This is a genomic window from Pseudarthrobacter sp. CC12 (assembly GCF_039907755.1).
GTDB classification, from domain to species: domain Bacteria; phylum Actinomycetota; class Actinomycetes; order Actinomycetales; family Micrococcaceae; genus Arthrobacter; species Arthrobacter niigatensis.
The window spans coordinates 1-56,524 of sequence record NZ_JARDJH010000001.1; the positions used below are offsets into that span (position 1 = coordinate 1).

Here is a 56,524-nt window from a genome sequence, read left to right on the forward strand (position 1 = left end):
AGCTACTGCTCTCCACAGCACAACCTCAGCCGGCACAAGCCGCCTGATCAACTGTCCACGATTTGCGGGCAACCCCATTGGCGGTTTGCGGGCGGGAGGTGATGGGGCGTTGGTGGTTGTGGGGCGGAATGTGATGGGGCGTTGGTGCTTGTGGGGCGGGAGGCGATGGGGCGTTGGGAGGGGGATAAAACATTGGTTTTCCTAACCTGTATTGATTGGAAAAGATTGCTTTATCTTATGTGAGTTGAAGCTCATACTGGTGGAAAGACCTCCCAGGACACCAGAAAGATCGGGAAAACAATGACCCACGTTGCAATGGAACCGGCAGTCGCAAAGGCGGCCACCCCGCAGACTGTCGACGTCGACGTCCCCCAGGCCAAGGCCCTCGCCAATGAAGCGGTAGCCTTGGTCCGGCGCTGGCTTACCGAGGCCGCCAAGGTCCCGGTGGACGCCTCCGCAGAGCAGTTGGCCGGCGTCCTGAAGGACCCCAACGGCCTGGACTTCACGGTGGGCTTCGTTGACGGCGTGGTCCGCCCCGAGGACCTCAACGTCGCCGCCCGCAACCTCGCCAAGCTGGCCCCCAAGGTTCCCGCCTTCCTGCCGTGGTACATGCGCAGCGCCGTGGCACTGGGCGGCACCATGGCCCCGGCAATGCCGCGGCTGGTCATCCCCATCGCCCGCAGGGTCCTCCGCGAAATGGTGGGCCACCTGATCGTGGATGCCACCGACGCCAAGCTGGGCCCCGCCATCGCCAAGATCAAGAAGGACGGCATCAAGCTCAACGTCAACCTCCTGGGCGAGGCAGTCCTCGGCGAGCACGAAGCCTCCCGGCGCCTCGAAGGAACCCACACGCTGCTGGCGCGGCCCGACGTCGACTACGTCTCCATCAAGGTCTCCTCCACTGTGGCCCCGCACTCCGCCTGGGCCTTCGACGAAGCCGTGGAGCACGTCGTCGAAAAGCTCACCCCGCTCTTCCGGCGCGCCGCCTCCTACTCCGGCAGCGGACAGAAGAACAAGTTCATCAACCTGGACATGGAGGAGTACAAGGACCTGGACATGACCATCGCGGTCTTCACCCGGATCCTGGACAAGCCCGAGTTCCAGGACCTCGAGGCCGGCATCGTGCTCCAGGCCTACCTCCCGGATGCGCTGTCCGCCATGATCCGGCTGCAGGACTGGGCCGCAGAGCGCCGCGCCAACGGCGGCGCCGGCATCAAGGTCCGCGTAGTCAAGGGGGCCAACCTGCCCATGGAGCAGGTGGAAGCCTCGCTGCACGACTGGCCGCTGGCCACCTGGGGTTCAAAGCAGGACTCGGACACCAGCTACAAGAGCGTCATCAACTACGCCCTGCACCCCGAACGCATCAAGAACATCCGGATCGGCGTGGCCGGCCACAACCTGTTCGACATCGCCTTCGCATGGCTCCTGGCCAAGCAGCGCGGCGTGGAGTCCGGCATCGAATTCGAGATGCTGCTGGGCATGGCGCAGGGCCAGGCCGAGGCAGTCAAGAAGGACGTCGGCTCACTCCTGCTCTACACGCCGGTGGTGCACCCGTCCGAGTTCGACGTCGCCATCGCATACCTGATCCGCCGCCTGGAAGAAGGCGCCAGCCAGGAAAACTTCATGTCGGCGGTCTTCGAGCTCAGCGAAAACGAAGGGCTGTTCGAGCGCGAGAAGCAGCGTTTCCTCTCATCCCTGGAGGCACTGGACAACACAGTTCCCCTGCCCAACCGCCGGCAGGACCGGAACCTTCCCCCGGAGGCCATGCCGCACACCGGATTCCGGAACACCCCGGACACGGATCCCGCCCTTCCGGCCAACCGGACCTGGGGCCGGGCCATCCTTGAGCGCGTCCCGTCCTCCACGCTGGGCGACGCATCGGTGAAGGCCGCATTCATCAATGACGAGGACACCCTCGACTCGGCCATTGCCAACGCAGTGGAGAAGGGCAAGGCCTGGGGCGAACTGTCCGGCAACGAACGTGCGGACATCCTGCACCGCGCCGGGGAGATCCTGGAAGCCCGCCGTGCGGATCTGCTCGAGGTCATGGCCAGCGAGACCGGCAAGACCATCGACCAGGGCGACCCCGAGGTCAGCGAGGCCGTGGACTTTGCCCACTACTATGCCGAGTCCGCCCGCCGGCTGGACACGGTCGACGGCGCCACGTTCGTCCCAGCCAGGCTCACCGTCGTCACCCCGCCCTGGAACTTCCCGGTCGCCATCCCGGCAGGGTCCACCCTCGCGGCACTCGCCGCCGGCTCCGCCGTCGTCATCAAGCCCGCCAAGCAGGCCGCCCGCAGCGGCGCTGTCATGGTCGAGGCGCTGTGGGAGGCCGGCGTGCCCAAGGGCGTACTGACCATGGTGCAGCTGGGGGAGCGGGAACTGGGCACCCAGCTCATCAGCCACCCTGCCGTGGACCGCGTGATCCTCACCGGCGGCTACGAAACCGCCGAGCTGTTCCGGTCCTTCCGCAAGGACCTGCCGCTGCTGGCCGAAACCAGCGGCAAGAACGCCATCATCGTTACCCCCAGCGCCGACCTGGACCTCGCCGCCAAGGACGTGGCCTACTCAGCGTTCGGCCACGCCGGCCAGAAGTGCTCCGCGGCCTCGCTGGTGATCCTGGTAGGTTCCGTGGCCACCTCCAAGCGGTTCCACAACCAGCTGATCGACGCCGTCACTTCCCTCAAGGTGGGCTACCCGCAGGACCCCACCAGCCAAATGGGCCCCATCATCGAGCCCGCCAACGGCAAGCTCCTCAACGCCCTCACCACGCTGGGCGAGGGCGAGAACTGGGCCGTTGAACCGAAGAAACTGGACAGCACCGGCCGGCTGTGGAGCCCGGGCGTGCGCTACGGCGTCAAGCGTGGCTCCTACTTCCACCTGACCGAGTTCTTCGGCCCGGTCCTGGGCGTCATGACCGCCGAAACGCTGGAAGAGGCCATCGCCATCCAGAACCAGATCGAATACGGCCTCACGGCGGGCCTGCACTCCCTCAACTCCGAGGAACTGGGCATCTGGCTGGACACCATCCAGGCCGGCAACCTCTACATCAACCGAGGCATCACCGGCGCCATCGTCCAGCGCCAGCCGTTCGGCGGCTGGAAGAAGTCGGCGGTCGGTGCCGGCACCAAGGCAGGTGGCCCCAACTACCTGGCCGGTCTGGGTGACTGGCTTCCCGCGGAGGCATCCGCCAAGGCTCCGGTATCCAACGCGGCCGTCCGCCGCATCCTCAACGCCGCCGGCCCCGCCCTGGACCCGGCAGGCCTCGAGCCCGTCCAGCGGGCCCTGGCATCCGACGCCGAAGCCTGGGCTGACGAGTTCGGCACCGCCAAGGACGTCTCCGGGCTGGGCGCCGAGCGCAACATCTTCCGCTACCGCAGCCTGCCGGTCACCATCCGCCATTCCGAAGGTGCTCCGCTGGCACACCTGGTCCGGACGGTGGCGGCGGGCGTGCTGGCCGGTTCGGCACTCACCGTGTCCACCGCCGTCGAACTTCCCGCGCAGCTGCGCTCCGTGCTCACCGCACAGGACATCGACGTGACGGTGGAGTCCGACGCCGGCTGGCTGGCTTCCGCCGGACACCTCGCCTCGGCGGGCAAACTGTCAGGGGGCCGCATCCGCCTGATCGGCGGCAACGCCTCCGCACTCGCCGAGGCCACGGGCGGGCGGCCGGACCTGGCCATCTACGCCCACCCGGTCACGGAGGCGGGCCGCGTGGAGCTGCTGCCCTTCCTGCATGAGCAGGCCGTCAGCATCACCGCGCACCGGTTCGGCACCCCGAACCACCTCTCGGACGCGCTGATCTAGCGCCTGCGGGCACACAGAAGGTCCGGCGGTTGGGCTTGTTTCCACAAGCCCAACCGCCGGACCTTTTGTTTGTCCCGCTAGCCCAGGTACCAGCCGGGCGGCGTCCAGGTGGCGGGGACGCTGTGGGCGGAGAAATCCTCGCAGCGGGTGCAGGTGTAGGCCACCTCGCCAAGGGTTGCCACCGTCCCGTCACGCCGGTAGGTGGGCGGAATGTACGACTCGAGGTAGACGAACTCGTCCGTACGGCACTTGTCGCAGGTGGGTTTCCCCACATAACCGGAGTCCACGGAGGCGTGTCCGGTTCCGAGGGTGTTCTGGCGGGTGGACGGCCGTGCGGTGGAGTACGGGCGTGCGTGCGCAGAACCTGGGTGGATATTCCTGGCTGTCGTCATTGGCTGCCTGTCCCAAGCGGTGGTTTCCGGCATGCGGAGACTCGCTTGCTTCGGTGAACCGGCCTGCTGCTTGACCTTGGAAAACCAGCATAGGTGATGCCACTTCCCCTATCAATGGACACGGGCCCCCTAACTCCCCTAAATGCTGGAAATTGAGCCGCTGGAGAGTTAAGTTTGGCGGTTAATGTTCCTGCCGACAATCGTCTGGGTAAGGGCGTCAATCACTTCGGCATTGGCCAGCGGATTGCGGATCAGGGTGAAATCCACGTCACCCACGGCGGGAAGGTCAAAGCGCCGGGTAATGATCTTCAGGTCTTCGGGCACCAGCGACGTGGGCATGACGGCCACGCCGATGCCCGCCCTGACTGCCGCGAGCACCCCGCTGATCTGGCGGGTGGTGCAGGTGATCCGCCAGGTCCGGCCGTGGGCTTCCAGCGCATCGATGGCCAGTTTCCGGCTGAGGCTGGGGGACGGGTAGGCGATCAACGGCACGGGAGCTCCCGGCTCCATCACCGTCTGCTCCAGGCCCACCCAGGAAAACGAGTCATGCTGGACCACGGTGCCGTCTTTTGCCCCGGCCACCCATTTCACGAACACCAGGTCCAGTTGGCCGGCGTTCAGCTTGCGGTACAGCTGGTCGCTTTGGCCCACGGTGAGCTCGAGGTTGATCTGCGGATAGATCTGCCGGAACTCACGCAGGATCCGGGGCAGCCCGGTGATGGCGAGATCATCCGCCGTGCCGAACCGCAGCCGCCCCCGCATCGCGGAGCCCGAGAAATAGCGGGCCGCGGCGTCATGCGCTGACAGGATGCTGCGGGCAAAACCGGCCATGGCGTCGCCGTTGTCCGTGAGCCGGACGTCCCGGGTGTCCCGTGTAACCAGGCTGCGCTTGGCGGCTGCCTCAAGCTTGCGGATGTGCTGGCTGATGGTGGGCTGCGCCAGCCCCAGGCGTTCGGCGGCCTTGGTAAAGCTCAGGGTGTCCGCCACCGCCAGGAAGGAACGCAACTGGGCTGGTTCAAACATCTCGGGTCCCCCGCGGCATTAGAGTCGGCGTGTATTGCGTTTCGCAATACGAGTTATAGGGACCATACCGCTCCATAATTGCCTCCGCCAGCCTAGCGTTAAGGGCATCCCAGCCCGCCCGCAATTTTGAGGACACACCTGTGGCACCCCCACCGCCTTCGTCGGCCTCCGTCACCCAGCCAGTTATCGCCGCGGCGGGCTCAGCGCCGCCGGACAACCAGACCCAGCCGCTCGCCGTCGTCACTGAAAAGCTGCCCTGGCGGCACACCTTCATCTCGCTGAAAGTGCCCAACTTCCGGATCTTCGCCATGGGCCACTTCATCGCCGTCATCGCCATCTGGATGCAGCGCATCGCCCAGGACTGGCTGGTGCTGCAGCTCTCGGGGTCCGTGACGGCCGTGGGGTTCACGGTGGCCCTGCAGTTCATGCCGTCCCTGGTGCTTGGCCCTTGGGGCGGTATGATCGCGGACCGGTTCGCCAAACGGAAGATCCTCATCCTGTGCCAGAGCGTGGCCGCCATCCTTGCGGCGGCCCTGGCCGTCCTGGCCCTGACCGGCGTGATCATGGTGTGGCACGTCTACGTCATCGCGTTTCTCCTGGGCCTGGTGACCGTGCTTGACCAGCCCGCCCGCCAGGTGTTCGTCAACGAGCTCGTGGGCCCGAAGTACTTGCGGAACGCCATCAGCGTCAACTCCACCACCTTCCAGCTGGGCGGCCTGATCGGACCGGCCATCGCGGGGGTGCTCCTGACGGCAGTGGGGGCCGGCTGGGCGTTCGCGGCAAACGCGCTGGCCTGCTGCTCCACGGTGACCATGCTCCTGCTCCTGCGCAAGGACCAGCTTTACGTCAGCGCGCCGACGCCCAAGAGCAAGGGCATGCTCCGGGAGGGGCTGCGCTACGCCCTGAGCAAGCCCACCATCTACTGGCCGTGGCTCATGGCAGGGTTCATCGCGGTGTTCGCCATGAGCCTGCCGGTGCTGCTTGCCGCTTTCGCGGACCACGTCTACCAGGTGGGGGCCGGCGGGTATGGACTCCTCAACGCCCTGGTGGCACTCGGAGCACTGTCCGGCGCCGTGGCGTCCACCCGGCGTGGGCAGCTGCGCCTGCGGTCCGTGGTGTTCTGCGCCGGGATGTACGGCCTGATGCTCTGCCTGGCTGCCCTTGCCCCGTCCATGGTGTGGTTCGGCGCGGTGATGGTCCTGTCCGGGTTCTGGTGCCTGATGTTCCTCACCGGGTCCAACCAGCTGGTGCAGGTCAGCTCCAACATGGCCATCCGCGGCCGGGTCATGAGCCTGTACATCATGGTGCTGATCGGAGGCCAGGCGCTGGGCGGCCCCATGCTGGGCTGGATCGCCGAGCATGTAAACCCGCACGCTGCGCTGCTGGTGTCCGGCGGCGTACCCGCGCTGGCCGCGCTGTCGGTGGGGGCCATACTGGCCCGCAAGGGCGCGCTGCAGCTCCGGATGGACCTGAAGGGGCGGCGCCCCCTGCGGATCGTCAGCCGGCACGCCCGCGCCTAGGGAGGGCGCGCGGGCAACCGCTGAAGGCAACCGGGCGCGGGGCGCCCGGTTGCCGTTCGGGGGAGCTGCCTAAAGAACTGCCAGGTGCAACGCCTCGTGCGGGTATTCCGGGACGCGCTCCTGGAACTGCAGCACAGCCTCGTTTCGGATGACGCCGTCGCGGATCTCGATGGCCCGCGCAATGGTGTCGTTCGCGTCCCACGCGGCCGGTCCGCCCATGACTGTCCCGAGGAACGGTTGGAGCGCCTGGCTGATCTCCCAACTCGAGGAGTTCCAGAGGTAGGACGGGCTGTGGTCCACTGCGTAGTAGTTGATGTGGTCACCGACCTTGATCATCGGTGCCGCAAACGTGGTGGACTTGGCCCAGCTGAAGCCCATGCCGTCATCGCAGGAAACATCAACGATAAGGCTGCCTGGGTTGAACGCTGCCAGGTCCTCGGTCCGCAGGTATGTGAGCGGGTTGTTCGGGTCCTGCAGCGTGCAGTTGACCACGATGTCGCTCTCGGCGAGGAACGGAGCCAGCGGAACCCTGCCCCGTTCGGTGATGACCTGGCTCAGGAAGGGAGCCTCGTCGTCGTGGTCGAACTGCACGATGTTCACTGAATGGATGGGGGCGCCCACCGCTGCCACGCCGCGGTTGGTCAGCACCTGGACGTCGTGGATGCCGTGCGCGTTCAGCGCCGTCACCGCCCCGCGCGCCGTGGCGCCGAAGCCAATCACGACGGCGCTCAGCCGGCGCCCGTAGTCCCCAGTGGAACCTGTCAGCGCCAGCGCGTGCAGGACCGAGCAGTAGCCGGCCAGCTCATTGTTCTTGTGGAACACGTGCAGGCCGAACCCGCCGTCGCTGGCCCAGTGGTTCATCGCCTCAAACGCTATGAGGGTCAGTTTCTTGTCAATTGCCAGCTGGGTGATGGCGCGGTCCTGGACGCAGTGCGGCCACCCCCAGAGGACCTGCCCGTCCCGCATCTCCGCCAGGTCTTCCGGCTGCGGTTTGGGCAGGAGGACGACGTCGGCCGCGGCCAGCAGTTCTTCCCGGGCCGCCATGCGTCCCACCAGCGTGGAGAGGTGGCTGTCCGGGACGCCGAAGCGCTCACCGTAGCCACGCTCCAGGATGATGCGCTGCCGCAGTGCGGGAGCGATCCGTTCGACGTGCAGGGGGTGGAGGGGTACGCGGCGCTCGTCCGGTTTGCGCGAGGAAGCCAGGACGCCCAGGCTCAGCCGGGGTTTGTGGCCGCTCACTTCTTCTTTGCGGCCTTGGTGGACGTGATGTCCAGGGAGCTGGCCGGCGCTGCGGCGGCCTTCTTGTCTGCGCGCTTTTCCTTGATGGACTTGCCGGACTTTTTTGATGCCGTTTGACGCGGGGACTTATCAGCCATGATTGCTCCTGTAGCGGAACCGAATAGGTTCCTGACTACTGAGACTACACCCGTGAACCTAATCATCAGCCGGGGGGTGCGCGCCCCTTTGAGTGCTGCAGGAATGGAGCGGCTGACGGGAATCGAACCCGCGTATCAAGCTTGGGAAGCTAGCGCTCTACCATTGAGCTACAGCCGCAATGCCCTCGCTCGCGCGGGGCAGAACTTAGCTTAGCGCAGATCTGCGGGCTCCCCGCCAACCCGGGCCGGCGGCCGCGCCGTGTCCCGCGAACCGTGGCGTCATCCAGTAACTCTTCAATAACGTCCGCGCCGCCGGCTAGGCCCGGGCGTGGGGCGGTGGCTAACCTGATCCGGGTAGCGGCCGCTTTGGGGGAGGCAGCTATTGCGGGCAGCCGACGTCAACCACAGGAATTTCTTCATGGCAATCGCAGAGCACGAGGTCCTCATAGAGCGCGACGCCATGGCCGTCTACCAGTACCTCCTTGACGCCACCAACCTCCCGGCCTGGCGCAGCGACGTCCGCAGCGTGAAGCTTGTGGAGGGTCCGGCCGAAGCCAGGGGCGCCGTTTACCGGAAGATGGTGGCCGGACGCTCCGGCCTGAGCATTCCCGCCGAATTGGAGATCACCAATGTCCGGCCCGGCGCCGAAATCCAGTTCCACGTGGTTTCCGGTCCTGCCACCCGGTGGGGCGGCTACTATCTCAGCACGGAAGAAGCCGGAACCCGGGTCCGGTTTTCCGTGGAAGCCAAACGCGAGGGGCGGTTCGGGGTCCTCGGCAGGTGGCCCTTCTTTAACGGGATGCTCCAGCGCCGGGTCAGTTCCGATGTGGCCCAGCTGGACCGGCTGAAGAACGTGCTGGAGCTCCAGCCGGCCATCTGAGCCGCTCCCTTCGCCTTTACTGCGCCAGCCGCTGCCCGGTCCAAGGACCGGCAATGTTCGACGGCGACGCGAGGCTTCCGGAGCCCAGGTCCCAGTACTGCACGGTGTCGTTGGCGCGGCGGAGCGCCACGCCCCTGGTGTTCAGGCCGGTGGCATCACGCAGGGACCGGATCCCTGTGACGTCCGCCCAGCCGGTAGCGACCGTGGCCCGGGCTTCGGCGCGGAGGGCGGTGCTGCCCCACCCCCGGTAGAGCTGGACGCTGCCGTCGGTCCGCAGCCCCAGGATGTCCTGGAAGCCGTCACCGTCGTAGTCCACCATGGCGAGCCGGGAGGCGTACACGCCCGTGGCCACGGTGACGCGTTCTGCAATATCGCCGGTGCCCTTATTGCCGTAGAGGTAGAGATTTCCGCCGCCGTCCAGGGCCAGGATCTGCGGCATCCGGTTGTTTGCGCACCATCCGCCCACGGCAAGGGTCAGGGAGTCCCATCCGCCCAGGCCCAGGGTGATGGGCGCCTGGAACCCGCCGCCGGCGATGCCCCGGTGCAGTGTGAGGTTGCCGTTGGCCCATTGGGTCAGGACGTCAAAGGCGCCATCGCGGTCCCAGTCGGTCACGAAGACTTCCTTGGCCCCGCTGAAGCCTGAGCCGATTACCTTTGCGGCGGCATAGGTGCGGGGCCCGGTGGAGGCCCGGTCCAGCAGTTGCCCGGCGGAGTCGACCGACACGAGGTCGGCAGGGCCGGTGATTGCCGCGGCGCTGAGATTAAGGGTGGGCGGCATGTGCTTCACAGGTGCGTCGCACAGGCTTGGCGGTGACGGCGGGAAGGCATCACCCGATGCCGAACCGCCCGGTGAATCGAGGGTGCCTGCCGGGAGCGTGGTGTAGCCGAAGAAGTTCACCACGCCCCAGATCTGGTAGGTGGAGTTGGTGTACGAGATGCCGGCGCCCATCACGTTGAAGCGCGGGTCAAGGAGCATGGCGTTGTGGCCGGGCGAACCCTTCCACCATTCCACCAGCTGGGCTGCGTCCCGGTCCGTGCGGATGGCGATGATCTCGCCGGCGCCGTTGTTCGGACTCATGGCGCGGGGGTCGGTCCAGAAATTGGCCCGGTGTTCGATCACCTCACGGGTGGCGATGTTGTCGGACCAGTCCTGGGACAACCCCGCCACAGTGGGGTGGTACTTGACCTTGTTCAGGCCGTTGGCCACACGGTATTCGTTGATCTTGGTAAAGACGGTGAGGATGGCCGCTGAATTGTTGTCCGGGACCAGGGCTTCCGTGGACAGGCTGGGGGCGGCCGGTTCCGGAGCCGTGAGCCGGGTGGCCGGGGGCGATGCCAGATCCTGGTCCGGCGCCCAGAGCGGCGGGATGGACACGGTCCGGGGAGCAGGCTCCACGGTGGACGCCGCAGGTGCCGGCGGGGGCGTAGGTTCGGTGGCGGGCTGGACCGCGGGCGTGGAAGGGGCAGCAGGCGCGGGGTTGGGTGCCGGCGCGGGCGCGGCATCCGTCAGCGGTGACGCCACCCGGATATCCGGGTCCACGGCCGGGGTGAGGCGCCCGGCGGAAGCGTCACCCGCTGTGGACGCACCGCCGCCATGCACCAGCGGGGCTGCAAGCGAAATGCCCGCCGCCCCCGCCTGGGTCAGCGGCAACGGCGAGGGCGGTGCAGTGGCTGACGACGAGACCAGCGCCAACGCACAGAGCACGCCAAGAAAAGACGGTGCCACTAATTTATTCACAACATCCCCAGCTCTGTTACGCCATCCCGGGAGACCATTCCGGCGGCTTTCATTCGCAACATTAGCCCCACGAGGCCACAGCAACAACGGGAAAGTGCGGGTGTGGATAACCGATACGGTAATTTGGGACGGTGCTGATCTCTGACCGCGACATTCGTGCCGAAATTGATTCCCAGCGGATCGTGCTGGAACCGTTCGATCCCGCGATGGTCCAGCCGTCGTCCGTGGATGTCCGGATCGACAAATTCTTCCGGTTGTTCGACAACCACAAGTACGCGCACATCGATCCCGCGCAGGAGCAGCCCGAGCTGACCCGGCTGGTGGAAGTGGAGCAGGACGAGGCGTTCATCCTGCACCCCGGGGAGTTTGTCCTGGGCTCCACGTATGAGACGGTCACCCTGCCCGACGACATCGCGGCCCGCCTGGAAGGAAAGTCGTCCCTGGGCCGGCTGGGCCTGCTGACGCACTCAACCGCGGGCTTCATCGATCCCGGCTTTTCCGGCCACGTCACCCTTGAGCTGTCCAACATGGCAACGCTGCCCATCAAGCTGTGGCCGGGCATGAAGATCGGCCAGCTCTGCTTCTTCAGGCTAAGCTCTGCCGCGGAATACCCGTACGGTCAAGGCGAATACGGCAACCGCTACCAGGGCCAGCGCGGTCCCACCGCCAGCCGCAGCCACCTGAACTTCCACCGCACCAGCATCTAGCAGCGACGCCGGCCACATCAGGTCTGCGGAGCTACCGCGGGCCTTCGGACGAACGGCCTGGCCAGCGGTTCGACGTAGCGTGCGGCCAGTGGGCCCACCACCGCCATCAGCAGCACATAGGCGGTGGCCAGCGCCGCGAGCTCATGCGGGACTGCCCCTGACGCAACCGCCAAGCCTGCAATCACAATGGAGAATTCGCCGCGGGCAACGAGAGCGGCGCCGGCACGGAAGCGTCCGGGCCGGGCGATCCCTGCCCGTTTTGCCGCCCAGATCCCGGTCAGCATCTTGGTTGCCGCAGTAGCCACGGCCAGGACCAGGGCCCATCCCAGGACCGGCGGGATGGATGAAGGGTCCGTGTTGAGCCCGAACGCCACAAAGAAGATGGCCGCAAACAGGTCCCGCAGCGGCTCGAGGATCCGGGTGGCATTGTGGGCAGTGGACCCCGAGATGGCGATGCCCAGCATGAAGGCTCCCACTGCTGCCGAAACCTGCATGGCGGACGCCGCGCCCGCCACCAGCAGGGCGGCGCCGAGGACGTTGAGCAGGAAGACCTCGGAGTTCTCGCTGTGCACCGCTTTGGAGACGTGGTGCCCGTGCCGCAGTGCCACCATGAGCACCACACTGACCACTGCCAGGGCGATCCCCACGGTGGTGAGCCCGCCCAGGAAACCCACACCCGCGAGCGTCGCCGTGAGGATGGGCAGGTAGACGGCCATGGCCAGGTCCTCGAAGACCAGGATGGACAGCACGACCGGGGTTTCCCGGTTGCCCAGCCGGCCCAGGTCCGTGATCACCTTGGCGGCGATGCCGGACGAGGAAATGTACGTCACCCCGCCCATGACCATGGCCCCCACGCCGCCCCATCCCAGCAGCAGGGCAAGGCCGGCACCGGGCAGGAAGTTCAGCACGAAGTCCAGCACGCCCGCCTGCCAGGAGCGGCGAAGGCCGGTGAAGAGCTCAGCCGCTGTATATTCCAAACCGAGCATAAGCAGCAGAAGGATGACGCCGATCTCGCCCGACAGATGTGCGAACTCGTGCATACCTTCAAGTTTGACGATGCCGCCGGCGCCAAAAGCCAGCCCGCCCAGCAGGTAGAACGGGATGGGGGACATGCCGATCCGTCCGGCCAACCTGGCCAGGAGGCCGAGGAAGAACACAACGGCCCCCAGTTCAATGAGGGTCTGGGCCAACGGGTCCATGGAATCTAGCCGCGGCGAAGGATATCGGCCGCTGAGTCCAGGCCTTCCTGGGTGCCGACTGCCACCAGCAGGTCACCGGCGTGGAGGACGACGTCGGGTCCCGGCGAAGGCAGCACCTCACCTTCCCGCATGATGGCCACGATCGAAACACCGCACCGCGTGCGGATGGACGCCTTGCCCATGGGCTGGTTCTGGAAAGGGGAGTCCGCAGCAATGGAGAACTGCCGGGTGACGATGCCAGGGACGTCCTTGTGCTCTTCCGCGAGCTTCATGGCCAGGTGCATACCGCCCAGGAGGTTGCCCAGGGTGGCGGCTTCATCGCTGGTGAGCGGAATCGAGGCCTGGCAGGTATCGGGGTCGTCCCAAGTGGAAACGATGAGTTCCGTCTGGCCTTCCCGGAGCTCCACGACGCCGATGCGGCGTCCGGAGGCGGTAATGAAATCCTTCCGGCGGCCCAGGCCGGGAAGGTTCGTTTCGTCCACGTTCATGACTCCAGCCTAGTCGGCCTGGCAACACCGGGCGGAGGGCTGCACCAGCATCGGAACGAGTTTTCAGCTGGCCGGGACCACGGCGATGGGGGCCCGTTCCGGTGCCTTCACCGGCAACAGCACAAGGAGCCCTGCGAGGAGGACCACCATAATGCCCAGGATGCCCCACCGCTGTGCCTGCCCGGCGGGCACCAGCGGAGTTGCCACCGTGATGCAGAGCGTGAACAGGGCAGGCGCCAGGAAGCTGACGGCCCGGCCCGTGGTGGCGTACAGGCCGAAGAGCTCACCGGACTCACCGTGCGGCGCGAGCCGGGCCAGGTAGGCGCGGGACGAGGATTGGGCGGGACCCACAAACAGGCAGAGGAACAGTCCGAAGACCCAGAACGTCGTGCTGCCGGCCCATTCCATGCCGAAGAAGGAATAGTTGCCGTTACCCAGGGCCAGAATGGCGGTCCCGGCAATCAATAGGCCCACCAGGGAACCGGTGATAACAGCCTTGGGGCCTACCTTGTCGTCCAGGAACCCGCCGATGACGGCGCCGACGGCGGCCACGACGTTCCCGAAGATGGCGAAGAAGATGACCTGGGACAGGGCAAACCCGAATGTGCCGGCCGCGATGATGCCGCCGAATGTGAAGACTGCTGCGAGGCCGTCCCGGAACACGGCGCTGGCCAGGAGGAAGTAGATGGTGTGCGGGCTGGTGGCGTAGATCGCCTTGATCCGCCGGAACAGCAGCCGGTAGCTGGCGGCCAATCCCAGCCGCGCGGCCTGGCCGGAGCGCGGCACTTCGGGAACGGCGAACAGGACGGGGAGGGCGAAGACCAAGAACCACAGGGCGGAGAAAACGGCCACCAGCCTGATGTTGAGGCTGTCCTGCGTGGAGGCGCCGAACCATTCGAAGGCAGGCTGGACGAAGAGCTGCAGGACGATCAGGAGCGCGACGATGCCGCCCAGGTAGCCGGCGCCCCAGCCGAAACCGCTGACCTTTCCGATGTTCCGCGGCGTGGACACCTGCGCGAGCATGGCGTTGTAGTTGACGCCGGCGAATTCGAAGAAGACGTTGCCCAGTGCGATCAGCGAGACGCCGAGGAGCAGGAATTCCGGGTGCGGGAACACGAAGAAGCACAGTGCGGTCAGGATGGCGACGGCGGCCGAGTTGACTCCCAGCCACAGCTTGCGCCGGCCCCCCGCATCCGAACGCTGGCCGGTGACAGGTGCCAGCAGCGCGATGGCGAACCCGGCAACCGCCAACGCGCCGCCGAGTACCGCCGAGGCACTGTCCTCGCCGCCGAAGGCGTTGGACGTCAGGTAGACCGTGAAGACAAACGTCGTCATGACGGCGTTGAAAGCAGCGGAGCCCCAGTCCCAGGAAGCCCAGGCCAGGACCTGCCCTTTGGAGGAACCGGTTCCGGCAACAAGATCCGAGGCGGGCTGCATCGCCCCGGGAGCGCTGGCGCTGTTCATACGATGCATCGTATCCGCCCGTGGCGAACACTCGGGGACCACGGGCCCTTGATGCCGGGGATTCGGGCAGGGGCGGTGGGTTAAACCGGGGAAGACGCCGGACCGGCCTTGATAAACTGGGCCCTCCCGGACCTTACTTTTTGCCGCCTGCTCCAACTTTTGACAATCGAATCCCTGACGTTGCGGAGAATACAGTGATCACAGTCCTTGCCGTGCAGTTTTCGGTGGCTGTCCTCGCGCCCTTCCTCTTCCGGCTCTGGGGCCGCAACGCTTTCTATGCACTGGCGGCCGTCCCGGCGGTTTCCTTCGGCTGGCTGATGTTCCAGCACAACCCCATTTACTCAGGCCCGGGCGCCATCACCGAGTCCTTCGAGTGGATCCCCGGCCTCCATCTGGAACTTGCCTTCCGGATGGACGCGCTGGCGTGGGTCATGTCCCTCCTGGTGCTCGGCGTCGGCTCCCTGGTGCTGGTCTACTGTGCGCGGTACTTCAAGCGGACGGACCAGGACCTCGGCGGCTTCGGTGCCCAGCTGCTGGCGTTCGCAGGCGCCATGTTCGGCCTGGTCACAGCGGATGACCTCCTGCTGCTGTTCATTTTCTGGGAACTGACCACCATCCTGTCCTACCTGCTGATCGGCTTCGCGCGGACCCGTCTTGCCGCCCGGCGCTCCGCCCTCCAGGCGCTGATGGTCACCACCGCCGGCGGCCTGGCCATGCTGGTAGGCCTGATCATGCTGGGCACGGCCGCCGGCACCTACCGTATCTCCGGCATCCTGGAGCAAGCCCCCGCGCTGGCCGCCGGGACGTCCGGGGCCATGGTGAGCGCCGCCGTCGTACTCATCCTGGTAGGCGCCATCACCAAGTCGGCGCTGGTCCCGTTCCACTTCTGGCTGCCTGGCGCCATGGCCGCGCCCACCCCGGTCAGCGCCTACCTGCACGCTGCGGCGATGGTCAAGGCAGGCATCTACCTGGTGGCACGGCTTGCCCCGGGCTTCGCGGAGACTGCCTACTGGCAGCCCGTGGTCATGGGGCTGGGGCTGGCCACCATGCTGGTGGGCGGCTACCGGGCCCTGCGCCAGTCCGACATCAAGCTGATCCTGGCCTACGGCACCGTCAGCCAACTGGGCTTCCTCACCATGGTGGTAGGCCTGGGGACGCCCGATGCCGCGCTGGCCGGCCTGGCCATGCTGCTGGCACACGGCCTGTTCAAAGCCACGCTGTTCCTGGTGGTTGGCATCATCGACCACCAGTCCGGGACCCGCGACGTCCGCAAACTGTCCGGCGTCTTCCGCTCCTCGCGCGCCCTCGGCATCGTGGCCGGCATCGGCGCCGCGTCCATGGCCGGTGTGCCATTGCTGGCAGGGTTCGTAGCCAAGGAATCGGTGCTGGAAGCCTTCGTCCACCACGCCACGGACCCGCATTCCGGTCCGTGGGGCATGGTGGTCCTGGTGGGGCTGGTGGTGGGCTCCATCCTGACCGTCGCCTACAGTGCCCGCTTCATGTGGGGTGCGTTCGCGGTCAAACCCGGGGTGGACCCCACACCGTTCAAGGCCATCAGGCCTTCCTTCCTGGCGGCGCCCGCCGTCCTCAGCCTCCTGACCATCGCCTACGGGCTCTGGCCGGTTCCGGTGGACGCCTGGATCCAGCCGTACGCCGCGCTGTTCGCATCCACAGCGTCCGACGCCGGCACGCCCGCAGCGCAGGCAGGCCACCTTGCGCTGTGGCACGGGTTCACCCCGGCGCTTGGGCTGACGGCCATCACCTTCGTGCTCGGCGCCGCCATGTACTTCGGCCGCACCGCGGTGGCCCGCGCCCAGTCCCTGGTCCCGGCCTGGGTGGACGGCGACCGCGCCTACCAGCTGACCATCGGAGCGCTGGACGACGCTGCCGTCTGGATCACCGGCCGGACCCAGCGCGGTTCCCTGTACTTCTACCTCGCAGTGATCCTGAGCGTGGCATTCGTCCTGCCACTGGTGGCCATACTCCTGGGCGGCAACGCACTCCCGCCGGACGTCTACCTGGTGGACCCGAATTCGCCACTGCAGCTGGTGGCCGGCGCGGGCATCGTCATCGGCGCCTTGGCGGCCGTCAAGGCCAACAAGCGTTTCCTTGCGGTGCTGATGGTCTCCGTAACCGGCTACGGCATCGCGCTGGTCTTCGCCCTGCAGGGTGCCCCGGACCTGGCCCTGACCCAGATGCTGGTGGAAACCATCATCCTGGTGGCCTTCGTCCTGGCCATGCGCAGGCTGCCTCCCGAACTGCGCGACCGCACCGGCGGAAAATACCGCGTACTTCGCGTCATCATCGGTGCCGGCTTCGGCGTCACCATGGTATTCGCGGCCATTTTCGCCATGGGTGCCAGGACGGCCATCCCGGTGTCACTGCAGTTCCCGCAGCTCGCCTACGAAGGTGGTGGCGGCCTGAACGTGGTCAACGTGACCCTGGTGGACATCCGCGCCTGGGACACGTTCGGCGAGATCAGCGTCCTGGCACTGGCCGCCACCGGCGTGGCAAGCCTGATCTTCGTGCGCGGCCGCGGCGACCGGCTCCAGGCATCCGCGAGCGTTGCGGCGGGCACGGTGGGCAGGCATCCCGGGGTGGACCCCGGCTCCCGCGACGCTGCAGCCCTGGCCATCAGCCGGAGGTTTGCGGCCTCCACCCGGGACGCCTGGATTGTGGCCGGCCGGACTTTGGCCCCGGAACGCCGCTCCATCATCTTCGAGGTGGTCACGCGGCTGATCTTCCACTCCATGATCATCTTCTCGCTCTACCTGCTGCTGGCGGGGCACAACCTGCCCGGCGGCGGATTCGCCGGTGGCCTTACCGCCGGCCTGGCCCTGACCATCCGCTACCTGGCAGGCGGCCGCTTCGAGCTTCGGGAGGCTGCGCCCTTGAGCCCGGGGGCGCTCCTGGGCATCGGTCTGGCACTCGCAGCCGCCTCGGGCATGGCGCCGCTGCTGCTGGGCGGGCAGGTGTTCCAGTCCGCCATCATCCAGGTCTGGCTGCCCGTGTTCGGGGACATCAAGTTCGTCACCTCCACCATCTTCGATATCGGCGTATACGTCGTGGTGGTGGGCCTGGTGCTTGACGTGCTGCGCAGCCTGGGAGCCGAGATCGATGAGCACTTGGAGGAACAGTCCGGGCCCGGTGCACAGGAGCCGGAACGGTCCCAGGAAGCTGGCCAGGAGCCTGGCGTTGCCGGGGACGGGCAGGGCACCGGGGAGCTGGAACAGGAACCGGACGGGATTCCTGCCGAGACCACCGCAAGGGGACACGCATGAGCGTCAACCTGACCCTGCTGATTGTCATGGGAGCCCTGTACGCCTGCGGCATCTACCTGATCCTGGAACGCAGCCTCACGAGGGTGCTGCTGGGGCTGATGCTGCTGGCCAACGCCACCAACCTGCTGATCCTGGCCACCGGGGGATACGCGGGACTGGCGCCGCTCTTCAGCAAGGACACGCCCGCCCGGGACTACAACGATCCGCTGCCGCAGGCACTGATCCTGACCTCGATCGTGATTTCCTTCGCGGTCACCGCCTTCATGCTGGGCATCATCTACCGCACCTGGGTGCTGGCCCGCCAGGACGACATCCAGGACGACGCCGAGGACCTCCGGGTGGCAGTGACCCCCAGCTTTGATGCCGAGGATGACGCCGAAGTCCCCGCGGAAACTTCAGAGTTCCCGCTCACCATGCTCGGTTCCGACGGCAAGGATGTTTCGGACCGCGGTGCTTCCGGCCGGGACACGGACCGGGACGCGGACCGGGTGGCCACGCTGGTGGCAGGCGGCCGGGAAATGCCCGCCGAACATGCTGCCGCGGAGGAAAAGCCAGGCTCCCTCAATGTTGACCACAGCCCGGAAGGAGGCGGAAAGTGAACATCGCAAGCTTTGCCCCGCTCGCCGTCGTACTTCCCATCCTGGGCGCCGCCCTGACCTTCCTGCTGATCCGGCACTCCCGGGCCCAGCGGGCGGTGAGCATTGGCCTGCTGTCACTGACGCTGGCACTTGAGTGCCTCCTGCTGGCGTCGGCTTGGAACGGCGGCACGGCCGCGGTGACCATCGGTGGCTGGATCCCGCCGTTTGGCATCGTCATGGTGGTGGACCAGTTCTCCTCCCTGATGCTGGTGGTCTCCTCAGCCGTCAGCCTTGCGGTGCTCGTATACGCCACAGGCCAGGGCATGGCCGACGGCGACCGCGACGCGCCGGTGTCCATCTTCCACCCCACCTACCTGATCCTGGTGGCCGGGGTGTCCAACGCGTTCCTGTCCGGGGACCTCTTCAACCTCTATGTCGGCTTCGAGATCCTGCTGACTGCAAGCTACGTGCTGATGACCCTGGGCGGCACCGGGCCGCGGATCCGCGCCGGCGTCACCTATGTGGTGGTGTCCGTCGTGTCCTCGGTGCTGTTCCTGATTGCCATCGCCATGGTCTACGGGGCCACCGGGACCGTGAACATGGCGGACCTTGCCATCAAGCTGGGCGAACTGGACCAGGGCACCAAAACCCTGCTGCACGTGATGCTCCTGGTGGCCTTCGGCATCAAGGCCGCCGTCTTCCCCTTGTCCTTCTGGCTTCCCGACTCCTACCCGACCGCTCCGGCACCGGTCACGGCCGTGTTCGCGGGCCTGCTGACCAAGGTGGGTGTCTACGCGATGGTCCGCACCGAGACACTGCTGTTCCCCGGCGATACGTTGAACACGCCGCTGATGGTGGTGGCGCTGCTGACCATGCTTGTGGGCATCCTCGGTGCCCTGGCCCAAAGCGACATCAAGCGCCTCCTCTCGTTCACCCTGGTCAGCCACATCGGCTACATGGTGTTCGGGCTGGCCATGTCCTCGGCTGTTGGGCTGGCGGCGGCGGTCTTCTACGTGGCGCACCACATCACCATCCAGACCAGCCTCTTCCTGGTCACCGGCCTCATCGAACGGCGCGGCGGCAGCTCGTCCGTGGACCGGCTGGGCGGACTCGCCAAGCTCTCACCCATGCTGGCGCTGCTGTTCTTCATCCCCGGGATGAACCTGGCCGGCATCCCGCCGTTCTCCGGATTCCTGGGCAAGGTTGGCCTGCTGCAAGCCGGCGTGGAGCTGGGCACGCCGCTGGCCTACGCGCTGGTGATCGGCGGCGTGGTGACCAGCCTCCTGACGCTTCTGGCCATCGCCCGGGTGTGGAACCGTGCGTTCTGGCGGAAGCCGGAGGACGCCGAGCACCCCGACCCCGTGCTCCTTGCCACTCCCGCTGCGAGGGTCTCCGGGCCGGGAGCCAAGGTGAACAACACGGTGACCCTCCTGCCGCGCACCATGGTGGGCTCCACGGCCGCCCTGGTGGTGCTCGGTGTTGCCCTGACCGTCTTCGCCGGACCATTGTTCGCACTTTCGGACCGGGCAGCCCGGGACATGCTTGACCGGACGCCGTACATCCAGGCGGTGCTGGGCGAGGGCATCGCCGTTCCCGGCGCCACCGCGGCGGGAGGAGGACGATGAGCCGTAAACGCATTTCACTGCGCCAGGAACTGCCGCTCCTGGTCTGGCTGGTGATTGTGTGGGGCGCCCTGTGGCAGGATTTCAGCCCCGGCAACCTCCTCTTCGGGACCCTGCTGGCCGTGGGCGTGGCCCGGCTCTTCTACCTCCCGCCGGTGGAGCTCAGCGGCCGGTTCAATATTCTCCACGCCGTGCCGTTTGCGCTGGCGTTCGTGGGCAAGGTGGTGGTGGCCAGCGCGCAGGTCCTGTATCTGGCAGCTGTCCGCGGCCCCAAGGTGACCAATGCCGTGGTCGCGGTGAAACTGCGCAGCCACCAGGACCTGATCGTCACTGCCACGGGACACGTGATTTCCCTGATCCCGGGTTCCCTGGTGGTGGACGTGGACCGTTCCACGTCCACGCTGTACCTGCACGCACTCAACATCACCTCCAAGAAGGACGTGGAAGGCCTGCGGAACGAGGTCCGCTCCATTGAAGCGGGCCTGATCCGCATCATGGGCACCGCGGATGAACTGGAAGAGGTCCGTATGGAGGCCGGCGCATGATGCCCGTTGTCCTGGCTGTCACAGCCGTCATTTTCTCGCTGGCGGCCGCCGGTGCCATCATCCGGATCGCCCGTGGCCCGTCGCTGCTGGACCGGGTGCTGGCTGCCGACGTGCTGCTCGCAATCCTTGCCGGGGCGCTATGCATCGATATGGCGGTGAACCGGCACCTGAACAACCTGATGCTGGTGGTGGCCATCTCCGTCATCGGGTTCATCGGTTCCGTGACCGTAGCCCGGTTCGTGGCAGACAGGAGGGTCAAGCCCAATGAATCCTGACTTCTTCCGGCCCGACGCCTGGATCGACCTCGCCTCCGCCGTGTTCATGGTGGTGGGTGCCCTTATGTCCCTGGGCGCCGCGATAGGCCTGCTGCGGTTCCCGGACCTCCTGAGCCGCATGCACGCCGCCACGAAGCCGCAGGTGCTGGGGCTCTTCCTGCTGCTGGCGGCCATCGGGCTGCAGCTGCGGACGTGGTGGGTGTGGCCGGTCCTGGTGGTGGCGTGGATCTTCCAACTCCTCACGGTGCCCGTGTCCGCCCACATGGTGGGCCGTGCCGGCTACCGCACCAAGCACCTGCACCGGGAACTGCTCACCACCGATGAACTGGAAGCCGTGGTGCAAAAAGCCGCCGCCGAGACTGCCCGGAAGGACAGCCCCGACGACGGCCGGTAACGCTGGGGCACGACGCTAGACGATGTCCTGGGTCTTCGCGAAGCGGGTGATGGCGCGCTGGGTGCCGCGGTTGGCCAGGACCTGGATGATGGCACTGACCGACGCCGAGATCAGCGCAAAGGTCAGCGCCGAACGCAGGCTGGTGGGTACGTCCTCGTGTTTGCCGGTGGGCGGCTTCTGTCCGGTGGTCTTTTCCCAGATGGCATTGACCAGTTTGGTACCGGCGAGGCCTGCGCCGAGGCTCACGCCTGTCCCGAGCAGTTTGATGAGAAGGTTCATTCCAGGTACTCCTTGCGGGCGGAAAACGGACTGCTCCCAGCCTAGCCGGTCATATCCGGGTGATTGGCGCCGGCAGCCCGCAATCCAGCCCGGCCAGGTGTAAACTTGACCACGCCCAACCGGGCACAACAACAAGCGTTACCCACACCAAAAGCAACACTAAAAACGACAGGGGAGCGCCGCCGTCGGACAACCTGGCATTAGCCGGGCACCGCAGGTGGGCGCTGAGAGTGCGGACAGCCGCAGACCCTCGAACCTGATCCGGTTAGTACCGGCGCAAGGGAGTCGAGTTCTCAAAGTGTCGCGGTTCCACGGCCACAGGCCGCCGGCCGGGTCCACTTTCCCCTCCTGTTTCCCAGGAGGATCACATGAGTACTGCAGCAATCAAGAAGACCACCAGCAAGTCCTGGCGCGTCGTGGACATCGTTGTCGCCGCGCTGGTGGCCATCGCGGGCGGCGTTATTTTCTGGGCATGGGACCAGGGTGCCGCCGCCCTGTCCGCCCCCATGAACGCAGCCTACCCACCCCTGACCGGCCTGCTCGCCGGGGGCTGGATGATTCCCGGCGTGCTGGGAATGCTGATCATCCGCAAGCCGGGGGCCGCCCTGTTCTGCGAGACCGTCGCCGCCACCGGCGAACTGCTGATGGGTTCCCAGTACGGCGCCTCGGTCCTGTTCTCCGGTTTCATCCAGGGCCTGGGCGCGGAAATCATCTTCGCAATCTTCGTCTACCGCAAGTTCAACCTGCCCGCGTCCCTGCTGGCAGGCGCCGCGGCCGGATTCTTCTGCGGCCTGAACGACTCGTTTGCACCGTGGGGCTGGAACATCGCCTACTCCGGCGCCGACAAGCTGGCCTACATTGTCCTCACCACCATTTCCGGGGCCATCCTTGCGGGTGCCCTGGCCTGGGTTGCCACCCGCGGCCTGGCACGCACCGGGGTGCTGAGCTCCTTCGCGTCCCGCAAGGCCGCAACGGAGCCCGTCTTCTCCTGATGGCACCCTCCCAGGACTCCGGCGCGGTCCGCCCCGCCGCCGTCACCGCCCGTGGCTGGGGCTGGCGGCATGCCGGCAGGGCCAAACCCGCCGTCCACGGCCTTGACCTGGACATCGCCCCCGGGGAGCGGGTGCTCCTGCTCGGCGCCTCCGGCGCAGGGAAGTCCACCCTGCTGCACGCGCTGGCCGGCGTCCTGGGAGACATCGACGACGACGGCGAATCAGGCGACGCCGACGAGTCCGGTTCGCTCCGGGTGGACGGAGCCGCGCCCCGCGCCCAGCGCGGCCGCGCCGGCCTGATGCAGCAGGACCCCGAAACGCAGGTGGTCCTCTCCCGCGTTGGTGACGACGTCGCCTTCGGTGCCGAAAACCTCGCGGTGCCCCGCGACGCGATCTGGCCCCGGGTGCACGCGGCGCTTGCCGACGTCGGACTCTCCCACCTCCCGCTGGACCACCCGACGTCGGCCCTGTCCGGCGGGCAAAAGCAGCGCCTGGCGCTGGCGGGCATCCTGGCGATGCGTCCGGGCCTGATCCTGCTGGACGAACCCACCGCCAACCTCGACCCGGACGGCGTCCTGGAGGTCCGCGACGCCGTGGCCCGCTGCCTGGACAAGACCGGGGCCACCCTTGTGGTGGTGGAGCACCGGGTTTCCGTCTGGAAGGACCTGGTGGACCGGATCATTGTCCTGCAGCCCGGCTCGGCCTCGGATCCCGCCGTGCTCCTGGACGGCCCGCCGGACCGTGTGCTCAGTGAGGCGAGGACCATGCTGGCCGCGGCCGGCGTGTGGGTGCCCGGGTATGTGCCCGCGACCCGTCCCCGCGCCGCCGTCCCCGCCGCGGGAACGGGGAACCTGTTGTTGGCCGCTGAGCAGCTTGCCGTGTCCCGCGGACGCGCCCGCCGGCAGGGCTTTCGGAAGATTCCGCCGGTGCCGGTCCAGGAGGACGTGGCTGCACAGGTCCGCGCCGGGCAGGCCCTTGCCATCACCGGTCCCAACGGTGCCGGCAAGTCGACCTTCGCCCTGACCCTGGCCGGTCTGCTGGAGCCCGTGGCGGGGAAGGTTTCAGCCACGCTGGACCTCAGCCGCGGCGCCGGCATCGACCCCTACAAGTGGAAGGCCCAGCAGCTGATCTCGCGGGTGGGCACGGTGTTCCAGGAGCCGGAACACCAGTTCGTCACCGGGAAGGTACTGGACGAACTGCAGTTCGGCCCGCGGCACCTGGGGCACGGGGCGGACAGGGTGGACGAACTGCTGGAGCGCCTGCGGCTCACCCAGCTGGTGGACGCCAACCCCTACACGCTCTCCGGCGGGGAAAAGCGGCGCCTCTCCGTGGCCACCGTCCTTGCCGCCAGCCCCCAGGTGCTGATCCTGGACGAGCCCACGTTCGGGCAGGATGCCAATACCTGGGCCGAACTCGCATCATTCCTGTCCGAGCTTCTGGATGCGGGTACGGCGGTGGTTTCCGTGACCCATGACGCGGAGTTCACCTCGGCCCTGGGCGGGACGGAACTGCGGTTGGCTGCCGCGGAGGCGGTGGCACCATGAGGCAGGAACTCACCTTGAGCGGCAACCATGCACTCCTGGCCCGCGCCAACCCGCTCAGCAAGTTCGCGGCGGTCCTGCTCATCACGGCGGTCCTGGCCTTGTCCATCGACTGGGTGTCCGCCTCAGTGGCCCTCGCCTTCGAACTGATGCTGTTCCCCCTTGCCGGGCTCACCGTGTCCCTGCTGTGGCAGCGCGGATGGCCGCTGATCCTCGCCGCAGCCATCGGAGGCTGGAGTACCGCCATCCTGGCGCCGGACAGCGGCAGGATCCTGCTCGACGTCGGCATCTGGAGCATGAGCGAAGGTTCCCTCCAGTTGGGCATCGGCTTCCTCCTGCGCGGCTTTGCGATCGCCCTGCCCGCGGTGCTCCTGATGAGCTGCACCGACCCCACGGACCTGGCGGATGCACTGGCGCAAAAGGCCCGCCTGCCGCACCGGTTCGTCCTGGGCACCCTCGCCGCGATGCGCCTGGTGGGGCTCATGGCAGAGGAGTGGCAGACCATCGGGATGGCCCGCCGTGCCCGGGGCGTGGGCGCCCGCGGCAGCCTCGTCCAGCGGGTGAAGGCGACGCTGGGCCAGAGCTTCGGACTGCTGGTCCAGGCCATCAGGCGGGCGTCGAGGCTCGCCGTGACCATGGAAGCGCGTGGGTTCGGCGGGGGCCGGCGGACGTGGGCCAGGGAATCCACCTTCAGCCCGCTGGACTCCTGGGTGGTTGCCGGCGGTGTGCTGGTGGCCGGACTGGCCCTGGTGGCGGCCGTCTCTGCCGGCACGTGGAACATGGTCTGGCTGGGCAGCTGACTCCCGCTGGAAGCTCTGCATGCTTTCCTATCGCATCGGGTGGGTAGCATGGGGATGGTGGCCTTCACCTGCTCCTCGAAAGAGGCTTGATAACTCATTTATGATATATTCGCGGTATGACCCAGAAAACCGCTGAACACGTTGCCGCCATGCTGAGGGACGCCCGGAGCGAGAAAGGGTGGACCCAGGGCCAGCTGGCCGCCGAACTCGGCACCAGCCAAAGTGCCGTGGCGCGGATGGAACAGGGCAAGCAGAACCTGAGCCTGAAAATGATCCAGCGGCTGGAAAACATCTTTGACCGCAGCATCGTGAACGTGGCCAAGCCCCGGATGACGCACCTGCGGGTGGAGGGCGGCCGCACCCTGTCCGGCGCCGTTGACGTCAACAGCAGCAAGAACGCCGGCGTGGCACTGCTGTGCGCCAGCCTGATCAACCGCGGCACCACCGTGCTGCGCCGCCTGGCCCGGATCGAGGAAGTCAACCGCATCGTCGAGGTGCTGACCAGCATCGGCGTCGAGTGCACCTGGCTCAATGACACGGACCTCCGCCTGCGCCGCCCCGCCGTCCTGGATCTGGACGCCATGGACGTGGACGCGGCACGCCGCACCCGCAGCGTCATCATGCTGCTGGGCCCCCTGCTGGATGAGTCCCGGGAGTACCGGCTGCCCTACGCCGGCGGCTGCGACCTGGGCACCCGGACCGTGGAGCCCCACATGCAGGCACTGCGCGAGTTCGACCTGTCAGTGGAGGCCACGGCAGGGTTCTACACCGTGCAGGCACCGCCCGCGGATAGCCGGGACCGCTCTTTCGTCCTCACCGAACGGGGGGACACCGTTACCGAGAATGCGATCATGGCGGCGGCCCACCGGCCCGGAACAACCGTGATCCGCAACGCCAGCCCCAACTACATGGTGCAGGACCTCTGCTTTTACCTGCAGATGCTCGGGGTGGCCATAGAGGGCGTGGGAACCACCACCCTGCGGATCACCGGCAGGCCCGTGATCGACGCCGATATCGAGTATTTCCCGTCCGAGGACCCCATCGAGGCCATGAGCCTGATTACGGCGGGCATCGTCACCAACTCCGAGGTCACGGTCCGCCGGGTCCCCATCGAGTTCATGGAAATCGAACTGGCCACGCTGGGCCAGATGGGCCAGAAGCTCGAAATTTCCGGCGAATACATGGCCCGCAACGGCCGCACCCGGCTGGTGGACGTCACCACCAAGCCCTCCGAGCTGCGTGCCCCCGAGGACAAGATCCACCCCATGCCGTTCCCCGGGCTGAACATCGACAACCTGCCCTTCTTCGCCGTCATTGCAGCTAACGCCCATGGCCAGACCATGATCCACGACTGGGTTTACGAGAACCGGGCCATCTACCTGACGGAGCTGAACCGGCTCGGCGCACAGGTACAGCTGCTGGACCCGCACCGGATCTACGTCAACGGCCCCACGAAGTGGCGCGCCGCCGAGGTGGGCTGCCCGCCGGCACTCCGCCCGGCCGCCTGCCTGCTGCTGGCCATGCTGGCCGCGCGGGGCGTGTCCGAGCTGCGGAACATCTATGTGATCGAGCGGGGCTACGAGGACCTGGCGGAGCGTCTGAACACCATCGGCGCCAAGGTGGAGTACTTCCAGGACTAGGCATTCATCCTTCGTCATGAAGGGCGGCGCCCCTGTGAATGCCCGGCGGGCGCGGCAGAATATTCGTATGCGTACATTCGGCGTCGAGGAAGAACTCCTGATTGTTGATCCGGAGTCCGGGGAGCCGCTTGCCCTGGCCGACGCGCTCCTCGCTGGCCGGCGCGTGGCAGCCGATGATGCGCCGGTGGAGCTGGAAAGCCGCCATGCCGGCAACCAGGCGGATTACGACGACGAGATGGGCTTGAGTGCCGAGCTCAAGCTTGAGCAGATCGAGACACAGACCCGGCCGTGCACCGACTACGGAAGCCTGCTGGAACAGATCCGGGCCGGCCGGGCGCTGGCGGACCAGGCTGCCCAAAAGCACGGGGCCCGGGTTGCGGCGCTCGCCACCTCTCCCGTGGCCTCGCCCAGCCACACCACGCCGGACCCGCGCTATGCCAGGATGCTGGAACGCTTTGGCCTCACCGCCCAGGAGCAGCTGACCTGCGGTTTCCACGTCCACACCTTCATTGAATCGCCGGAGGAAGGCGTGGCGGTCCTGGACCGAATCCGCGACAAGCTGGCGGTGCTCACGGCACTGAGCGCCAACTCGCCATTTTGGAATGGCGTCCCCACCGGCTTCGAAAGCTACCGGACCCAGGCCTGGAACCGCTGGCCCACTGCGGGCCCGGCAGGTATTTACGGGACGTATCCCGCGTACCGCCGCGTGGTGACCCGGCTGCTGGACAGCGGCGTCATGCTCGATGAGGGCATGCTGTATTTCGACGCCCGTCTCTCCCGGAACCATCCGACGGTGGAAGTGCGGGTGGCGGACGTGTGCCTCCGTGCCGGGGACGCAGCCCTCATCGCGGTGCTGGTACGGGCATTGGTGGAATCCGCGGGCCGGGAATGGCGCGAGGACGTGGATCCCGCGCCCGTACCCACAGTCCTGCTGCGGATGGCGTCCTGGCAGGCCAGCAGCGCCGGGCTTAGCGGCGAACTCCTGGACTTCGGCAACTTCAGGCCCGCACCGGCCGCGGACGTGGTCCGTTCCCTGGTGGACTACCTGGCCCCCGTCCTGGCCGAACAGGGGGAGCTGGCCCTGGCCAGGCAGGGGGTGGAGGACATCATTTCCCGCGGAACCGGGGCCGCTGAACAGCGCCGTGCCCGCGACAAGGCCCTGGCGGGGCAGCCGCCTGAGGACATGGGGTTCGGTGCCGTGGTGCGGCAGGCCGTCCACCTGACGATGCGCGACACGCTGGACCTGTCAGACATGGCGGACACGCCCGAGCTGCTGCGCGTGCGGCAGGCCTGACCTGCCGCTTGGTTTGCCGGTCCGCGGCATGCATATTCCTTTTCGACGCGCACACTCCTTTGCGCACGCCACATTCCGTGCGCGCCAGGGAATCTGCGCGTCGAAAACGGGGAGGCGCGTCGAAAACGCTAGATCTGCTTCAGCGCCTGCTCGAGGTCACGGAGGAGGTCCTCCGGGTCCTCGAGCCCTACCGAGAGCCGCACCACGCCGTCGCTGAGCCCAATGGCGGCCCGCCCCTCCGGGCCCATGGCGCGGTGGGTGGTGGTGGCCGGGTGCGTGATCAGGGACTTGGCATCACCGAGGTTGTTGGAAATATCGATGATCCGCAGCCCGTCCAGGAGGGCGAATGCCGCTTCCTTGCCGGAACGCCCGCCGGTCGGGGCCAGTTCGAAGGTCAGGACCGTTCCGCCGGCACTCATCTGCTTGGCGGCCAGCCCGTACTGCGGGTGCGACTTCAGGAGCGGATACTTCACCCAGCCCACCGCCGGCTGTTCCTCCAGCCATTCAGCCAGCCGCAGCGCGGTGGCGGACGAGTGGTTGACGCGCAGGCCCATGGTTTCCAGGCCCTTGGTCAGGACCCAGGCGTTGAAGGCGGACAGTGCGGGGCCGGTATGGCGCATCAGCTGCTTGACGGGTCCGTCGATGAATTCCTTGGTGCCCAGGATGGCACCGCCCATCACCCTGCCCTGCCCATCGATGTGCTTGGTACCCGAGTAGACGATGACGTCGGCGCCGAGGTCCCCGCAGCGCTGCAGCAGGGGAGTGGCAAAGACGTTGTCAGCCACCACGGTGGCGCCGGCCGCATGCGCCAGCTCACTGACGGCGGCGATGTCGACGATTTCCTGCATGGGGTTGGACGGGGACTCGAAGAAGACGGCGGTGGTGGGCTTGGACAGGGCTTCGCGCCACTGGTCCAGGTCCGGACCGTCCACGAAGACCGTTTCCACACCCCAGCGCGGGAGGATCTCGTTCAGGATCACAAAGCACGAACCGAACAGCGAACGGGCAGCCACCACGCGGTCGCCGGCAGCCAGCAGGGCACCCAGCGCGGTGAACACGGCAGACATGCCCGACGCCGTCGCAAAGCAGGCTTCGGTGCCTTCCAGCAGCCTGAGCCGTTCCTGGAAGGTGGCAACGGACGGGTTGCCGTAGCGGGAGTAGACAAAGCGCTCGTCCTCGCCGGTGAAGGCGCGTTCAGCTGCCGCAGCGGATTCGTAGACGAAGCCGGAGTTCAGGAAGATGGCCTCGGACGTTTCCTGGAAGTTGGAGCGGTCCAGGCCGCCGCGGACTGCCTGCGTATCGGGGTTCCAGCCGGGGGCGTCTGGGTTGAAGGTCACTTAGTTCTTTCCGAGGTTGGTGGGGAGGCCGCGGTTCTTCCAGCCGTTGACGGTGCGTTCGCCGTAGCGGTCCGGCTCGCCTTCGAAGCCCTCCAGCACGTTGTAGGCGGTAAAACCGGCCTGGGTGGCGGCAGTTGCAGCCGCGATGGACCGCTGGCCGGAGCGGCAGAGGAAGAGCAGTTCCGCCTGGGGATCCTCCGGCGCCTGCGCCTGGAGGTCCTTGACGAAGTCGGGATTGGGGATGCCGCCGGGGAAGGTCCACTGGATGAACAGGGGATCGTTGTCCGTGGCCTTGGTGTCCGGGATGCCGATGTGGGCCCATTCGCCCTCGGTGCGGACGTCCACCAGGATGGCGCCCTTCTCCAGCTTGGCCCAGGCTTCCTGGGGCGTCAGGTCTCCGGCGTAGCTCATGCGTGGCCCTCGCCGTCGAAATCGCCTTCAAGGCCGGCGTCGAGCTGGTCCACCGCGGTGGCGACGGCGGCATCGGCTGAGGCGATCGCGGCCGGAAGGACGATTGCCTGCGCCACGATGACGCTGGTGCCGTTGAAAGTAGCTGCCGGGCTGCCGTGCAGCACGTAGCCGTCGGCGAGTGCGGCGGAGATCCGCTCGCAGAATTCACGGGTGTCCGCGCCGGTTATCAGGCGGTAGGACAGTCTTTCGTCAAGGGCGGGTGCGTCGGACACGACGGATCTCCTTCTCTCACGCTTGCAGCTCGAATCGGTCGATATGCCGAGTATTCACCTGAGGCACCCCGCCGCGAAAGGGAGGGTTGCCGACCGGCAAGTCAGGGCTTGGCGCCGGTACTCATTACTCCCCAAAAACGTAACACCTGCCGCGCCAAGCCGCATCGCCGACGTCGTCATGTTCCGTCATTGAGCTGCCCGCCATGCGGCACGTAGCCTGCTGCGGACCGATAAGGTTCATACCGGGGGGCGCCGCCCCGTATCCAGAGCAATGAGCACCGGGGGTCCTTGTCAGCATGCGGGCACACGTATCGCACCACCGCGCCGCCATCCGGCGTAACCGTCCGCGTTCCGCCGCGGCCTGCCTGGCCGCGGTTCTCATCGCCCTCCTGGCAGTGGTGGCCCCGGCAGCCCCGGCGCGGGCGGCCGGACCCGCGCCGGACAGGGGCAAACCCTGGCTGGGGGCGGTCCTCGAATGGGGTGAGGATACCGCCGCGGGCTTCAGCGACCGGCTGGGCGCAACCCCGGCGCTCTACGGCCATGACATCACCATGCCGTACCGCGAATCCGAGCGGAATGACATCGGGGGCTTCCTGCAACAGACCGCAGCGAAGGGCGCCCACGCCATGCTCACGGTCAAGCCGTCCGTGCCGCTGGACCAGCTCGGCGCCGCGGAGGCGCAAGCGTTCGCAGCACAGGTGCGCGACCTGACCGCGGGATTCAAGGGCCAACTGCTGGTCCGCTTTGCCCCCGACATGAACGCCAGCTGGGTGGCCTGGGGCCAGCAGCCGGCTGCGTACCGGCAGGCTTTCCAAGCGGTGTCGGCAGCCTTCAGGAAGGACGACGGCGGCCGGGCCACCATGGTGTGGGCGCCCTACCTGGGGAAGGACTACCCCTTCGACCGGAACAGGAATGCGCCACAGCCGGGAAGCGACGGGTTTTCCCTCCTGGATACAAATGGGGACGGAACCTGGAACGGGAGCGACAGCGCCTATGCCCCGTATTACCCGGGCGACGACGCGGTGGACTGGGTGGGGTTGGCCGCCTACCATGACGACACTGCCGGCGCGGCCGCCGTCAACTCCCTGCCGCACGCCGGCGAACTCGAAGACATGCTGACGGCCTCCGGCAACGAAAACTTCTACGGCACCTACGCCGAAGGACACAAAAAGCCCTTCCTGCTCCAGACCTCGGCCTTCTACAGCCCTGCATCCGGCGGGGCGCCCGAGGCGGACATCAAAACGCGCTGGTGGGACCAGGTGGTGGCAACTGCCACCTCTCCGCATTTCGCCGGAACGGCCGCCGTGGTGTGGGACGAACGGACCAGCACGCGGGACACCGGCGTAGCAAGCATCAGCTGGCTGCTCACGGGAAGCCCGGACATCGCCAAAACTGCCTTGGACCGGTTGAAGGCATCGCCCATGGTCACCGGGCCTGTCACAGATGTGGCGTCCGCAGGCACCTACGTGCGGGCTAATACGCTCTCTGGCGCGGCCCCGTGGACCGTTGCTGCCGCCATGGCCATCCTCCTGGTGGCCCTGTGGCAGGTCCCGCGCCGGATCAACGCTGCCACGGCCTGGAGTTACCAGGATCCTTCTGCCAGGGATTCGCGGGTGGACCTGCTGCGCGGGATGGCCATTGTCTTCGTGGTGGTCAACCACCTGGGCATGGCCTCGCTGTTCCAGCTGCTCACCCAGGAGGCGGTGGGCTTCGTATCAGGCGCTGAGTTGTTTGTCCTGTTCTCCGGCCTGGTGGTGGGCATGGTGTACGGGCCCAAAGCGAAGGAGGATTTCGGCCGGGTGGTGGACCTGACGTCCCGCCGTGCCGGGAAGCTCTATGTCACTGCCCTGGCCGTGCTGGTCGGCGTCTTCCTGCTGTCGCTGCTCCCGTTCTTCCACACCGAGGCCCTGACCACGTTCGTGGACCAGGGAACGGGCGGCGCCGGACACAGCGGCGCGGGCCGGACCTACGACCTGTACGCGGGCATGTCGTCGCTGTTCCAGTTCCCCGTACCGCCCCAGGTGCTTCCGGCCATCGTGCTGCTGCAGTTCGGGCCCTGGCAGTTCAACGTCATGGGCCTTTACGTGGTGCTCCTGCTGGCCAGCCCCCTGATCCTTGCGGCACTCAACCGCGGCAAGGCCATCTGGGTGTTGCTGGCGTCCCTGGCCGTGTATGCGGTCGGGGCCGTAACCAGGTTCAGGCTCCTGCCATCGCAGTTCGAGGACTCGTTCCCCCTGTTGGTATGGCAGGTACTCTTTGTCCTCGGCCTGGTTGTCGGCTACCACCGCCGCAGCATAGTTGCCTGGCTGTCGGCGCACACCTGGGTGGTGGCAGCCTGCACCGCAGCGGCGTTCGCGCTGGCCTTCCTGTCCTGGGGCAACCCGTACCTGGCCAACAATTACGACGTCCGGCTGGCGCTCATGCCGGACGCTGCCTACCGGGCCATGTATGACGCGCTGTTCGGCCGGACCTACCTGGCGCCCGGCCGCCTGCTCAACGTCCTGGTCCTCGTGGTGGCCGCCTACGCCTTCCTTAGCGCCTACTGGAAACCAGTGCAGCGGGCCCTGGGCTGGTTCCTGATCCCGCTGGGCCGCGCCACGCTCTACGTATTCATCATGCACGTGGTGCTGATCGCCGTCGTGGCCAACATCCCGGCGCTGCAGCAGCAGAGCATCTTCCTCAACACCGTCGCCTACGCCGTGGTGCTGGGCCTTCTGTGGGTGATGGTCCGGACCAGGTTCCTCTTCCGGATTATTCCCACCTAGGCGGCAGCGGGGACGTCCCGGGGCATAAAAAATGCTGTGGCACATACGTCAAGTGCCACAGCATCTGATGGCGGGGCACCGGTTACCCGGCGCCCCGTCCGACGACCCGTTGGGGCTTAGACCAGCCGCGGGTAACTGGTCATGATGTAGTCCGCCGCGGCAGGCCCCTTCATGCGCAGTCCGTTCCGGCGGGCGGAGACCCGGTGTTTCATGGCAGCCCAGAAGCTGGACTCGGTGCCGGCCGGCTGCTCGTTGACGAAGCACCAGCTGGTGTACAGCCCAAAGAGGCGGTCACGGTCGAGGCTTGATTCGGAGGCCTGGTCGGCGTAGGTGGCTTCGTGGAGGAAAAGATCAAACTGCGAATTGGCCATGACGGCGTCCCTTCGCTCGGTGCGCGGTGCCGCCGTTCGGCTACAGCAGCAAAACCCTCGATGCCCTGCACGGGGGCGGTGGGTCTGTAGGTTCGATCCCATCAGGAGAACTTGGGAATACCAGCGATCTTGAGGCATGTCTACGCTGTAGACTTTACTCGTAGACTACAACTGAGGCAACCGTATTGAATAAATCGGCCGGCTGCCCCCAGTGAGGATCAAATAATGACTTCAGCCAATACTTCGGGAACGGCGGGCACCAAGCCGAGGCTGAGCAGGGACCTGGTACTGGCCAAAGCGCTGGAGCTGGTGGACGCCGAGGGCCTGGACGCGCTGACCATGCGCCGCCTTGGGCAGGAGCTTGGCCGGGACCCCATGAGCCTTTACCGCTATGCCCAGAACCGTGCAGCTTTGTTGGATGGAGTTACGGAGTTGGTGCTCAACCAGCTCCGCATCCATCCGGAGGACCCCGACTGGAAGGCCCAGCTGCGCGGGATTGCCCATGGCCTGCGAACGCTTGCCCTCCAGCACCCCAATGTTGTGCCGCTGCTGGTCACCCGGCCCCTGTCCACGCCCCTCGGCCTTAGGCCGCTGGGCACGCTGCGTCCCTTGGAACAGATCCTGTCCCTTCTCGGCGCTGCAGGATTCGGTGCGGCCGATGCACTCCACGTCTACCGCGCCTACTACGGCTTCCTCTACGGACACATCCTGAACGAACTGCAGGAGTACGTGGTGGACCCTGAAGAGAACGAGGTGCTGCTGCGGCTGGGGCTCCACCGGCTGCCCGCGAAGGAGTTCCCCAAGCTCCGTGCACTGGCTCCGGCCCTGTCTGAGTACGACGGCGAGGCGGAGCTTGACCAGGGACTTGGCATCCTGCTGTCCGGGCTGGAAGCCCAGCTGTCGCGCCAGGCGGCCGGCCCCGCCGCCTGACGCTCCGGGCCTTGTGGAGGCGGTATTACCGGGCGTGGCCTATTCGAAGGACGCCCGACGACGGTCCTGCAGGCGGGTGTTCCAGATGTCCGGCTTGTTGACGCGGAACCGGCGCCCCGTCAGGGCTTTGGCGTTAAGCCGGACGTAGTTGGCCTTTTCGCCCGGCTGCCAAGGTTCCAGGCCCAGCCCGTCCACGGCATCTTTCACGCCCTGGTCCTCGATGATCTCCGTTTCGCCGCGCACCACCACGCTCCACGCCTGTTCCGAGGCAGGGTCGTAGCCGTCGATTTCCAGGGCCGCCGGACGTTCCATCCGGGCGCCCCACAGCTTTGAACCGGGCGCGGTGCGGAAGACGATGCTGCGCAGGTGGACAGCGTAGTTCACGGGGAAGATCTCGGGATGTTCGTCTACCACGATGGCCAACCTGCCCACCGTGTCGTTGTCGAGGAGTTCCCAGCAGTCGTCGAAGGACAGGTTTTCAATCTTCGGCAGGTTTCGCGAGTCCATGGTCCACACCTTACGGGTGTTGCGGGAGCGGGAAAAGGGATTGCGCCGCTTGTTGCGCCGCTACTGGATGCCGGCGAAAAGCTCACCCAACTCCGCGGTCAGTTCCTTCTGGAGGGCCGGGGTGCCGATCTCCTTGCCATCGATCCTGTTCACGGGGGCAAGCAGGCGGACGCTCGAAATCAGCCAGACCGCGTCAGCGTCCATGAGGTCCCGGGGTTCCAGCGGACCGTAGCCCAGTTCCCAGCCGGCGGCCTTGGCGGCGGCGAAAAGGGCGCCCTGGGAGGTCCCGGCCAGGATGCCGCTGTCCAGCTGCGGGGTGATGAGGCGCTTCACCGTGGTGCCGTCGTCGGACTTTTCCACATGGGCGAGCAGCACCGTTGAGGTGGGGCCTTCCAGCACACGGCCATCGGAGGAGAAGAAGATGACGTCGTCGGCGCCCTGTTTGTGGGCGTGGCGCAGGGCCGCCATGTTGACGGCGTAGGAAAGCGTTTTGGCGCCGAGGAGCAGCCAGGGCGCCCGGTCGGCCACGTCGCTGTCATAGCCACGGTCAAGGAGGATGACGTCGATGCCCGTTTCACGCTGCCGGCGCCCGGCTGCCCCGGCCGGGGTGGCCTGCACCCAGGCTGTGGGGGTGGGCGCGCCTTCCACGCCCCGGGTGACCACCAGTTTGACCACCAGCTCATCAGCAGCCGGGTCTGCGGGCGGGTTCTCCAGCCGGTGCCGGGCCACCGCCGCCGCAATGACGCGCCGCCAGGCCTGCTGGTCCGGGATTTCCAGGTCCAACGCCGCCGCGGAGCCGGCAAGACGGTCAAGGTGGGCCTGCATCTTCCGTACTGTTCCGCCCACGGCCAGCATGGTTTCGAAGACGCCGTCGCCCCGCGTGACCCCCAGGTCGGTGACCAGGAGTTGCGGCTTGGAGGCATCGGCCACCCGGCCATCAGGGTAAGCGGGATCGAGGAAGGCAAGAACCACGGGGGCTGGAGAGGTCATGGCACCAGCTTAGTGCGGTACCGCGGATAAGCTGGGCAGAGTGCACCGGCCGGAAGCCGTCCTCCGGAGCCCGATCTCCCCGGGGGTTTAAGACGTGTTGTGGCCTTTTTCACTTGCCGGCACCGCTCCGACGTGGGTGGTGGTGCTCCTGGGTTTCGCCGACCTGGTGATCAGGGTGCTGGCGCTGGGTATCATCCCCGGCAACCGGCGCCCCACCACCGCCATGGCCTGGCTGCTGGGCATCTTCTTCATTCCATTCCTGGGCATCGTCCTGTTCCTGCTCTTTGGCAACTTCCGGTTGTCCAGCCGCAGGCGGGCACAGCAGCAACTGGTAAATGAACGCGTGCAGGCAGGCATCTCCGCGCTCTCGGACGCGGAAAGCGACTACCCCGGCCCGGAATGGGTGAAGTCCGCGGCTGAACTCAACCGCACCCTCGGTTCCCTGCCCATGGTGGACGGCAACTCCGTGGACCTCATCCCCGGCTACCCCGACTCCATCCTGGAAATGACCCAGGCGGTGCGGAAGGCGAAGAAGTTCGTCAACGCCGAGTTCTACATCATGAGTTCGGACCATGTCACCAATGACCTGCTGACCGCCATGGAGGAGGCCGCGGAGCGGGGCGTGGAGGTGCGGCTCCTGTTCGACCACATCGGAACCCTCCGCATCAAGGGGTACCGGAAGCTGCTCAAGCGCCTCCGCGCAGGCAAGATCCAGTGGAAGCGGATGCTGCCGCTGCTGCCCATCCACGGACAGTGGCGTCGCCCTGACCTGCGGAACCACCGCAAGATCATGGTCATCGACGGCGAGATCGCCTTCACGGGTTCGCAGAACCTGATCGAGCCCTCCTACAACAACCCGCGGCACCGCAAGGCAGGCCGCGAATGGGTGGAACTGATGGCACGCCTGCGCGGACCCATCGTGACCACCCTGAACGTCGTCTTCGCCACCGACTGGCTGAGCGAGACCGACGAGTCGCTGGAACACCAGCTGCAGCTCGCACCGAACCCGGAGCCCGGGAACGTCACAGCCCAGGTGGTGCCCAGCGGCCCCGGGTTCATCACGGAAAACAACCTGCGGCTCTTCAACACCCTGATCTACTCCGCCCAGCACCGCATCTCCATCTGCAGCCCGTACTTCGTGCCGGACGATTCCCTGCTCTACGCCATCACCACCGCCGCCCAGCGGGGCGTTGACGTGGAACTGTTCGTCTCGGAGAAGGGCGACCAATTCCTGGTCCACCACGCCCAGCGGTCCTATTACGAGGCACTCCTCGAAGCCGGTGTGCGTATCTACCTGTACAAGGCCCCGTTCGTGCTGCACGCCAAGCACTTCACCATTGACGACGAGGTGGCCGTCCTCGGGTCCAGCAACATGGACATGCGGTCCTTCTCGCTGAACCTCGAGGTTTCCGTGATGCTCCTGGGCGAGGACATCGTGAACAAGATGCGGGCGGTGGAAGACACCTACCGGGACATCTCGCACGAGCTCAAGCTCGCGGACTGGATCAGCCGGCCGCTCGCCGCCCGGTACGTGGACAACGTGGCCCGGCTGACGGCCACGGTGCAGTAAGACGGCCGCGTATGCCTAAACCGGAGTCAGTCTCCGGGAAAGACGGAGCCTAGGGTGGACAGGACCCCGTAGGCCTTGGTCCGGATTTCCTCGTATTCGTCGTCGGGCACGGAGTCCGAGGTGATGGCACCGCCGACGCCGAGCGACAGTTCAGCGGTTCCGTCACCTTCCGCGCTGACCACCAGTGTCCTGATGGCGACGGCGAGGTCGGCTGCGGCATTGAGGGAGAAGTAGCCGATGGCCCCCGAATAGAGCCCCCGGGGCCCGGCCTCCAGCCGGTCCAGGATGGCCATGGTGCTGATCTTGGGGGCTCCGGTCATGGAGCCGGCCGGGAAGCATGCAGCCACGGCCTCGGCCCGGGGCGCGCCCGGGAGGAGGCGGGCGTCGATGGTGCTGACCATCTGGTGGACCGTGGCGTAGCTCTCGATCGCGCAGAGCCTGCTCACGGTAACGGAGCCGGGCTCGGCAAAATGGCTGAGGTCGTTGCGCAGCAGGTCCACGATCATGATGTTCTCGGCCCGGTCCTTCAGTGATGCGGCCAGGTCCTCGCGCAGCAGCCGGTCCTCCTGCGGGTCGGCAGCCCGGCGGCGGGTGCCCTTGATCGGCTCGGCGCGCATGCCGCCGTCGGACGCGATCTTCAGGAACCGCTCAGGCGAGGTGCTGGCAACGGCGAGGTTCCCCAGGCGGAGATAGCTGGCGAACGGCGCCGGGTTCCGGCGGCGCAGCGCCAGATAGGTGGTCCACGGATCCAGTGCGTGTTCCGGGACCCTGGCTTCGAGCGTCGTGGTCAGGCAGACCTCATAGGTGTTGCCCTGGGCGATCTGGTGCTGGGCTGCCGTGATTTTCTCCCGGTACTCCGCACCCGTGTCCCGGCTCCGGAAAGCAGGCGGCGCGGCAAGCATGACGTCGGTGCTGCCGCCGGTTTCCGGTGCCGGGCCAAGAATGGCCGCCGGGGCGCCGCTGCCGGCGGCTTCCACTGCGGCCCTGGCCCGGGCCAGCCACTCCCCGGCGTCCGAGGCCTCCAGCGCGAGGAGCCAGGCCGCGCCCCCGGCATGGTCAAGCACGACGGCCCGGCCGGCAAAGATCAGGGCAGCGTCAGGAGTGGGGGCGGAGAGGTCGCTGCCGCCGGTTTCGCGCTTCAGCTCGTAGCCCAGGCAACCTAGCCAGCCCAGCGTGAACTCACCGGGATACCCATCGGGCGTGCGGACGGCACGGCGCCCCCAGACGGTATCCAGCCAGCGGAAGAAGGGGCCCGGCACCTTGGCAGTTGCGGAACCGGTGCTGACCAGGCTTATCCCGGCACGGTGCGTCACGAACTGTCCGAACGTGCCGGCGTCGTCCGCCATGATGCTGAACCGGCTGCGCTCGGCGGCCGTGCGGGCCTCCGGCTCCGTGCCCTCTTCCTGCCCGGCGGCAGCCGCGGCGGCGCCGGCGTTGGAGGAATCCAGCCACACTGCATTGGGCGAAGTTCCGTACAGCGACTGGAACAGGGCCGGCGCGTCCGGGAGCGCGTCGAGGCGCTCGGCGTGGAGCCGGAGGCCGCGGCGTGCGGACAGTTCGGGGGCCAGCACGGGCGCCAGCGCCGGCAGGCAGGGGAGGAGGTGCAGCAGGTCCGTGGGGGCCGATCCGTCAGCGAGGTTCTGCACCCGGAGGTCCGCGTTCCCGGGGACGTCGTCCAGGCCCAGCCACTCTTCCTCCTGGGCGGCCCACTGGTCCCAGTAGGGCTCATAGGTGGCGCCGTCGCGGTCCAGCGCCCGGGTGCGCCGGACGTCGTCCGGAGACTCGGCCCAAACGACAGCGTCCAGCATGGGCCGGGCAGCCTCAGCGGCGGCACCCACTCCCTCCACGATGACAATCTCGGCGGGCAGTGTGACCCGGGCTTCGCCGTCGTAATGGTTCTCCCAGTCCCAGCTGGTCCAGGTGGCCGCCTCGCCACGGCTCAAGGGGGTGAGCACCGTGGAGACATAGCGCTCCACGCCGGCAGCCAGTCCGTCCCACCCCGGGTAGATGTTTTCCAGGTGGAACAGTGAAACCTTGTGGTGGGCGCGGAGCCGTGCAGCAAGTTCGACGGCAAGGGTGGTCTTCCCTGCGCCGGAACGCCCGTCCACGGCGATGATGACGGGGGCTGGGCTCATGGACTAGAGCGTACCGTTTTCCGTTGCCCGCTTTCAGCCATGAAGTGCGCGCTGCCCGGACGCATGGCGGCCACTGCTGAGGTGGCCGCCCAGGAACCCGCTCACCAGCAGCAGGACTGCCCCGGCCCGCGCCAGCCGGACGCCCAGCCGATGATTGCCGCGGGAGCGGGCACGCCAGGAGGCGATGTACACGGCGGTGGCTGCAGCATTGGCGCCGGCGTGGAGGATGCCCACGCGCTTCAAAGGCCGGTCCTTGCCGGACCAGGTCGCCCAGCCGGACAGGGCGGTGGGAACGGCGGCGACGACGCCGAGGGCCACCAGGCGCTGGGAGGAACGGCGGGAAGCGTCGTCATCGACGAGGTCCAGGAACACTGCCGACCACCAGGCGCCGAAGGGGCCGTCGGTGAGGATGGTGTGAAGCGGTATGCCGGTGGTGTCACCGCGGATAAGTGACCGGATCCGGGGCTGCGACATCAGCCGGGACGCCAGTGGATCCGCTGCGTCGACAGCGGCGTCCAATGAGGTGGCATCTTCAAGGTTGCCAAGGAGTCGGGTGTACCTGCCGGGGCTGGAAGCGGCGTGCATGAGCACAAAATACTCCTGGTGCCGCCGGGCCGCACGCCTTTTTTGCGCCCGGAGGCTTTTCCTGGCGCTGCAGCTAGTGCAGTTGGAGGTGGGTGTTCTGCAGGACCTCTGACTTGATGTGCTGGACCAGGCCTGGAAGTGCCGTGTGGATCTGGTGCCAGACGGCGTCGAAATCAGCATGCCCGCCGTACCAGGGATCTTCGATGCCTTGGTCCAGCCGGTCCCGGTCGGCCATGGCGGGATCGAAGCTGCGGAACATCCGGATTTTGTCCAGGCAATCCTGGTCCGGAGCCGCTTCACTCAGCCAGGCATAGTGGTCGATGTCGAGCGCGAGGATCAGGTCGCGCTCGCGGAACCACGCCGGCTCCCACTCGCGCGCCACGTGCTGTTCCGAGGCCAGCTGGGTCACCGCCAGGCGGCGGGCAGCGCGGGGATCAATAGGCCGGCCGGCCTCGTAACCCGTGATGCCTGCGGAATCCACTTCAACCAGCATGTCGAGGCCCTCGCGTTCAAGTGCTGACTGGAGCATCAGCTCGGCCATCGGGGACCGGCAAATGTTGCCCGTGCAGACAGTGATGACGCGGTAGGCGCTCGACGTTGAGGTCATGGAACTAAGCATGCGCGCTCCGGCCACCTTTGACCAGCCGCCTGTTCACAAAGTTTTACTGGGTTGTAAAGATGCATTACGAGGTATGAAAACGGGTACGGGCCCACGTTGTGTGATCGGGGGTTTCCGCTTGGGCGCCGGCCGCTAGTGAATCAGGGCCAGCAGGATGCCCACACCCACGAACAGGACACCAAACACCCTGCTGAGGACCAGCTGGCCCCGTTCGGTGCTGGTGACGCGCTGGAATGACCTGGCTGCCGCGGCAAAGAAGAACCACATCACCAGAATGTCGATGACCACAATGGTGGCCGTCAGCACGGCGTACTGCGTAAAGAGGGGCTGTTCGGGCCGGATGAACTGGGGTGTGAAGGCGAGGAAGAACACGATCGCCTTCGGGTTCAGCAGGTTGACCCAGAAGCCGCGCCGGAAGATGGACCATGCAGGTTCGCTGCGAAGGGTAGCAGCCTGCTCCTGGGCCGCGGCGGGCTTGCTGAGGAACTGGCGGACACCCAGGTAGACCAGGTAGGCCGCCCCGGCGTAGCGGATCACGTTGAAGGCAACCGGCGAGCTTGCCACCAGGACGCCGACACCGAGCGCGACGATCAGGACATGCACCACCAGGGCCGCCTGCTGCCCCAGGATTCCCCATATGGATCGGCGGAACCCGGCGTTCAGCGAGTTGCTCATGGTGTTGATGGCCCCTGCACCCGGGGTGAAGCTGATCAGGGCGCCGGCGCCTGCCAAGGCCAGCCATAGGGAAAATTGCACTTGACAATCTTACGGTGGCAATTGGCTGCCGTTTTTTCAGTCCCTGTGACGCTGTCCGGGCAACCAGGAGTCAGGCCCGCGCGATGACTTCGCCGTTGGGGATCAGGAACCAGCCGTCGTCCGTGGATCCCCAGCGGTGCCAGCCGGCAGAGATCCGGGCAAGGCCTGCGGCGTCGGCGAATCCGTACTCCAATGCCTGCTCGGCGAAGGCCGAATGCAGCACCCGCTCGCCCCAGACGCGTGCCTGCCAGCGGCGCCGCTGCGCCGTGGCGTACAGCCAGTTGCTGCTGGTGGGCGCGACGTCGGTGAAGCCTGCGGCCTGTGCCCAGCTGACCAGCCGCCGCCCGGCGTCGGGCTCTGCTCCGTTGCGCCGTGCGATCCTCTGGTACAGGTCCATCCACTCGTCCAGCTCGGGGACGTCGGGATACCAGCTCATGCCATGGAAGTCGGCGTCGCGCACGGCCACGATGCCACCGGGCTTCGCGACGCGCCGCATTTCGCGGAGTGCCTCGACGGGGTCGGTCAGGTGCTGGAGGACCTGGTGGGCGTGGACCACGTCGAACGTTTCGTCGGCGAAGTCCAGGTCGTAGATGTTCCCTGCCACGAATTCGACGTTGGGCACTTCGCGTTCGACGGCGAGCGCCTGGGCCTGGGCGACGATGTCCGGTGAGCGGTCCAGGCCGGTGACCTTGCCGGGGCTGACCAGGGCTGCGAAGTCGCAGGTGATGGTACCCGGTCCGCAACCGACGTCGAGCAGGGTGGACCCCGGAGCCAGGTAGGGCAGGACGAAGGCCGCGGAGTTTTCGGCGGTCCTGGCGGCATGGGCACGGACCACCGATTCGTGGTGGCCGTGCGTGTAGACGTCGTCTTCAGGCTGCTGCGCACTCATAAGCAAACGCTACCCCCACGAATGGCGCACTTACCCAGTTTCCGTCCTTGCCGCAATGGTGGCTTCGATCATGGCGGTCATGAATCGCGTGACAGTATCCAGCTCGGATTCGGAGAAGCCGGCCAGCGCGCTCCCCATGTGCTTGGCCAGCGGGGCGAAGATGGCTCCGCCCTCACGGAAAGCCTTGGGGGTCATCTTCAGCTGGACCTGCCGCCGGTCCGTGCTGTGGCGTTCGCGGACCACATGGCCGGCGCTGTCCAGGCGGTCTATGAGGGCAGTCGTGGCGGGGGAGCTCAGGTTCAGTTCTTTCCGCAGCAGCCCCGGCGTCACCACATTTCCCCGGGCCGTGTGGCGCATGATCACTGCGAGGGCGTTCATGTCCGTGCGGTGCATGTCCTTGCGGTCCCCGGCCGCATCCACGTAGCGGTTCGCTTCAAGGGTGAACTCCTGCAGGATCCGGAGCAGCGGGTGGCCGAACTCCGGCCCGGCCGGGGCGGAAGGTGATGCGCCGGGTGCCGTGTTCCCTGCCATCTCCACCTCCCGGCTGCTATGTCCCGGGCTGCGTATTTGCCCAAGCGTACTGACGGATATTACTCCAGGGCCGGTTGGGCCGTGATGACGCTGCCGGACCCCGTCACTCAATCCGGACAAAAAAGCTTGACTGGCACTTATCTCTGTTATGGAGATAATCTATGCTGGAACAAATACTACTCCACCTGCCCGATAAGGAAGGCACCATGAAACGCACAAAAGTTGGCAGGGAACGGGTTCCGTTCTGGCTGCGCTGGCTGGTCCCCGTTGTCCTGGTGCTGGCCTGGCTGGGGCTGGCCGGGGTCGGCGGACCCACCTTCGGCCGCCTGGACGAGGTCTCGTCCAACGACCAGGCATCCTTCCTGCCCGCCAGCGCCGAGGCAACCGAGGCACAGGACTGGCAGGCGAAGTTCCGCGACTCGGACGAGGTTCCCGGCATCATCGTCATCGAGAAAAACGAGGCCTTCACGCCCCAGCAGCTGGGCGGGCTGGCCACACTGAAGACCGACCTCGAAAACCTTAAGCTGGGCAGCACCGTCATCGGGCCGATCCCGTCCAAGGACGCCAAGGCCGTCCAGTTCGTGGTCCCCATTGGCTCGTCCGCTGAGATCAAGGACGCCGTCAAGGAACTCCGCGCAACGGTGAAGGGCGCGGCGCCGGAGGGTACCCAGACCTTCGTGACCGGTCCCGCCGGGCTTGCGGCGGACCTCACCGCGGCGTTCGGCGGCATCGACGGGATCCTCCTGCTCGTTGCCCTGTCCGCCGTTTTCGTGATCCTCCTGGTGGTCTACCGGTCCCTGCTGCTGCCCGTCATGGTGCTGCTGACCTCGGTATTTGCCCTGTGTGCGGCCATCCTGCTGGTGTTCGGCATGGCCAAGGCCGGCTGGATCCAGCTCAACGGCCAAAGCCAAGGCATCCTCTCCATCCTGGTGATCGGTGCCGCCACGGACTACGCCCTGCTCTTCGTGGCCCGCTTCCGCGAAGCGCTGACCCACACCACCAACCGCACGGCAGCCGTCCTTGCCGCCTGGAAAGCATCCTTTGAGCCCATCCTGGCTTCCGGCGCCACCGTGATCATTGCGCTCCTGTGCCTGCTCTTCTCCGACCTGAACTCCAACAAGGCCCTGGGCCCGGTGGCCGCCGCCGGCATCCTGTGCGCCCTGTTCGCCGCCCTGACCCTGCTGCCCGCCCTGATGGCACTGTTCGGCCGGGCCGCGTTCTGGCCCTTCCGGCCCAAGCTGCTGCCTGCAGACCAGCGTGAACCCGAACTGGTCACCGGGCTGGAAGGCCAAAAGGGCCTGTGGCGGGCCACCGGTTCGCTCGTCTCGCGGCGCCCCAGGACGGTCTGGGTTGCCTCGGTCCTCCTGCTGCTTGTGGCCGCGGGCGGCCTGTTCCAGCTGAAAGCCAACGGTGTACCGCAGACGGACGTCATCCTCACGACCTCCAACGCGGTGGACGGCCAGGACGCGCTGGCCCGCCACTTCGATGCCGGCAGCGGCAGCCCCGCCGTCGTGGTTGCAGACCAGGGCAAGGCAGCGGAGGTGCTGGAAAAGGTTAAGGCCGACGACGGCGTGGGCGAGGCCTACCTGCTGGGCCGCGGCAGCGTGCCGGTCACCGGAGCCCCGGGTGCCCCCACCACACCCGACGTCCGGGACGGGAAGGTCCTCATCAACGCCACGCTGAAGAATGCCGCGGACTCGCTGGAAGCGGAGGAGACCATCAAGGCCCTGCGCACCGAGGTGAAGGCCGTCGATCCCAGTGCCCTGGTAGGTGGCGTGACTGCCACGGCCCTCGACACCAACACCACCGCCCAGCATGACCTGGTGGTCATCATCCCGGTGGTCCTGGTGGTGATCCTCTTCATCCTGATGCTGCTCCTGCGCTCCATCGTGGCCCCGGTCCTGCTGGTGCTCTCGGTGGTGGTGTCCTACGCGGCAGCGCTGGGAGTGTCGGCCTTCGTGTTCAACAACCTCTTCGGTTTCCCGGGAGCCGACGCCACCGTCCCGCTGTTCGGCTTCGTCTTCCTGGTGGCCCTGGGTGTGGACTACAACATCTTCCTGATGAGCCGGGTCCGCGAGGAATCGCTCAAGCACGGCACCCGGCCCGGCATCCTGCGTGGCCTGGTGGTGACCGGCGGCGTCATCACCTCCGCCGGCGTGGTTCTCGCCGCCACATTCGCCGCCCTCGGTGTCATCCCCATCATGTTCCTGGTGCAGCTGGCCTTCATCGTGGCCTTCGGCGTCCTCCTGGACACCGTGCTGGTGCGCTCGCTGCTGGTGCCGGCGCTGGCCTACGACATCGGGCCGAAGATCTGGTGGCCCAGCAAGCTGGGGCGCACCGACGGCGAAACTGTGGCACGGCCGCGGCAGCCCGGCGTCGAACCGCTGGAAGAAGTGCCCAGCCACTGACCCCTCCGCGCAAAGAGCGAAGCCTCGGAGCACTAACCCTGCTGCCGCCACCAATCCACGGTGGCGGCAGCAGCCGTTTCCAGCGGCGTGGGGGCTACTCCCAGGGCCGCCTGGGACGCGGCCGAGTCCATGATGAACGGCCGCTCAAACTGGTACAGCATTTCGGCCAGCTCGCGGGCCCCGGCTGAGAACATCGCCGCAGCGCGAAGGGTCCAGCCGGGCAGGGCGCGCACCTTGGGGGCCGGCCGTCCGGCCGCAGCGGCGAAGGCGTGGGCCAGTTCCATCTGGTTAAGCGCCGGCCCCGTGGGGGCGTGCCATACGGCATTCCAGGCGGAGGGCCTGTCCGCCGCAGCGACCATTGCCGCGGCCAGATCCGGTACATACGTGAACGAGTGCGGCTGGCTGGCGCTTCCCATCACGCTGACGCTCTTTCCCGCCAGGATGGGCGCCACCATCCGTTCCCCGCCGTGCGCCATCCTGACGCGCGGACCAAAAAAGTCGCCTCCCACCACGCTCACCGTTGGCGTTGCGGCAGCCTCGCGGGCCCGGAGCAGCTCCGTCCGCACCCCGCGTTTGCCGCCCACAGCCTGGCGCGGGCTCTCCTCTTTCATCACGCTGTCCGGCTCGCTGTAGGAATAGAGGCTCTCGGGGAACACGACGACGGCGCCCGCCTCGTGCGCCGCGGTCAGGACCGCCTGCTCGGCTGCGGGAAGTTCCGCCCGCCAGGCGGCGGCGGTGTAGGCCGAACCGTGAATGCAGTGGAAGACAGCCCGGGCGCCCGCGAGGGCAGTATGCAGAACTTCCGGGTCCCTTGCATCCCCGGCAATACGCTCGATCAGGGGGTGCTGTGGTCCGCTGCCCGACCGCGTGAGTACGCGCACCCGCCGTCCCAGGGCTGCCAACTGTTCGGCGACCGTCCACCCCACCGGTCCCGCTCCCGTCACTACATACACATCTGTCATGGTGGCCTCCTTGCATCCTGTTTTGAGAGCACTGCTCTCAAAACAGGATGAGCCCGAAAGTAGATCAAGTAAAGAGCGGTGCTCTCTTTTGATTCCCGCGCTCTCGGTTGTGGCATGCTGGACCCGTGACTGAAGACGGGAAAACAACCGGCGCCGTTGCCCGGCCCCTCACCCCGCGGCAGCGGGCAAGGACCCAAACCGCGGCGGATATCATCCGCCTGGGGCGGCAGCACCTGGCAACGCATGGTGCTGCCGCGCTCTCCCTGCGCGCGGTGGCGCGGGATCTGGGGGTGGTGTCCTCCGCGGTCTACCGGTATGTGGAGAGCCGGGACGAGCTCCTGACCTTGTTGCTGATCGACGCGTTTGGTGAACTTGGGGACGAGGTGGATGCCGCCGTCGCCAAAGCGCCGGAGGATGACCACACTGCCCGTTTCCGGGCGCTGGGCCGGGCGGTCAGGGAGTGGGCTTTGCGGGAGCCTGCCAGCTACGCGCTCCTTTTCGGCAGCCCCGTTCCCGGCTACAGCGCCCCGGCGGAGCGAACAACGGGCCCCGGCACGAGGGTCATTGTCAGCCTCATCGGCATCCTGGACGTGGCTTCCCGGGCGGGGCGGCTGGCAGTTCCGCCCGTAGGCGCCACGCAACTGCCGCCAACCCTGGGCGGGGACCTCGCCGCCATCCGTTCCGGGTTTGGCCTGGACATTCCGGAGGAACTCGTGGCGCGGGGCGTCCTGGTGTGGAGCTCCCTCTTCGGTGCAGTCAGCTTCGAGGTTTTCAACCAGTACGGACCGGACACGTTCCATGCGCCCGCTGAGCTCTTCGACCATCACCTCGCCGTCCTGGCAGGCATCGCGGGCCTGCCTGCAGGCGCCTCCAGATAGGTGCCGGCGGAGCCCTGTTGGTGTGCGCGGGCCGTCGATAGACTGCCAGTGCGCCCGCATGGACGCGGAGCCTCGAAGGAGAGATGCACCATGACCGAGAATCCCGAAGTTGCAGCCGAAGAGCCCCGCAAGGGAAGCAGTGCACCCGGACTGGAGGGTGAAGGCGGGCAGTATGTGGACGGTGACTATGGTGATGCCGGCGCCGTGGAGCGGCCGGCGGATGAACGGGACGACCAGTATCCGGAAGGCAACTACGGCGACGCCGGAACAGTTGGGGCCCCTTCGGGAGGCGCGGGGGAAGGCGGACATTATGTGGATGCCGACCACGGTGCCGCCGGCACCGGCAGCGAGCCCCGGCGGGACCTTGCCGATGGCGAATACGAGGAAGGCGACTACGGCGACGCCGGGACCACCGGAGGCGCCCGGACGGAGCGTGCTGTCCGCGAGGGCCTCACCGACGGCCAGGTCCAGGCGACCGATGAGGAGCGCGGTCCGCTGCATGGCGACCGGAATCCGGAGCGCTGAACCAGCCGGAGGGGCCGTTCTCCTAAAGCGAACTGTGGTGCCGCCGTCGTAATTCGGCGCCCGGATGCCCGGAATGGCGCGGATTTTTCACCCGCCTATCTATTGCCGCATGCAAAGTTGAGCGTACCTAACTCAACTTTGGATTGACATCGCTGGTGCCCTGAGTAAAGTTGAGTGCAGAACGCTCAATGCTTAGGGCGCCAACCAGTTTCCAAGGAAAGAAGGAAGCAACACATGTCACGTGCAGTAGGTATCGACCTCGGAACCACCAACTCCGTCGTCTCCGTTCTCGAAGGTGGCGAGCCCACCGTTATTGCCAACGCCGAGGGTGGCCGCACCACGCCGTCGGTGGTTGCATTTTCCAAGTCCGGCGAAGTGCTGGTTGGCGAAATCGCCAAGCGCCAGGCCGTCAACAACATCGACCGCACCATCGCCTCCGTCAAGCGCCACATGGGCACCGACTGGACTGTCGCGATCGACGACAAGAAGTACACCCCGCAGGAAATCTCCGCGCGTATCCTCATGAAGCTGAAGAACGACGCCGAGTCCTACCTGGGTGAAAAGGTCACCGACGCGGTCATCACCGTCCCGGCCTACTTCAACGACGCCGAGCGCCAGGCCACCAAGGAGGCCGGCGAAATCGCAGGCCTCAACGTCCTGCGCATCGTCAACGAGCCCACCGCCGCGGCCCTCGCCTACGGCCTGGACAAGGGCAAGGAAGACGAACTCATCCTGGTCTTCGACCTCGGTGGCGGAACCTTCGACGTCTCCCTGCTGGAAGTGGGCAAGGACGAAGACAACTTCTCCACCATCCAGGTCCGCGCCACCGCGGGGGACAACCGCCTGGGCGGCGACGACTGGGACCAGCGCGTCGTCGACTACCTGCTGAACCAGCTCAAGGTCAAGGGCATCGACCTGTCCAAGGACAAGATCGCCCTCCAGCGCCTCCGCGAGGCAGCCGAGCAGGCCAAGAAGGAGCTCTCCTCCTCCTCCAGCACCAACGTCTCCCTCCAGTACCTCTCCGTCACCCCCGACGGCCCGGTCCACCTGGACGAGCAGCTCACCCGGGCCAAGTTCCAGGACCTCACCAAGGACCTGCTGGAGCGCACCAAGAAGCCGTTCCACGACGTCATCAAGGAAGCCGGCATCAAGCTCTCCGACATCAACCACATCGTGCTGGTCGGCGGCTCAACCCGTATGCCTGCCGTCTCCGACCTGGTCAAGGAACTGGCCGGCGGCAAGGAGCCCAACAAGGGCGTCAACCCGGACGAGGTCGTGGCCGTCGGTGCCGCACTGCAGGCCGGCGTGCTGAAGGGTGAGCGCAAGGACGTCCTCCTGATCGACGTCACCCCGCTGTCCCTCGGCATCGAGACCAAGGGCGGCGTGATGACGCACCTGATCGAGCGCAATACCGCCATTCCCACCAAGCGGTCCGAGACCTTCACCACGGCGGATGACAACCAGCCGTCGGTGGCCATCCAGGTCTTCCAGGGCGAGCGCGAGTTCACCCGCGACAACAAGCCGCTGGGCACGTTCGAACTGACCGGTATCGCCCCTGCACCGCGCGGCGTTCCCCAGGTTGAGGTCACCTTCGACATCGACGCCAACGGCATCGTCCACGTCTCCGCGAAGGACAAGGGCACCGGCAAGGAACAGTCCATGACCATCACCGGTGGCTCCAGCCTCTCCAAGGAAGACATCGACCGCATGGTCAAGGACGCCGAGGAGCACGCAGCCGAGGACAAGGCACGCCGCGAGGCGACCGACACCCGCAACACCGCCGAGCAGCTGGCCTACTCCGTGGACAAGCTGATCGCCGACAACGCCGACAAGCTGCCCGAAGAGGTCAAGACCGAGGTCCAGGCCGACGTCGACGCCCTCAAGAAGGCCCTCGAAGGCACCGACGACGCCGCTGTGAAGTCCGCATTCGAGAAGCTGCAGGCTTCCCAGACCAAGCTGGGCGAGGCCATCTATGCCCAGGCCGGTTCGCCGGACGGCGCAGCCGCGCCCGGCGCTGAGGGTGCCGCAGGAGCTTCGGCAGGTTCCTCGGACGAGGACATCGTCGACGCCGAGATCATCGACGAAGACGAAGCGAAGAAGTAACCCATGCCGCACCACGGTAACGAGGAAGAGCACAACGCATCCGCCGGCCAGCAGAACGCGCACGGCAACGGCCAGGAACCGGTCATCCGGGACAACCGCAAGGTTGACCCGGTGACCGGACAGGCCCGGCACCCCGAGGGCGGCCACGCCGCCCCCGGGGCCGGGTCCCAGGCCGGCGCGGCGGATTCCGACGGCGACGCGCTGGCCCAGGCCGAAGAGATTCTCAACGGCGTGGACGTGCCGGCCGAGGACTCCGTGGCCCAGGGGGCTCCGGCAGGATCAGCCGGCAACGCCGAGGCAGCAGAACTGCGCAACGACCTGCTCCGCCTGCAGGCTGAGTACGTCAACTACCGCAAGCGCGTTGAACGCGACCGCGCCGTGGCAGGGGAGATGGCCGTCATCGGCGTCCTGAACTCCCTGCTCCCGGTCCTGGACGACGTCGACGCCGCCCGGCAGCACGGTGACCTGGCCGATGGTCCCTTCGCCGCGATCGCCACCAAGCTGGAGAACGCGCTGAAGACGTACGGCCTGGTCCGGATCAACGAGACCGGTGTGGAGTTCGATCCCACGATCCACGAGGCCCTGATCCAGCAGCCCGGCGAAGACATCGAGGTTGACACCGTCAGCCAGGTCCTCCGCTCGGGCTACAAATCAGGAGACCGCGTCCTCCGCGCCGCGCAGGTGATTGTGGCCGTTCCTGCTTAGGTTGCTCTCGTGGACGCGCCGGACGGATAAGGGGGCCCCGCCCCTACGGTGGGTGGCGAAGGATCTGCGATCCTCCGCCACCCACCTCCGGCAGGCCCGATGCCACTCCCGGGCCCCCTTATCCGTCCGTCGCTCGGCGGTTGTGTCACCTAAGGTGAGATGACCACAAGCTCGAAGCGCAGCTGGGTAGGGGGCCGCGGCGTGGCGGGCACCGCGAAGCGGGCACGGCCCCCCAACCCGGCGGAGCGTCGCCCCGCCGGGCACTTAGGTTTTGTTTAAGAAAGGAAACGCCATTGGCTAGCCAGGATTGGGTGGACAAGGACTTTTACAAGATCCTTGGTGTTGCCAAGGACGCTTCCGAAGCCGACATCAAGAAGGCCTACCGGAAGCTTGCGCGGCAGCACCACCCTGATACCAATGCCGGGAACGCTGCTTCCGAGAAGAAGTTCAAGGACATCTCCGAGGCTTATTCGGTGCTCTCGGATCCCGAAGAGCGCCAGCAGTATGACGCCATCCGGGCCATGGGCAGCGGCGCCCGGTTTGCTCCCGGTGGCGCCGGCGCCACGAACGGCGGGTTCGAGGACATGTTCGGCGGCCTCTTCACGGGCAACACCGGGCGGCACGCGGGCGGGTTCAACCCCGCAGGCGGCGGCATCCCGCCCGAATTCGCAGACCTCTTCGGCGGCTTCGGCGGTGCTCCGGGCTTCCAGCGCACGCCGCAAAAAGGTGCCGACCGTACCGCATCCACCAGCATCTCGTTCGCCGGCTCCATCCGCGGAACCACCATTGGGCTTCGCGAGCCCAGCGGCGAGGTCATCGACGTGCGTGTGCCGGCCGGCATCAAGGACGGCCAGAAGGTCCGCGTCCGCGGCAAGGGCCAGCCTGGTGCTGCCGGCAACGGCGACCTGGTGGTCTCCGTCTCCGTCCAGCCCCACGCCTTCTACACGCGCGACGGCGACAACCTCCGCATCCATGTACCCGTCACCTTCCCGGAAGCTGCTTTGGGAGCGGACATCGAAGTTCCCACCATCGACGGGGAGAAGGTAAAGGTCCGCGTTCCGGCGGGCACGCCGTCGGGCCGTACCCTGCGGGTCAAGGGCAAAGGCGTGAAGACGTCCAAGGCCACGGGCGACCTCCTGGTGACCATCGACGTCGCGGTTCCCAAGAATCTCAACAAGGATGCCGAAGCTGCGGTCAAGGCGTTCGCCGAGGCCACATCGTCGGCGGATGTCCGTGAGGGCCTGGCAGCCAAGGCCCGGCTCTAGGAGCGGGGGTGAGCCGTGGACATCAGTGCTGACCAGCCGATCTTCGTGATCTCCGTGGCGGCCGAGCTGGCGGACATGCACCCGCAGACGCTGCGGCAGTATGACCGGCTCGGCATCGTCAAGCCCAGCCGTGCCCCGGGCAAGTCCCGGCGCTACTCGCAGCGTGACGTGAACATGCTGCGCGAAGTGCAGCGCCTCTCCCACGAGGGTGTGTCGCTGGAGGGGATCAAGCGCATCCTGGAACTCGAAAACCAGGTGGCCGCGCTCCAAAGCCGGATCTCGGAACTCACCGAGGAACTCGGGCGCCGCCCGCGCGCGGTGGACTCCCGGATCTTTGCCGCCGGCGCCGCCGGTGACGTGGTGAGCCTGGCGCGCGGGCAGCGGCCACGGCCCAGGTCCCAGGCCATGGTGGTGTGGCGCCCCCGGGCCATTGGACAGTAGGGCCCGGCAGGTACCGCTTCCCGGCGTCCCGCGAAAATAGAGTACCGACTACTCGTGACGGAAAAGCCCCCCGAAACTTGAATGGAACCATCGCCGGATCAGCGGCGATGGTTCCGCAAGTTCTGGGGGTTTTCCGTGTTTAAGGTTCTCAGCAAAACTCTTCACAGCAAGGCCCGGCCGTGAGCCCGGGAATGGAAGCGGTCACTGCCTTCAGCGGCTCCATGCCGGGGCAGATCCTGTTGGCCCTCGGGCAGACCATCGTGGTGGTCTGTGTCTGCTTCGACATGGTCCGCGAGTTGTCCGTCCCGAGGTCGCACCGGCGCTTCGTGGCCAGCACTGTCTTCCGGACCCTGGCCATCCCGTCGGTCATGGCCAACGCGCTGACGGTCTTCATCGCGCTGGTGGTGTCGTCCTGGGTGGACGTGGTGATGGGCATGTTCGTGCTGGTGGCCATCGTTTTCCGCTTCCACTACAACAAGGACGAGGATAACTGGTGGAAGGGCAAGGGAAAGAAGCTCGCCCGCTGGGCCCGCCGGCAGTTCGCTGGCCGGCCATCCACTGCCCCGGCTATGGGCTAGCAGTCCCGGGACCGGGGCAGTTTCCGGCCGGCAACCCTAACCGTTGATGACCTGGGGGACGCCGAGGGCCTTGAGGCCTTCGACGCCGAACTCCACCCCGTAGCCGGACTGTTTCGCGCCGCCGAACGGGATGCGGGGGTCCACGGCGCCGTGCCGGTTGATCCACACGGTGCCGGCCTGGATGCGGGCTGCGACGTCGCGGGCGGCCTTCAGGTCCGCGGACCAGACGGAGGCGCCCAGTCCGACGTCGAGCCCGTTCGCCATCTCCACCGCTTCGTCGATGGTGCTGTAGCGGATGATCGGCAGGGCCGGGCCGAACTGTTCCTCGGCCACCAGCGGGTTGTCGTTGTCGATGTCCGCCACCAGGGTGGTGGGGTAGAAGTAGCCGGGCTGGCTGGTGTCCGGGTTGCCGCCGAGCAGGATGCGTGCTCCGGAAGCCTTTGCCGCCTCCACGAGGTTGGCGACGACGTCGTACTGGGCTTTGTTCTGCAGCGGTCCCAGGACGTTGTTCTCGTCCAGGCCGTTGCCCATGGGCATCTGCTTGGCGACCGCCACGAGCTCGTCACAAACGGAGTCGTAAATGTCGTCGTGGACGTAGAGGCGCTTGAGCGCGGCGCAGGTCTGGCCGGTGTTCAGGAACGCGCCCCAGAAGATGTCCTGGGCGATGGCCTTGGGGTCGGCATCGGGCAGGACGATGCCGGCGTCGTTGCCGCCCAGTTCCAGGGTGAGCCGCTTGACGGTGTCCGCGGAGGACTTGATGATGGCGCGGCCGCCTGCGGTGGAGCCGGTGAACATGATCTTGCCGATCGCCGGGTGGTCGGTGAGGCGGGCGCCTACTTCGCGGCCGCAGGAAACGGCCGAGAGGATGCCGTCGGGGAGCTCTTCGTTGATGACCTTCACCAGGGCCAGCACGGACAGCGGAGTGTTGCCGGAGGGCTTGACCACCACGGCGTTGCCCATCCGCAGGGCCGGGGCGAGCTGCCAGACGGCGATCATCATGGGCCAGTTCCAGGGACCGATGGCGCCGACGACGCCGATGGGCCGGTAGTGCAGTTCGGCGCGGGTTTCGCCGTCGTCCACGATGGTTTCCGGTTCCAGCGGCAGGCCGGCGGTGGCGCGGAGCCACGCGACGCAGGCGCCGACTTCGAAGCGGGCGTTAGGGCCGTTGAGGGGTTTGCCCTGCTCGCGGGAGAGCAGCTGGGCGAGTTCCTCGGCGGAGCGTTCGACGGCGTCGGCTGCTTTGAGGAGCGCGGCGGACCGGGCGTCGTGGCCCAGGGCAGCCCACGCGGGCTGGGCGGCGGCGGCGGCGGACACGGCACTTTCCAGGTAGTCGAGGCTGTGGATGGGGGCTTCGCCCACAGCTTCGCCGGTGGCCGGGTCAAAGATGGTCCGGCCGGAGCCGGCGGCGGGGGCAACGGACGCGAGAAGCGCATCATAGGTTTCCAAGGGATACTCCACTTCGAGTAGGCAAGGACGCCAGCCGGTCGGCGTAGCGGGTTACCCCCAGTGTGGTTGGCAACCCGGTCGAGTCTCTTGTCTTTGTGCGCAGAGCGCTTGTTCGGTAGCGAACGCAATGTCACGCCAAGCACGCTTTTGCGCACCGGACGGTGTCGGGACCCCGTGTTTCCGGGGTCCCGACGCCGAAGGTGGGCTTGAAGGGTGCCGTGCGTGACGCCGTCGTACCCGGCGGTTATCCGGCGTAGGGGTCTGCGATGCCGATGTATTGGGTGGTGGTGTATTCGGCGATGCCTTCGGAGCCGCCTTCGCGGCCGAGGCCGGATGTTTGACGCCGCCGAAGGGTGCTGCGGCGTTGGAGATGACGCCGGCGTTGAACCCGACCATGCCGAATTCGATCTGCTCCGCCATACGAAGGAGGCGGTTGAAGTCGCGGCTGTAGAGGTAGGACGCCAGCCCGTACTCACTGGCGTTGGCGAGTGTGATGGCTTCTTCGTCAGTGGTGAAGGTGGTGATGGGGGCGACGGGTCCGAAGATTTCCTGGCCCAGGATCGCAGCGTCGTTGGGGACGTTGGCCAGGACGGTGGGCTGGTAGAAGTAGCCGGGCCCGTCCACGGGGGCGCCGGAATCAATCAGCGGCCCGACCTGTGTGCCGGGGTTGGTGCCGCGGCCGGTAGCCAGGGCGCCCATCGCGGCGGCGAACCTGGCCGTGAATTCGGCGGCGACGGATTCGTGGACCAGGAAGCGGTTGGCTGCGGTGCAGGCCTCGCCCATGTTCCGCATCTTCGCCGCCATGGCCCCTTCGACGGCGGCGTCCAGGTCGGCGTCCTCGAAGACGATGAACGGGGCGTTGCCGCCGAGTTCCATCGAGGTCCGCAGCACGTTCCGGGCGGCGTCGGCCATGAGGCGCTTGCCCACGGGGGTGGAGCCGGTAAAGGAGACCTTCCGCAGCCGGGAGTCCTTCAGCAGCGGCCCGGAAACCCCTGAGGCGGAGGAGGACGCGACGACGTTCAGGACCCCGGGCGGGAGGCCGGCGTCGAGCATGGTCTGGGCGAAGTACTGGGCCGTGAGCGGTGTGAGCTTGGCGGGTTTGAGGACCATGGTGCAGCCGGCGGCCACTGCCGGGGCGACTTTGCGGGTGGCCATGGCCAGGGGGAAGTTCCAGGGGGTGATGAGCAGGCAGGGGCCGACGGGTTTGTGCTGGACGAGGATCTTGTTCTTGCCCTCCGGGGTGGTGAGGTAGCGGCCGTAGTCACGGACGGCTTCCTCGGCGAACCAGCGAAGGAACTCGGCGCCGTAGGTGACTTCGCCGCGGGCTTCTGCCAGGGGTTTGCCCATTTCCAGGGTCATCAGCAGGGCGAAGTGTTCGGCGCGTTCGGTGACGAGGTCAAAGGCGCGGCGGAGGATGTCGGCGCGTACCCGGGGTGCGCTGCGCGCCCAGGAGGCCTGGACGGCGTCGGCCGCGTCCAGAGCGGCCACCGCGTCGGCGCTGGTGGCGGAGGCGAGGGTGGCGAGCACCTCCCCGGTGGCGGGGTCGTGCACATCGAACGTGCCGCCGTCGGACGCCTCGCGCCACTGACCGTTGATGAGCAGGCCGGTAGGGACGGAAGCCAGGAGCGAGGCTTCATGCTCCGGCGAGAAGGCAGGGGAGATCGCAGAAAGTGTCATCAGAAGTCCTTGGGAAGGGAAAGTCAGTAACTGGCGGGGGTGCCGCCGTCGGCAGGTTTGATGTACTTGGCGGCGAGGGCTTCGGAGCCGCGGGCGAGGAGGGCGACGTCGGCCCCAACCAGGATGAAACCGGCACCGTTCGCGAGGTAGTACGTGGCGGTGTCCGGGTTGAAGGCGTTCACCCCGGCGGGCTTTCCGGCCGCCCTCGCGGCGGACAGGCAATGGTCGACGGCGGCACGCACCTCCGGGTGTTCCTGCTGTCCCAGCAGGCCCATGGAGGCGGCGAGGTCTGATGGGCCGATGAACACCGCGTCGACGCCGTCGACCTTTAGGATGTCCTCGACAGCCTCGACGGCGGCGGTGGATTCGATCTGGACGGTGACGCTGATGGTCTCGTTGGCGCGGGCCAGGTAGTCGGGGACCCGGTTCCAGCGCGCGGCGCGGGCCAGGGCGGACCCCACCCCGCGGACTCCCTGCGGCGGGTAGCGGGTGGCCGCCACCGCGGCTTCCGCCTCTGCCACCGAGTTGACCATGGGGACCAGCAGGTTCTGCACGCCAAAGTCCAGGTACTGCTTGATCATTACGGTGTCGTTCACGGGCGGCCGGACCAGGGTGTGGACCGGGTAGCCGTGGACGGCCTGGAGCTGGGCCAGGATGGATTCGAGCCCGTTGGGGCTGTGCTCGGCATCCACCAGGAGCCAGTCCAGGCCGGACCCGGCGCACAGTTCCGCGACCAGCGGGCTGCCGGAACACACCCACATACCTGCCAGCGGGCGGTCCGCCTGGGCCAACGCGGACCGGAAGGTGTCCTCTACTCGAAACGGCATGTCACGCTCCCCAGGGGTCCGTAGTCGGCGTGGACGGTATCGCCCTTGTAGACCCACATGGGCCGGGTAAAGGACCCGGCCAGGATGATGTCCCCGGCCTTCAGGGCGTCGCCGTGGGCGGCGATCTTGTTGGCCAGCCAGTGGACCCCATTGGCGGGATGGTCCAGGACGCCGGCCGCCACTCCGGTTTCCTCCACGGTCTGGTT

At 67.0% G+C, this 56,524-nt stretch carries 51 protein-coding genes, 1 tRNA gene, 1 pseudogene and 2 riboswitches (1 of these 55 cut by a window edge); of the genes and pseudogenes, 26 read left to right on the top strand and 27 right to left on the bottom strand.

The window, feature by feature from the left end; translation table 11 throughout:
* Positions 1-300: 300 nt before the first annotated feature.
* The gene (locus PV772_RS00005; RefSeq protein WP_347884997.1) at positions 301-3,807 is read left to right on the top strand and encodes a bifunctional proline dehydrogenase/L-glutamate gamma-semialdehyde dehydrogenase; all 3,507 of its coding nucleotides are present in this window, start codon (positions 301-303) and stop codon (positions 3,805-3,807) included.
* A 77-nt stretch (positions 3,808-3,884) separates the two neighbouring features.
* Here PV772_RS00005 and PV772_RS00010 read toward each other — a convergent pair whose 3' ends face one another.
* Together PV772_RS00010 and PV772_RS00015 are read right to left on the bottom strand one after the other, a co-directional pair.
* On the bottom strand, positions 3,885-4,199 hold the full coding sequence (locus PV772_RS00010) for a hypothetical protein (RefSeq protein WP_141159059.1): 315 nt from the start codon (positions 4,197-4,199) through the stop codon (positions 3,885-3,887).
* Positions 4,200-4,367: 168 nt separating this feature from the next.
* Positions 4,368-5,222 (bottom strand): LysR substrate-binding domain-containing protein, encoded by an 855-nt coding sequence (locus tag PV772_RS00015; RefSeq protein ID WP_347884998.1) that lies wholly within the window; start codon positions 5,220-5,222, stop codon positions 4,368-4,370.
* A gap of 140 nt (positions 5,223-5,362) precedes the next feature.
* On the opposite strand from PV772_RS00015, the gene PV772_RS00020 reads away from it, so the two are divergent.
* On the top strand, positions 5,363-6,742 hold the full coding sequence (locus PV772_RS00020) for an MFS transporter (protein WP_347884999.1): 1,380 nt from the start codon (positions 5,363-5,365) through the stop codon (positions 6,740-6,742).
* 69 nt (positions 6,743-6,811) lie between these two features.
* Here PV772_RS00020 and PV772_RS00025 read toward each other — a convergent pair whose 3' ends face one another.
* From PV772_RS00025 to PV772_RS00035, 3 genes are all read right to left on the bottom strand, one after another.
* Complete coding sequence (locus PV772_RS00025; protein WP_347885000.1) at positions 6,812-7,981, bottom strand: N(5)-(carboxyethyl)ornithine synthase; 1,170 nt, start codon at positions 7,979-7,981, stop codon at positions 6,812-6,814.
* A complete protein-coding gene (locus PV772_RS00030) occupies positions 7,978-8,118 on the bottom strand; it encodes a hypothetical protein (protein WP_168223187.1) in 141 nt (46 codons plus the stop codon). Before PV772_RS00030 ends, PV772_RS00025 begins: the two co-directional genes overlap by 4 nt.
* A 104-nt stretch (positions 8,119-8,222) precedes the next feature.
* Positions 8,223-8,296: transfer RNA gene (locus PV772_RS00035), tRNA-Gly, on the bottom strand.
* A gap of 240 nt (positions 8,297-8,536) precedes the next feature.
* On the opposite strand from PV772_RS00035, the gene PV772_RS00040 reads away from it, so the two are divergent.
* Positions 8,537-8,998 (top strand): SRPBCC family protein, encoded by a 462-nt coding sequence (locus PV772_RS00040; RefSeq protein ID WP_141159063.1) that lies wholly within the window; start codon positions 8,537-8,539, stop codon positions 8,996-8,998.
* A gap of 16 nt (positions 8,999-9,014) precedes the next feature.
* On the opposite strand, the gene PV772_RS00045 is transcribed toward PV772_RS00040, so the two are convergent.
* Positions 9,015-10,703 carry a CAP domain-containing protein gene (locus PV772_RS00045; protein ID WP_347885167.1) on the bottom strand — a complete coding sequence of 563 codons (1,689 nt, stop codon included), beginning with the start codon at positions 10,701-10,703 and terminating at the stop codon, positions 9,015-9,017.
* 164 nt (positions 10,704-10,867) lie between these two features.
* Here PV772_RS00045 and dcd point away from each other — a divergent pair, with 164 nt between their 5' ends.
* Positions 10,868-11,443, top strand: a complete 576-nt coding sequence (dcd, locus tag PV772_RS00050) for a dCTP deaminase (RefSeq protein ID WP_018769967.1) — start codon at positions 10,868-10,870, stop codon at positions 11,441-11,443.
* A 17-nt stretch (positions 11,444-11,460) separates the two neighbouring features.
* Here dcd and PV772_RS00055 read toward each other — a convergent pair whose 3' ends face one another.
* The 3 genes from PV772_RS00055 to PV772_RS00065 all read right to left on the bottom strand — a co-directional run bounded on the left by PV772_RS00055 (position 11,461) and on the right by PV772_RS00065 (position 14,594).
* A complete protein-coding gene (locus PV772_RS00055) occupies positions 11,461-12,642 on the bottom strand; it encodes a cation:proton antiporter (protein ID WP_347885001.1) in 1,182 nt (393 codons plus the stop codon).
* Between the two features lie 5 nt (positions 12,643-12,647).
* The gene (locus PV772_RS00060; protein ID WP_347885002.1) at positions 12,648-13,130 is read right to left on the bottom strand and encodes a TrkA C-terminal domain-containing protein; all 483 of its coding nucleotides are present in this window, start codon (positions 13,128-13,130) and stop codon (positions 12,648-12,650) included.
* A 63-nt stretch (positions 13,131-13,193) separates the two neighbouring features.
* A complete protein-coding gene (locus tag PV772_RS00065) occupies positions 13,194-14,594 on the bottom strand; it encodes an MFS transporter (RefSeq protein ID WP_347885003.1) in 1,401 nt (466 codons plus the stop codon).
* 194 nt (positions 14,595-14,788) lie between these two features.
* Here PV772_RS00065 and PV772_RS00070 point away from each other — a divergent pair, with 194 nt between their 5' ends.
* Genes PV772_RS00070 through mnhG form a run of 6 tightly spaced genes read left to right on the top strand, consistent with a single transcriptional unit; the run spans position 14,789 to position 21,289 of the window.
* Positions 14,789-17,875 (top strand): Na+/H+ antiporter subunit A, encoded by a 3,087-nt coding sequence (locus PV772_RS00070; RefSeq protein WP_347885004.1) that lies wholly within the window; start codon positions 14,789-14,791, stop codon positions 17,873-17,875.
* On the top strand, positions 17,872-18,474 hold the full coding sequence (locus PV772_RS00075) for a Na(+)/H(+) antiporter subunit C (protein WP_141159068.1): 603 nt from the start codon (positions 17,872-17,874) through the stop codon (positions 18,472-18,474). The genes PV772_RS00070 and PV772_RS00075 overlap by 4 nt, the downstream gene beginning before the upstream one ends.
* On the top strand, positions 18,471-20,078 hold the full coding sequence (locus tag PV772_RS00080) for a Na+/H+ antiporter subunit D (protein WP_307357922.1): 1,608 nt from the start codon (positions 18,471-18,473) through the stop codon (positions 20,076-20,078). The genes PV772_RS00075 and PV772_RS00080 overlap by 4 nt, the downstream gene beginning before the upstream one ends.
* Entirely contained in the window at positions 20,075-20,620 is a 546-nt protein-coding gene (locus tag PV772_RS00085; protein WP_141159070.1) for a Na+/H+ antiporter subunit E, read from the top strand. The genes PV772_RS00080 and PV772_RS00085 overlap by 4 nt, the downstream gene beginning before the upstream one ends.
* Complete coding sequence (locus PV772_RS00090; protein WP_307357925.1) at positions 20,617-20,895, top strand: monovalent cation/H+ antiporter complex subunit F; 279 nt, start codon at positions 20,617-20,619, stop codon at positions 20,893-20,895. Before PV772_RS00085 ends, PV772_RS00090 begins: the two co-directional genes overlap by 4 nt.
* Positions 20,885-21,289 carry a monovalent cation/H(+) antiporter subunit G gene (mnhG, locus tag PV772_RS00095; protein WP_307357929.1) on the top strand — a complete coding sequence of 135 codons (405 nt, stop codon included), beginning with the start codon at positions 20,885-20,887 and terminating at the stop codon, positions 21,287-21,289. The genes PV772_RS00090 and mnhG overlap by 11 nt, the downstream gene beginning before the upstream one ends.
* A 15-nt stretch (positions 21,290-21,304) precedes the next feature.
* On the opposite strand, the gene PV772_RS00100 is transcribed toward mnhG, so the two are convergent.
* Positions 21,305-21,568 (bottom strand): DUF4235 domain-containing protein, encoded by a 264-nt coding sequence (locus PV772_RS00100; RefSeq protein WP_141159073.1) that lies wholly within the window; start codon positions 21,566-21,568, stop codon positions 21,305-21,307.
* Between the two features lie 160 nt (positions 21,569-21,728).
* Positions 21,729-21,869, top strand: a riboswitch (TPP riboswitch).
* Positions 21,870-21,936: 67 nt separating this feature from the next.
* On the opposite strand from PV772_RS00100, the gene PV772_RS00105 reads away from it, so the two are divergent.
* The 5 genes from PV772_RS00105 (at position 21,937) to PV772_RS00125 (ending at position 27,835) form a co-directional block, all read left to right on the top strand.
* On the top strand, positions 21,937-22,560 hold the full coding sequence (locus tag PV772_RS00105) for an ECF transporter S component (RefSeq protein ID WP_347885005.1): 624 nt from the start codon (positions 21,937-21,939) through the stop codon (positions 22,558-22,560).
* Complete coding sequence (locus PV772_RS00110) at positions 22,560-24,104, top strand: ATP-binding cassette domain-containing protein (RefSeq protein ID WP_347885006.1); 1,545 nt, start codon at positions 22,560-22,562, stop codon at positions 24,102-24,104. Before PV772_RS00105 ends, PV772_RS00110 begins: the two co-directional genes overlap by 1 nt.
* Entirely contained in the window at positions 24,101-24,901 is an 801-nt protein-coding gene (locus tag PV772_RS00115; RefSeq protein WP_141182662.1) for an energy-coupling factor transporter transmembrane component T, read from the top strand. Before PV772_RS00110 ends, PV772_RS00115 begins: the two co-directional genes overlap by 4 nt.
* 116 nt (positions 24,902-25,017) lie before the next feature.
* Positions 25,018-26,541 (top strand): UDP-N-acetylglucosamine 1-carboxyvinyltransferase, encoded by a 1,524-nt coding sequence (locus tag PV772_RS00120; protein ID WP_347885007.1) that lies wholly within the window; start codon positions 25,018-25,020, stop codon positions 26,539-26,541.
* Between the two features lie 67 nt (positions 26,542-26,608).
* Entirely contained in the window at positions 26,609-27,835 is a 1,227-nt protein-coding gene (locus tag PV772_RS00125) for a glutamate--cysteine ligase (RefSeq protein ID WP_141159078.1), read from the top strand.
* Positions 27,836-27,963: 128 nt separating this feature from the next.
* Here PV772_RS00125 and PV772_RS00130 read toward each other — a convergent pair whose 3' ends face one another.
* The 3 genes from PV772_RS00130 to PV772_RS00140 are packed head-to-tail and all read right to left on the bottom strand — an operon-like array spanning position 27,964 to position 29,855.
* On the bottom strand, positions 27,964-29,172 hold the full coding sequence (locus PV772_RS00130; protein ID WP_141159079.1) for an O-succinylhomoserine sulfhydrylase: 1,209 nt from the start codon (positions 29,170-29,172) through the stop codon (positions 27,964-27,966).
* Positions 29,173-29,583 (bottom strand): rhodanese-like domain-containing protein, encoded by a 411-nt coding sequence (locus PV772_RS00135; protein WP_347885008.1) that lies wholly within the window; start codon positions 29,581-29,583, stop codon positions 29,173-29,175.
* Positions 29,580-29,855: a DUF1737 domain-containing protein gene (locus PV772_RS00140; protein WP_141159081.1), complete on the bottom strand. Its 276-nt coding sequence runs from the start codon at positions 29,853-29,855 to the stop codon at positions 29,580-29,582. Before PV772_RS00140 ends, PV772_RS00135 begins: the two co-directional genes overlap by 4 nt.
* 13 nt (positions 29,856-29,868) lie before the next feature.
* Positions 29,869-29,984, bottom strand: a riboswitch (SAM riboswitch).
* Between the two features lie 167 nt (positions 29,985-30,151).
* Between PV772_RS00140 and opgC the strand changes: the two genes are divergently transcribed.
* Positions 30,152-32,620, top strand: coding sequence for an OpgC domain-containing protein (opgC, locus tag PV772_RS00145; RefSeq protein ID WP_347885009.1), 2,469 nt, complete (start codon positions 30,152-30,154; stop codon positions 32,618-32,620).
* Between the two features lie 116 nt (positions 32,621-32,736).
* Here the strand turns inward: opgC and PV772_RS00150 are convergent, their stop codons facing one another.
* Positions 32,737-32,991, bottom strand: a complete 255-nt coding sequence (locus PV772_RS00150; RefSeq protein ID WP_141159083.1) for a hypothetical protein — start codon at positions 32,989-32,991, stop codon at positions 32,737-32,739.
* A 225-nt stretch (positions 32,992-33,216) separates the two neighbouring features.
* Here PV772_RS00150 and PV772_RS00155 point away from each other — a divergent pair, with 225 nt between their 5' ends.
* Positions 33,217-33,921: a TetR/AcrR family transcriptional regulator C-terminal domain-containing protein gene (locus PV772_RS00155; protein WP_141182657.1), complete on the top strand. Its 705-nt coding sequence runs from the start codon at positions 33,217-33,219 to the stop codon at positions 33,919-33,921.
* 39 nt (positions 33,922-33,960) lie between these two features.
* On the opposite strand, the gene PV772_RS00160 is transcribed toward PV772_RS00155, so the two are convergent.
* Both PV772_RS00160 and PV772_RS00165 read right to left on the bottom strand, forming a co-directional pair.
* Positions 33,961-34,428, bottom strand: coding sequence for a pyridoxamine 5'-phosphate oxidase family protein (locus PV772_RS00160; protein WP_141159085.1), 468 nt, complete (start codon positions 34,426-34,428; stop codon positions 33,961-33,963).
* A 60-nt stretch (positions 34,429-34,488) separates the two neighbouring features.
* Positions 34,489-35,418, bottom strand: a complete 930-nt coding sequence (locus PV772_RS00165; RefSeq protein WP_141159086.1) for an aminodeoxychorismate lyase — start codon at positions 35,416-35,418, stop codon at positions 34,489-34,491.
* A 97-nt stretch (positions 35,419-35,515) separates the two neighbouring features.
* Here PV772_RS00165 and cls point away from each other — a divergent pair, with 97 nt between their 5' ends.
* Complete coding sequence (cls, locus tag PV772_RS00170; protein ID WP_141161443.1) at positions 35,516-36,988, top strand: cardiolipin synthase; 1,473 nt, start codon at positions 35,516-35,518, stop codon at positions 36,986-36,988.
* A gap of 26 nt (positions 36,989-37,014) precedes the next feature.
* On the opposite strand, the gene pabB is transcribed toward cls, so the two are convergent.
* From pabB to PV772_RS00200, 6 genes are all read right to left on the bottom strand, one after another.
* A complete protein-coding gene (gene pabB, locus PV772_RS00175) occupies positions 37,015-39,123 on the bottom strand; it encodes an aminodeoxychorismate synthase component I (RefSeq protein ID WP_347885010.1) in 2,109 nt (702 codons plus the stop codon).
* Positions 39,124-39,156: 33 nt separating this feature from the next.
* Positions 39,157-39,708 (bottom strand): DUF2231 domain-containing protein, encoded by a 552-nt coding sequence (locus PV772_RS00180; protein ID WP_347885011.1) that lies wholly within the window; start codon positions 39,706-39,708, stop codon positions 39,157-39,159.
* A 73-nt stretch (positions 39,709-39,781) separates the two neighbouring features.
* Positions 39,782-40,315 (bottom strand): low molecular weight protein-tyrosine-phosphatase, encoded by a 534-nt coding sequence (locus PV772_RS00185; protein ID WP_141159088.1) that lies wholly within the window; start codon positions 40,313-40,315, stop codon positions 39,782-39,784.
* Positions 40,316-40,459: 144 nt separating this feature from the next.
* Positions 40,460-41,083: a LysE family transporter gene (locus PV772_RS00190; RefSeq protein WP_307357958.1), complete on the bottom strand. Its 624-nt coding sequence runs from the start codon at positions 41,081-41,083 to the stop codon at positions 40,460-40,462.
* Between the two features lie 70 nt (positions 41,084-41,153).
* Positions 41,154-41,972 (bottom strand): methyltransferase domain-containing protein, encoded by an 819-nt coding sequence (locus tag PV772_RS00195; protein WP_347885012.1) that lies wholly within the window; start codon positions 41,970-41,972, stop codon positions 41,154-41,156.
* A 30-nt stretch (positions 41,973-42,002) separates the two neighbouring features.
* Complete coding sequence (locus PV772_RS00200) at positions 42,003-42,503, bottom strand: MarR family winged helix-turn-helix transcriptional regulator (protein WP_141159091.1); 501 nt, start codon at positions 42,501-42,503, stop codon at positions 42,003-42,005.
* A gap of 206 nt (positions 42,504-42,709) precedes the next feature.
* Between PV772_RS00200 and PV772_RS00205 the strand changes: the two genes are divergently transcribed.
* Positions 42,710-44,911: an efflux RND transporter permease subunit gene (locus PV772_RS00205; RefSeq protein WP_347885013.1), complete on the top strand. Its 2,202-nt coding sequence runs from the start codon at positions 42,710-42,712 to the stop codon at positions 44,909-44,911.
* Between the two features lie 32 nt (positions 44,912-44,943).
* On the opposite strand, the gene PV772_RS00210 is transcribed toward PV772_RS00205, so the two are convergent.
* Positions 44,944-45,873 (bottom strand): NAD-dependent epimerase/dehydratase family protein, encoded by a 930-nt coding sequence (locus PV772_RS00210; protein WP_347885014.1) that lies wholly within the window; start codon positions 45,871-45,873, stop codon positions 44,944-44,946.
* 125 nt (positions 45,874-45,998) lie between these two features.
* Between PV772_RS00210 and PV772_RS00215 the strand changes: the two genes are divergently transcribed.
* From PV772_RS00215 to PV772_RS00245, 7 genes are all read left to right on the top strand, one after another.
* A complete protein-coding gene (locus PV772_RS00215) occupies positions 45,999-46,751 on the top strand; it encodes a WHG domain-containing protein (protein ID WP_347885015.1) in 753 nt (250 codons plus the stop codon).
* Positions 46,752-46,841: 90 nt separating this feature from the next.
* On the top strand, positions 46,842-47,276 hold the full coding sequence (locus PV772_RS00220) for a hypothetical protein (RefSeq protein WP_141159094.1): 435 nt from the start codon (positions 46,842-46,844) through the stop codon (positions 47,274-47,276).
* A 234-nt stretch (positions 47,277-47,510) separates the two neighbouring features.
* The gene (gene dnaK, locus PV772_RS00225; protein WP_141159095.1) at positions 47,511-49,379 is read left to right on the top strand and encodes a molecular chaperone DnaK; all 1,869 of its coding nucleotides are present in this window, start codon (positions 47,511-47,513) and stop codon (positions 49,377-49,379) included.
* Positions 49,380-49,382: 3 nt separating this feature from the next.
* Positions 49,383-50,084, top strand: a complete 702-nt coding sequence (locus tag PV772_RS00230; RefSeq protein WP_141159096.1) for a nucleotide exchange factor GrpE — start codon at positions 49,383-49,385, stop codon at positions 50,082-50,084.
* 293 nt (positions 50,085-50,377) lie between these two features.
* A complete protein-coding gene (locus tag PV772_RS00235; RefSeq protein ID WP_210411349.1) occupies positions 50,378-51,349 on the top strand; it encodes a DnaJ C-terminal domain-containing protein in 972 nt (323 codons plus the stop codon).
* A 15-nt stretch (positions 51,350-51,364) separates the two neighbouring features.
* On the top strand, positions 51,365-51,790 hold the full coding sequence (locus PV772_RS00240) for a helix-turn-helix transcriptional regulator (RefSeq protein WP_141159097.1): 426 nt from the start codon (positions 51,365-51,367) through the stop codon (positions 51,788-51,790).
* Positions 51,791-51,981: 191 nt separating this feature from the next.
* Entirely contained in the window at positions 51,982-52,368 is a 387-nt protein-coding gene (locus tag PV772_RS00245; RefSeq protein WP_347885168.1) for a hypothetical protein, read from the top strand.
* Between the two features lie 36 nt (positions 52,369-52,404).
* Here the strand turns inward: PV772_RS00245 and PV772_RS00250 are convergent, their stop codons facing one another.
* The 4 genes and pseudogenes from PV772_RS00250 to hpaH all read right to left on the bottom strand — a co-directional run.
* On the bottom strand, positions 52,405-53,814 hold the full coding sequence (locus PV772_RS00250; RefSeq protein WP_347885016.1) for an aldehyde dehydrogenase family protein: 1,410 nt from the start codon (positions 53,812-53,814) through the stop codon (positions 52,405-52,407).
* A gap of 244 nt (positions 53,815-54,058) precedes the next feature.
* Positions 54,059-55,491, bottom strand: a pseudogene (locus tag PV772_RS00255) (NAD-dependent succinate-semialdehyde dehydrogenase).
* A gap of 23 nt (positions 55,492-55,514) precedes the next feature.
* Positions 55,515-56,318: an HpcH/HpaI aldolase/citrate lyase family protein gene (locus PV772_RS00260; RefSeq protein WP_210411353.1), complete on the bottom strand. Its 804-nt coding sequence runs from the start codon at positions 56,316-56,318 to the stop codon at positions 55,515-55,517.
* Positions 56,303-56,524 carry the end of a 2-oxo-hept-4-ene-1,7-dioate hydratase gene (gene hpaH / locus PV772_RS00265; RefSeq protein WP_141159101.1) on the bottom strand. It continues 564 nt past the right edge of the window, so the window shows 222 of its 786 coding nt (coding positions 565-786); its start codon lies off the right edge, out of view; it ends in the stop codon at positions 56,303-56,305. The genes PV772_RS00260 and hpaH overlap by 16 nt, the downstream gene beginning before the upstream one ends.

What these genes read in the sequence shown, in the direction of transcription:
- PV772_RS00090 (WP_307357925.1), top strand. Translation starts at nt 20,617, where the DNA reads ATGATGCCCGTTGTCCTGGCTGTCACAGCCGTCATTTTCTCGCTGGCG.
- PV772_RS00165 (WP_141159086.1), bottom strand. Translation starts at nt 35,418, where the DNA reads ATGACCTCTCCAGCCCCCGTGGTTCTTGCCTTCCTCGATCCCGCTTAC.
- PV772_RS00015 (WP_347884998.1), bottom strand. Translation starts at nt 5,222, where the DNA reads ATGTTTGAACCAGCCCAGTTGCGTTCCTTCCTGGCGGTGGCGGACACC.
- PV772_RS00005 (WP_347884997.1), top strand. Translation starts at nt 301, where the DNA reads ATGACCCACGTTGCAATGGAACCGGCAGTCGCAAAGGCGGCCACCCCG.
- PV772_RS00110 (WP_347885006.1), top strand. Translation starts at nt 22,560, where the DNA reads ATGGCACCCTCCCAGGACTCCGGCGCGGTCCGCCCCGCCGCCGTCACC.
- PV772_RS00105 (WP_347885005.1), top strand. Translation starts at nt 21,937, where the DNA reads ATGAGTACTGCAGCAATCAAGAAGACCACCAGCAAGTCCTGGCGCGTC.
- opgC (WP_347885009.1), top strand. Translation starts at nt 30,152, where the DNA reads ATGCGGGCACACGTATCGCACCACCGCGCCGCCATCCGGCGTAACCGT.
- dnaK (WP_141159095.1), top strand. Translation starts at nt 47,511, where the DNA reads ATGTCACGTGCAGTAGGTATCGACCTCGGAACCACCAACTCCGTCGTC.
- PV772_RS00245 (WP_347885168.1), top strand. Translation starts at nt 51,982, where the DNA reads ATGGAAGCGGTCACTGCCTTCAGCGGCTCCATGCCGGGGCAGATCCTG.
- PV772_RS00120 (WP_347885007.1), top strand. Translation starts at nt 25,018, where the DNA reads ATGACCCAGAAAACCGCTGAACACGTTGCCGCCATGCTGAGGGACGCC.
- PV772_RS00185 (WP_141159088.1), bottom strand. Translation starts at nt 40,315, where the DNA reads ATGACCTCAACGTCGAGCGCCTACCGCGTCATCACTGTCTGCACGGGC.
- PV772_RS00210 (WP_347885014.1), bottom strand. Translation starts at nt 45,873, where the DNA reads ATGACAGATGTGTATGTAGTGACGGGAGCGGGACCGGTGGGGTGGACG.
- PV772_RS00040 (WP_141159063.1), top strand. Translation starts at nt 8,537, where the DNA reads ATGGCAATCGCAGAGCACGAGGTCCTCATAGAGCGCGACGCCATGGCC.
- PV772_RS00100 (WP_141159073.1), bottom strand. Translation starts at nt 21,568, where the DNA reads ATGAACCTTCTCATCAAACTGCTCGGGACAGGCGTGAGCCTCGGCGCA.
- PV772_RS00115 (WP_141182662.1), top strand. Translation starts at nt 24,101, where the DNA reads ATGAGGCAGGAACTCACCTTGAGCGGCAACCATGCACTCCTGGCCCGC.
- PV772_RS00150 (WP_141159083.1), bottom strand. Translation starts at nt 32,991, where the DNA reads ATGGCCAATTCGCAGTTTGATCTTTTCCTCCACGAAGCCACCTACGCC.
- PV772_RS00075 (WP_141159068.1), top strand. Translation starts at nt 17,872, where the DNA reads ATGAGCGTCAACCTGACCCTGCTGATTGTCATGGGAGCCCTGTACGCC.
- PV772_RS00060 (WP_347885002.1), bottom strand. Translation starts at nt 13,130, where the DNA reads ATGAACGTGGACGAAACGAACCTTCCCGGCCTGGGCCGCCGGAAGGAT.
- PV772_RS00260 (WP_210411353.1), bottom strand. Translation starts at nt 56,318, where the DNA reads ATGCCGTTTCGAGTAGAGGACACCTTCCGGTCCGCGTTGGCCCAGGCG.
- PV772_RS00055 (WP_347885001.1), bottom strand. Translation starts at nt 12,642, where the DNA reads ATGGACCCGTTGGCCCAGACCCTCATTGAACTGGGGGCCGTTGTGTTC.
- PV772_RS00010 (WP_141159059.1), bottom strand. Translation starts at nt 4,199, where the DNA reads ATGACGACAGCCAGGAATATCCACCCAGGTTCTGCGCACGCACGCCCG.
- PV772_RS00195 (WP_347885012.1), bottom strand. Translation starts at nt 41,972, where the DNA reads ATGAGTGCGCAGCAGCCTGAAGACGACGTCTACACGCACGGCCACCAC.
- PV772_RS00030 (WP_168223187.1), bottom strand. Translation starts at nt 8,118, where the DNA reads ATGGCTGATAAGTCCCCGCGTCAAACGGCATCAAAAAAGTCCGGCAAG.
- PV772_RS00160 (WP_141159085.1), bottom strand. Translation starts at nt 34,428, where the DNA reads ATGGACTCGCGAAACCTGCCGAAGATTGAAAACCTGTCCTTCGACGAC.
- PV772_RS00155 (WP_141182657.1), top strand. Translation starts at nt 33,217, where the DNA reads ATGACTTCAGCCAATACTTCGGGAACGGCGGGCACCAAGCCGAGGCTG.
- PV772_RS00230 (WP_141159096.1), top strand. Translation starts at nt 49,383, where the DNA reads ATGCCGCACCACGGTAACGAGGAAGAGCACAACGCATCCGCCGGCCAG.
- pabB (WP_347885010.1), bottom strand. Translation starts at nt 39,123, where the DNA reads ATGAGCCCAGCCCCCGTCATCATCGCCGTGGACGGGCGTTCCGGCGCA.
- PV772_RS00200 (WP_141159091.1), bottom strand. Translation starts at nt 42,503, where the DNA reads ATGGCAGGGAACACGGCACCCGGCGCATCACCTTCCGCCCCGGCCGGG.
- PV772_RS00125 (WP_141159078.1), top strand. Translation starts at nt 26,609, where the DNA reads ATGCGTACATTCGGCGTCGAGGAAGAACTCCTGATTGTTGATCCGGAG.
- PV772_RS00220 (WP_141159094.1), top strand. Translation starts at nt 46,842, where the DNA reads ATGACCGAGAATCCCGAAGTTGCAGCCGAAGAGCCCCGCAAGGGAAGC.
- PV772_RS00180 (WP_347885011.1), bottom strand. Translation starts at nt 39,708, where the DNA reads ATGCACGCCGCTTCCAGCCCCGGCAGGTACACCCGACTCCTTGGCAAC.
- mnhG (WP_307357929.1), top strand. Translation starts at nt 20,885, where the DNA reads ATGAATCCTGACTTCTTCCGGCCCGACGCCTGGATCGACCTCGCCTCC.
- PV772_RS00065 (WP_347885003.1), bottom strand. Translation starts at nt 14,594, where the DNA reads ATGAACAGCGCCAGCGCTCCCGGGGCGATGCAGCCCGCCTCGGATCTT.
- PV772_RS00205 (WP_347885013.1), top strand. Translation starts at nt 42,710, where the DNA reads ATGAAACGCACAAAAGTTGGCAGGGAACGGGTTCCGTTCTGGCTGCGC.
- PV772_RS00085 (WP_141159070.1), top strand. Translation starts at nt 20,075, where the DNA reads ATGAGCCGTAAACGCATTTCACTGCGCCAGGAACTGCCGCTCCTGGTC.
- PV772_RS00135 (WP_347885008.1), bottom strand. Translation starts at nt 29,583, where the DNA reads ATGAGCTACGCCGGAGACCTGACGCCCCAGGAAGCCTGGGCCAAGCTG.